This window comes from Pelagovum pacificum (assembly GCF_016134045.1).
GTDB classification, from domain to species: domain Bacteria; phylum Pseudomonadota; class Alphaproteobacteria; order Rhodobacterales; family Rhodobacteraceae; genus Oceanicola; species Oceanicola pacificus_A.
On record NZ_CP065915.1, the window covers coordinates 884,245 to 940,700 of the forward strand.

The 56,456-nt window shown below is 67.2% G+C and carries 52 protein-coding genes (2 of these 52 only partly in view); 25 read left to right on the forward strand and 27 right to left on the reverse strand.

From position 1 onward, the window contains the following. The 7 genes from fabI to I8N54_RS04535 form a co-directional block, all read left to right on the forward strand. Positions 1-360 carry the 3' end of an enoyl-ACP reductase FabI gene (gene fabI / locus I8N54_RS04505; protein WP_140193708.1) on the forward strand. 405 nt of this gene lie to the left of the window's left edge, so only the last 360 of its 765 coding nucleotides appear in the window; the start codon falls outside the window, past its left edge; it ends in the stop codon at positions 358-360. Between the two features lie 55 nt (positions 361-415). Beyond that, the gene (rhaI, locus tag I8N54_RS04510) at positions 416-1,690 is read left to right on the forward strand and encodes an L-rhamnose catabolism isomerase (RefSeq protein WP_140193707.1); all 1,275 of its coding nucleotides are present in this window, start codon (positions 416-418) and stop codon (positions 1,688-1,690) included. 394 nt (positions 1,691-2,084) lie between these two features. Continuing rightward, complete coding sequence (gene phnC / locus I8N54_RS04515; protein WP_140193706.1) at positions 2,085-2,900, forward strand: phosphonate ABC transporter ATP-binding protein; 816 nt, start codon at positions 2,085-2,087, stop codon at positions 2,898-2,900. A 55-nt stretch (positions 2,901-2,955) separates the two neighbouring features. Further along, positions 2,956-3,870 carry a phosphonate ABC transporter substrate-binding protein gene (gene phnD / locus I8N54_RS04520; RefSeq protein WP_140193705.1) on the forward strand — a complete coding sequence of 305 codons (915 nt, stop codon included), beginning with the start codon at positions 2,956-2,958 and terminating at the stop codon, positions 3,868-3,870. A 287-nt stretch (positions 3,871-4,157) separates the two neighbouring features. Continuing rightward, positions 4,158-5,003: a phosphonate ABC transporter, permease protein PhnE gene (gene phnE, locus I8N54_RS04525; RefSeq protein ID WP_140193704.1), complete on the forward strand. Its 846-nt coding sequence runs from the start codon at positions 4,158-4,160 to the stop codon at positions 5,001-5,003. Then, positions 5,000-6,322 carry a phosphonate ABC transporter, permease protein PhnE gene (gene phnE / locus I8N54_RS04530; RefSeq protein WP_140193703.1) on the forward strand — a complete coding sequence of 441 codons (1,323 nt, stop codon included), beginning with the start codon at positions 5,000-5,002 and terminating at the stop codon, positions 6,320-6,322. The genes phnE (I8N54_RS04525) and phnE (I8N54_RS04530) overlap by 4 nt, the downstream gene beginning before the upstream one ends. A 244-nt stretch (positions 6,323-6,566) precedes the next feature. Then, positions 6,567-7,136, forward strand: a complete 570-nt coding sequence (locus I8N54_RS04535; protein WP_332872168.1) for a DapH/DapD/GlmU-related protein — start codon at positions 6,567-6,569, stop codon at positions 7,134-7,136. Here I8N54_RS04535 and phnF read toward each other — a convergent pair. Beyond that, positions 7,127-7,837 (reverse strand): phosphonate metabolism transcriptional regulator PhnF, encoded by a 711-nt coding sequence (gene phnF / locus I8N54_RS04540; protein WP_140193701.1) that lies wholly within the window; start codon positions 7,835-7,837, stop codon positions 7,127-7,129. The two genes, I8N54_RS04535 and phnF, sit on opposite strands and share 10 nt — an antisense overlap. Before the next feature lie 72 nt (positions 7,838-7,909). On the opposite strand from phnF, the gene phnG reads away from it, so the two are divergent. The 9 genes from phnG to I8N54_RS04585 all read left to right on the forward strand — a co-directional run bounded on the left by phnG (position 7,910) and on the right by I8N54_RS04585 (position 14,699). Next, entirely contained in the window at positions 7,910-8,341 is a 432-nt protein-coding gene (gene phnG / locus I8N54_RS04545; RefSeq protein WP_140193700.1) for a phosphonate C-P lyase system protein PhnG, read from the forward strand. Continuing rightward, the gene (phnH, locus tag I8N54_RS04550; RefSeq protein WP_140193699.1) at positions 8,341-8,895 is read left to right on the forward strand and encodes a phosphonate C-P lyase system protein PhnH; all 555 of its coding nucleotides are present in this window, start codon (positions 8,341-8,343) and stop codon (positions 8,893-8,895) included. The genes phnG and phnH overlap by 1 nt, the downstream gene beginning before the upstream one ends. Then, the gene (locus tag I8N54_RS04555; protein ID WP_140193698.1) at positions 8,895-9,959 is read left to right on the forward strand and encodes a carbon-phosphorus lyase complex subunit PhnI; all 1,065 of its coding nucleotides are present in this window, start codon (positions 8,895-8,897) and stop codon (positions 9,957-9,959) included. The genes phnH and I8N54_RS04555 overlap by 1 nt, the downstream gene beginning before the upstream one ends. A gap of 405 nt (positions 9,960-10,364) precedes the next feature. Continuing rightward, complete coding sequence (locus I8N54_RS04560) at positions 10,365-10,709, forward strand: endonuclease domain-containing protein (protein WP_140193697.1); 345 nt, start codon at positions 10,365-10,367, stop codon at positions 10,707-10,709. 10 nt (positions 10,710-10,719) lie between these two features. After that, entirely contained in the window at positions 10,720-11,541 is an 822-nt protein-coding gene (locus tag I8N54_RS04565; RefSeq protein WP_140193696.1) for an alpha-D-ribose 1-methylphosphonate 5-phosphate C-P-lyase PhnJ, read from the forward strand. Beyond that, a complete protein-coding gene (gene phnK / locus I8N54_RS04570; RefSeq protein WP_140193695.1) occupies positions 11,538-12,317 on the forward strand; it encodes a phosphonate C-P lyase system protein PhnK in 780 nt (259 codons plus the stop codon). The genes I8N54_RS04565 and phnK overlap by 4 nt, the downstream gene beginning before the upstream one ends. A gap of 8 nt (positions 12,318-12,325) precedes the next feature. Then, positions 12,326-13,006: a phosphonate C-P lyase system protein PhnL gene (gene phnL, locus I8N54_RS04575; RefSeq protein WP_140193694.1), complete on the forward strand. Its 681-nt coding sequence runs from the start codon at positions 12,326-12,328 to the stop codon at positions 13,004-13,006. Then, a complete protein-coding gene (gene phnN / locus I8N54_RS04580) occupies positions 13,003-13,557 on the forward strand; it encodes a phosphonate metabolism protein/1,5-bisphosphokinase (PRPP-forming) PhnN (protein WP_140193693.1) in 555 nt (184 codons plus the stop codon). Before phnL ends, phnN begins: the two co-directional genes overlap by 4 nt. After that, entirely contained in the window at positions 13,554-14,699 is a 1,146-nt protein-coding gene (locus tag I8N54_RS04585; protein WP_140193692.1) for an alpha-D-ribose 1-methylphosphonate 5-triphosphate diphosphatase, read from the forward strand. Before phnN ends, I8N54_RS04585 begins: the two co-directional genes overlap by 4 nt. 46 nt (positions 14,700-14,745) lie before the next feature. Here I8N54_RS04585 and I8N54_RS04590 read toward each other — a convergent pair whose 3' ends face one another. The 13 genes from I8N54_RS04590 to I8N54_RS04650 all read right to left on the reverse strand — a co-directional run bounded on the left by I8N54_RS04590 (position 14,746) and on the right by I8N54_RS04650 (position 31,591). Then, a complete protein-coding gene (locus tag I8N54_RS04590; RefSeq protein ID WP_140193691.1) occupies positions 14,746-15,813 on the reverse strand; it encodes an ABC transporter ATP-binding protein in 1,068 nt (355 codons plus the stop codon). Continuing rightward, positions 15,810-18,008 (reverse strand): glycoside hydrolase family 2 protein, encoded by a 2,199-nt coding sequence (locus I8N54_RS04595; RefSeq protein ID WP_140193690.1) that lies wholly within the window; start codon positions 18,006-18,008, stop codon positions 15,810-15,812. The genes I8N54_RS04590 and I8N54_RS04595 overlap by 4 nt, the downstream gene beginning before the upstream one ends. 9 nt (positions 18,009-18,017) lie before the next feature. Further along, positions 18,018-18,890, reverse strand: a complete 873-nt coding sequence (locus I8N54_RS04600) for a carbohydrate ABC transporter permease (RefSeq protein ID WP_140193689.1) — start codon at positions 18,888-18,890, stop codon at positions 18,018-18,020. Continuing rightward, a complete protein-coding gene (locus I8N54_RS04605; protein ID WP_140193688.1) occupies positions 18,887-19,768 on the reverse strand; it encodes a carbohydrate ABC transporter permease in 882 nt (293 codons plus the stop codon). The genes I8N54_RS04600 and I8N54_RS04605 overlap by 4 nt, the downstream gene beginning before the upstream one ends. A 67-nt stretch (positions 19,769-19,835) precedes the next feature. Continuing rightward, on the reverse strand, positions 19,836-21,101 hold the full coding sequence (locus tag I8N54_RS04610) for an ABC transporter substrate-binding protein (RefSeq protein ID WP_140193687.1): 1,266 nt from the start codon (positions 21,099-21,101) through the stop codon (positions 19,836-19,838). 90 nt (positions 21,102-21,191) lie between these two features. Then, positions 21,192-22,262 (reverse strand): LacI family DNA-binding transcriptional regulator, encoded by a 1,071-nt coding sequence (locus I8N54_RS04615; RefSeq protein WP_140193686.1) that lies wholly within the window; start codon positions 22,260-22,262, stop codon positions 21,192-21,194. A 62-nt stretch (positions 22,263-22,324) separates the two neighbouring features. Continuing rightward, the gene (locus I8N54_RS04620) at positions 22,325-23,563 is read right to left on the reverse strand and encodes a lytic murein transglycosylase (protein ID WP_231592479.1); all 1,239 of its coding nucleotides are present in this window, start codon (positions 23,561-23,563) and stop codon (positions 22,325-22,327) included. 426 nt (positions 23,564-23,989) lie between these two features. After that, positions 23,990-25,834, reverse strand: a complete 1,845-nt coding sequence (locus I8N54_RS04625; RefSeq protein WP_140193684.1) for a glycoside hydrolase family 2 protein — start codon at positions 25,832-25,834, stop codon at positions 23,990-23,992. Positions 25,835-25,874: 40 nt separating this feature from the next. Continuing rightward, positions 25,875-26,891 (reverse strand): ABC transporter ATP-binding protein, encoded by a 1,017-nt coding sequence (locus tag I8N54_RS04630; RefSeq protein ID WP_140193683.1) that lies wholly within the window; start codon positions 26,889-26,891, stop codon positions 25,875-25,877. Between the two features lie 9 nt (positions 26,892-26,900). After that, positions 26,901-28,367 (reverse strand): sulfatase family protein, encoded by a 1,467-nt coding sequence (locus I8N54_RS04635; RefSeq protein ID WP_140193682.1) that lies wholly within the window; start codon positions 28,365-28,367, stop codon positions 26,901-26,903. Between the two features lie 17 nt (positions 28,368-28,384). Beyond that, positions 28,385-29,239, reverse strand: coding sequence for a carbohydrate ABC transporter permease (locus I8N54_RS04640; RefSeq protein ID WP_140193681.1), 855 nt, complete (start codon positions 29,237-29,239; stop codon positions 28,385-28,387). Beyond that, positions 29,236-30,168 carry a carbohydrate ABC transporter permease gene (locus I8N54_RS04645; protein ID WP_140193680.1) on the reverse strand — a complete coding sequence of 311 codons (933 nt, stop codon included), beginning with the start codon at positions 30,166-30,168 and terminating at the stop codon, positions 29,236-29,238. Before I8N54_RS04645 ends, I8N54_RS04640 begins: the two co-directional genes overlap by 4 nt. Before the next feature lie 22 nt (positions 30,169-30,190). Next, positions 30,191-31,591: an ABC transporter substrate-binding protein gene (locus I8N54_RS04650; protein ID WP_140193679.1), complete on the reverse strand. Its 1,401-nt coding sequence runs from the start codon at positions 31,589-31,591 to the stop codon at positions 30,191-30,193. Positions 31,592-31,781: 190 nt separating this feature from the next. On the opposite strand from I8N54_RS04650, the gene I8N54_RS04655 reads away from it, so the two are divergent. Continuing rightward, positions 31,782-32,846, forward strand: coding sequence for a LacI family DNA-binding transcriptional regulator (locus I8N54_RS04655; RefSeq protein WP_197097507.1), 1,065 nt, complete (start codon positions 31,782-31,784; stop codon positions 32,844-32,846). A 13-nt stretch (positions 32,847-32,859) separates the two neighbouring features. Here the strand turns inward: I8N54_RS04655 and I8N54_RS04660 are convergent, their stop codons facing one another. Next, a complete protein-coding gene (locus I8N54_RS04660) occupies positions 32,860-33,489 on the reverse strand; it encodes a hypothetical protein (RefSeq protein ID WP_140193677.1) in 630 nt (209 codons plus the stop codon). A 161-nt stretch (positions 33,490-33,650) separates the two neighbouring features. Here I8N54_RS04660 and hisD point away from each other — a divergent pair, with 161 nt between their 5' ends. Next, positions 33,651-34,937, forward strand: coding sequence for a histidinol dehydrogenase (hisD, locus tag I8N54_RS04665; RefSeq protein ID WP_140193676.1), 1,287 nt, complete (start codon positions 33,651-33,653; stop codon positions 34,935-34,937). Position 34,938: 1 nt separating this feature from the next. On the opposite strand, the gene I8N54_RS04670 is transcribed toward hisD, so the two are convergent. Beyond that, positions 34,939-36,285, reverse strand: a complete 1,347-nt coding sequence (locus I8N54_RS04670; protein WP_140193675.1) for an amidase — start codon at positions 36,283-36,285, stop codon at positions 34,939-34,941. Next, positions 36,278-36,442: a hypothetical protein gene (locus I8N54_RS04675; protein WP_197097506.1), complete on the reverse strand. Its 165-nt coding sequence runs from the start codon at positions 36,440-36,442 to the stop codon at positions 36,278-36,280. The genes I8N54_RS04670 and I8N54_RS04675 overlap by 8 nt, the downstream gene beginning before the upstream one ends. A 100-nt stretch (positions 36,443-36,542) precedes the next feature. Here I8N54_RS04675 and I8N54_RS04680 point away from each other — a divergent pair, with 100 nt between their 5' ends. Both I8N54_RS04680 and I8N54_RS04685 read left to right on the forward strand, forming a co-directional pair. Further along, a complete protein-coding gene (locus I8N54_RS04680) occupies positions 36,543-37,712 on the forward strand; it encodes a nuclear transport factor 2 family protein (RefSeq protein ID WP_140193674.1) in 1,170 nt (389 codons plus the stop codon). Positions 37,713-37,732: 20 nt separating this feature from the next. Next, complete coding sequence (locus I8N54_RS04685) at positions 37,733-38,743, forward strand: LacI family DNA-binding transcriptional regulator (protein WP_140193673.1); 1,011 nt, start codon at positions 37,733-37,735, stop codon at positions 38,741-38,743. On the opposite strand, the gene I8N54_RS04690 is transcribed toward I8N54_RS04685, so the two are convergent. The 7 genes from I8N54_RS04690 to I8N54_RS04720 form a co-directional block, all read right to left on the reverse strand. Continuing rightward, on the reverse strand, positions 38,715-39,923 hold the full coding sequence (locus tag I8N54_RS04690) for an MFS transporter (RefSeq protein ID WP_140193672.1): 1,209 nt from the start codon (positions 39,921-39,923) through the stop codon (positions 38,715-38,717). The two genes, I8N54_RS04685 and I8N54_RS04690, sit on opposite strands and share 29 nt — an antisense overlap. Beyond that, positions 39,920-41,623 carry a glycoside hydrolase family 13 protein gene (locus tag I8N54_RS04695; protein WP_140193671.1) on the reverse strand — a complete coding sequence of 568 codons (1,704 nt, stop codon included), beginning with the start codon at positions 41,621-41,623 and terminating at the stop codon, positions 39,920-39,922. The genes I8N54_RS04690 and I8N54_RS04695 overlap by 4 nt, the downstream gene beginning before the upstream one ends. A gap of 14 nt (positions 41,624-41,637) precedes the next feature. Next, a complete protein-coding gene (locus I8N54_RS04700; protein ID WP_140193670.1) occupies positions 41,638-42,705 on the reverse strand; it encodes an ABC transporter ATP-binding protein in 1,068 nt (355 codons plus the stop codon). Between the two features lie 5 nt (positions 42,706-42,710). After that, positions 42,711-43,598 carry a carbohydrate ABC transporter permease gene (locus I8N54_RS04705; RefSeq protein WP_140193669.1) on the reverse strand — a complete coding sequence of 296 codons (888 nt, stop codon included), beginning with the start codon at positions 43,596-43,598 and terminating at the stop codon, positions 42,711-42,713. 13 nt (positions 43,599-43,611) lie between these two features. Beyond that, positions 43,612-44,649: a carbohydrate ABC transporter permease gene (locus I8N54_RS04710; protein WP_140193668.1), complete on the reverse strand. Its 1,038-nt coding sequence runs from the start codon at positions 44,647-44,649 to the stop codon at positions 43,612-43,614. 132 nt (positions 44,650-44,781) lie between these two features. After that, entirely contained in the window at positions 44,782-46,023 is a 1,242-nt protein-coding gene (locus I8N54_RS04715) for an ABC transporter substrate-binding protein (protein WP_140193667.1), read from the reverse strand. A 156-nt stretch (positions 46,024-46,179) separates the two neighbouring features. After that, a complete protein-coding gene (locus I8N54_RS04720; RefSeq protein ID WP_197097505.1) occupies positions 46,180-47,199 on the reverse strand; it encodes a LacI family DNA-binding transcriptional regulator in 1,020 nt (339 codons plus the stop codon). A gap of 158 nt (positions 47,200-47,357) precedes the next feature. Between I8N54_RS04720 and ku the strand changes: the two genes are divergently transcribed. Both ku and ligD read left to right on the forward strand, forming a co-directional pair. After that, a complete protein-coding gene (gene ku, locus I8N54_RS04725; RefSeq protein WP_140193665.1) occupies positions 47,358-48,188 on the forward strand; it encodes a non-homologous end joining protein Ku in 831 nt (276 codons plus the stop codon). Further along, positions 48,185-50,626: a DNA ligase D gene (gene ligD / locus I8N54_RS04730; RefSeq protein ID WP_140193664.1), complete on the forward strand. Its 2,442-nt coding sequence runs from the start codon at positions 48,185-48,187 to the stop codon at positions 50,624-50,626. The genes ku and ligD overlap by 4 nt, the downstream gene beginning before the upstream one ends. Here the strand turns inward: ligD and I8N54_RS04735 are convergent. The 3 genes from I8N54_RS04735 to I8N54_RS04745 all read right to left on the reverse strand — a co-directional run bounded on the left by I8N54_RS04735 (position 50,623) and on the right by I8N54_RS04745 (position 54,030). Continuing rightward, complete coding sequence (locus I8N54_RS04735) at positions 50,623-51,858, reverse strand: glycosyltransferase family protein (protein WP_140193663.1); 1,236 nt, start codon at positions 51,856-51,858, stop codon at positions 50,623-50,625. The two genes, ligD and I8N54_RS04735, sit on opposite strands and share 4 nt — an antisense overlap. Further along, positions 51,851-52,651: an HAD-IIB family hydrolase gene (locus I8N54_RS04740; RefSeq protein WP_140193662.1), complete on the reverse strand. Its 801-nt coding sequence runs from the start codon at positions 52,649-52,651 to the stop codon at positions 51,851-51,853. Before I8N54_RS04740 ends, I8N54_RS04735 begins: the two co-directional genes overlap by 8 nt. Before the next feature lie 65 nt (positions 52,652-52,716). Continuing rightward, entirely contained in the window at positions 52,717-54,030 is a 1,314-nt protein-coding gene (locus tag I8N54_RS04745) for an aspartate aminotransferase family protein (protein WP_231592476.1), read from the reverse strand. 254 nt (positions 54,031-54,284) lie between these two features. Here I8N54_RS04745 and I8N54_RS04750 point away from each other — a divergent pair, with 254 nt between their 5' ends. The 3 genes in view from I8N54_RS04750 to I8N54_RS04760 are tightly spaced (at most 8 nt apart) and all read left to right on the forward strand, a layout consistent with a single transcriptional unit that may run on beyond the window. After that, a complete protein-coding gene (locus tag I8N54_RS04750; RefSeq protein WP_140193661.1) occupies positions 54,285-54,887 on the forward strand; it encodes a TetR/AcrR family transcriptional regulator in 603 nt (200 codons plus the stop codon). Between the two features lie 8 nt (positions 54,888-54,895). After that, positions 54,896-55,960: an efflux RND transporter periplasmic adaptor subunit gene (locus tag I8N54_RS04755; protein WP_197097504.1), complete on the forward strand. Its 1,065-nt coding sequence runs from the start codon at positions 54,896-54,898 to the stop codon at positions 55,958-55,960. After that, positions 55,957-56,456, forward strand: the 5' portion of a protein-coding gene (locus I8N54_RS04760) for an efflux RND transporter permease subunit (protein WP_140193659.1). It continues 2,554 nt past the right edge of the window; only the first 500 of its 3,054 coding nucleotides appear in the window; the start codon lies at positions 55,957-55,959; its stop codon lies beyond the right edge, outside the window. Before I8N54_RS04755 ends, I8N54_RS04760 begins: the two co-directional genes overlap by 4 nt.

Sequence of the window (56,456 nt, forward strand, 5' to 3'; positions counted from 1 at the left end):
GACGGCGGCACCTGCATGACGGTGTCCTTCTACGGATCGGAGAAGGCCGTCGAACATTACAACATCATGGGCCCGGTGAAGGCGGCGCTGGAAAGCGCCACCCGCTACGTCGCCGCCGAGCTCGGACCGAAGGGCATCTCGGTCCACGCGCTGTCGCCCGGACCGCTCGCCACCCGCGCGGCCAGCGGCATCGGCCATTTCGACGAGTTGCTGGCCCGCGCCGCGGAGCGCGCGCCGACCCGGCAGCTCGCCACCATCGACGACGTCGGCGCCTATTGCGCCTTCCTCGCCAGCCCCGAGGCCCGGCGCGTCACCGGCACCGTGCCGGTGATCGACGGCGGCTACTCGATCGTCGGCTGAGAGGACGAAACAACACCGGCCGCCGGAGAGGGGCGGGCCGCATGGGAGGAAAGACATGATCGACAAGTCCATCATCGAGGCCGGAAACGCGGCCCGCGCCGCCGATCTCGCCGTCGATTACGACACGCTCGGAGAGCGGCTCGACCGGCGCGGGATCGACATCAACGCCATCAAGGACAAGATCGCCGCTTTCGGTGTCGCCATCCCGAGCTGGGGCGTCGGCACGGGCGGAACCCGCTTCGCCCGCTTTCCCGGACCAGGCGAGCCGCGCGACATCTTCGACAAGCTCGCCGATTGCGGCGTCATCCAGCAGCTGACCCGCGCCACGCCGTCGGTGTCGCTGCACATCCCCTGGGACATCGCCCCGGCAGAGGACCTGCTGTCCCGCGCCGAGGAGGCGGGCCTCACCTTCGACGCGATGAACTCCAACACGTTCCAGGATCACGAGGATCATCCGCTCAGCTACAAGTACGGATCCCTCTCGCACACGGACGCCGCGACCCGCAGCCAGGCGGTAGACCACAATATCGAGTGTATCGAGCTGGGCGAGAAGATCGGCTCCAAGGCACTGACGATCTGGGTCGGGGACGGCTCCAACTTCCCGGGTCAGAGCAACTTCACTCGTCAGTTCGAGCGGTATCTCGACTCCGCCAGGGTGATCTACGACCGCCTTGCGGACGACTGGACGCTGCTAACCGAGCACAAGATGTACGAGCCGGCGTTCTACTCGACCGTCGTGCAGGACTGGGGCACGAACCTTCTGATCGCGCAGCAGCTCGGCGAGAAGGCGAAGTGCCTCGTCGACCTCGGCCACCACGCGCCGAACGTGAACATCGAGATGATCGTCGCGCGGCTGAACCAGTTCGGCAAGCTCGGCGGCTTCCACTTCAACGACAGCAAGTACGGCGACGACGATCTCGATGCCGGCAGCATCGATCCCTACCGCCTGTTCCTCGTCTTCAACGAACTGGTCGAGGCCGAAGCCGATCCCGACTTCGACCCCATGCATATGCTGGACCAGAGCCATAACGTCACCGATCCGATCGAGAGCCTGATGATCTCGGCCACCGAGGTGCAGCGCGCGTACGCGCAGGCGCTGCTCGTGGATCGTGCCGCGCTGGGTGGCTTCCAGCAGGAGAACGACGCGCTGATGGCGACGCTGACGCTGAAGCAGGCGTTCCGGACGGATGTCGAGCCGATCCTCGCGATGGCCCGGCAGGAGACGGGCGGCGCCATCGACCCCGTCGCCGCCTACCGCGAAGCCTGCTACCGCGCCGCCGTCGCCGAAGAGCGCCCGGCCGTCAGCGGCGCGGGCGGCGGGATCGTCTGAGTCCGTTCCTCCTAAGCGATGTTGCGGAGCACAGGCGAAGACGGCTGCGCCTTCGCCGGCCGATTTTGCGGCTAACGAGTAGATCGTAGGGTGTGGGAGCCGAAGGGCTCCCGCACCACTCTCCCGGCGCGTGGACCAAAGGCCAAAGGCCGCCGCGCCATCGCCGGGCCGCCGCCGGCGATGGCGATTGGTTGAGGCGCCGCGCAACGCCAAAGTCCCGCGGGCTTGCTCGAAAAAATCGAGCTGTCCACCCCCCCCCCCGGATCGCCGTACCGGGCCGTCGATGACTCCGCTACCGACCTCACCGCCCCCTGTCACGAAACCTTAACGCCACTGTCACGTGCCAGTGGTCTGGCGACTGTAGCGAGCCACCCAGCAAGCACCGGGGGGGCGAATGCTTCAGATTGATAGCCTGACCAAGCGGTTCGGGTCCGCCACGGCGGTCGACAAGGTCACCGTAAAGGTGGACCGGCCGATCATGATCGGCATCATCGGGGCTTCCGGCGCGGGCAAGTCGACGTTGCTGCGGATGCTCAACCTGCTCGAGCGGCCGACCGAAGGGGTAATCACCTTCGAGGGTCGTCAGGTCAGCGGGCTCACCGGCAGGGCCGCGCGGGGCTGGCAGGCCGAGTGCGCGATGATCTTCCAGCAGTTCAACCTCGTGCCCCGGATGGACGTGGTCAGCAACGTGCTGCACGGCACGCTCTACCGTGCCGGCACCCTGCGTGCGCTCACCGCGATGTGGCCCGATGCCGACATCCGCCGCGCCATCGACATCCTCGCCCGGCTCGGGATCGAGGAGCAGGCCGCCAAGCGCGCCGAGGCGCTGTCGGGCGGTCAGCAGCAGCGCGTCGCCATCGCTCGCGCGCTGATGCAGAATCCGAAGATCATCCTGGCCGACGAGCCGATCGCCTCGCTCGACCCGATGAACGCGCAGATCGTGATGCAGGCGCTGCGCACGATCCACGAGGAGGATGGCCGGACGGTCATCTGCAACCTGCACACGCTCGACACCGCGCGGCGCTACTGCGACCGCGTGATCGGGATGAAGCAGGGCCGCGTCGTGTTCGACGGCACCCCCGAACAGCTCACCACCGGCGTCGCCCGCGACATCTACGGCGCCGACGCGTCCTTCTCCGAGGACGCCACCTCCACCGAGATCCGCGACACCACCGCCGACGCCATCCGCGAGGCGAAGGCCGCGGTCTGATCCACTTACACGCCGGGACCGGGACAGGGCCGGCGCCAACCCGAAGGAGAGAAAGATGACCTTCAAGACCACCATCCTGACACTCGCCGCGACCACCGCGCTGGCCTCCGGCGCGCTCGCCCAGGAGCTCGACGAGTTCAACATCGGCGTGCTTGGCGGCGAGAACGCCCAGGACCGCATGACGGCCAACCAGTGCCTCGCCGACTATGCGTCCGAGGCGCTCGGCGTGCCGGTGAACATCTTCACCCCGGCCGACTACAACGGCGTGATCCAGGGCCTGCTCGGCGGCACGCTCGACATGGCCTGGCTCGGCGCCTCCAGCTACGCCGCGATCTACCTGCAGGACCCCGAGGCCGTGACGCCGGTGCTGGTGAAGACCAACCTCGACGGGTCCTTCTCCTACCATTCGATCGGTTTCGCCCGCGCCGACAGCGGCATCACCAGCCTCGAGGACATGGAAGGCAAGGTCTTCGGCTTCGGCGATCCGAACTCCACCTCCGGCTACCTGATCCCCTCCGTCGAGATCCCGCAGTCGGGTGAGTCCATCACCATGGAGCCGGGCGAGTACTTCGAGGACGTCGTCTTCACCGGCGGTCACGAGCAGACCATCGTTGCGGTCAACAACGGCGACGTCGACGGCGGCGTGACCTGGGCCGACGGCCTCGGCAACTGGGAAGACGGCTACAACTCCGGCGCGCTGCGCAAGGCGTCCGATGCCGGCATCGTGGACATGAACGACCTCGTCGAGATCTGGCGCTCCAAGCCGATCCCGGAAGGCCCGGTCGTGCTGCGCACGGCACTGCCGGAAGACGTCCAGGCGACCATGGTCGAGCTCGTCGAGACCCTGCACGAGACCGACCCCGACTGCGCCTACGGCGTCGCGGCCGGTGAGACGGCGGGCTTCCAGCCGATCAGCCACGAGGCCTACGAGACCATCGTCGAAGTGCGCCAGCGCGAGATCGGCGGCTGAGGGCGATCCCCTCACCCTGCCCCTCTCCCCCGAGGGGAGAGGGGAAGTCGGCCCGGTTCGGTCAGTTGTGCGGGGCAGGGACCGCACCATCCCGCACGACCGAAACGAGGGACCGACTGACCACCCCAACCACCCCGCACCGCATGGCCCTCTCCCCCCGGGGGAGAGGGTTGGGTGAGGGGCCCTGCCACAACCCAACCACCCCGCGCCACCAAAGCCCTCTCCCCCCGGGGGAGAGGGTTGGGTGAGGGGAGCCACCCCAACCCCGCCAACCGATCAGAGGCCCGATGACCACCGCCACGATCCACGACAGCTACCTCGCCGAGGTCCGCACCCGTCGCCTCTGGTCGTCGGTGGCGGCGCTGCTTTTCGTCCTGCTGTTCCTCGGCGGTTTCATGATCGCCGACGAGCGCAACGCCGGTGGCTTCTGGCCCGGTATCCCGCACATCCTCGATTTTCCCGCCGACGTTCTCGCCGAAGCGTCGGAGCAATGGCGCAGCTTGCCGGGGCTGATCGCCGAGGCGTTCCCCGCCCTGATCGAGACGGTGAACATCGCCGGCGCCTCCACGCTGATCGGCGGGCTTGCGGGCGCGGTGATCGCGCTGCTCGTCACGCGTGGCCTCGCGCCCGCGCCGTGGGCCGTCGCGCCGCTGCGCCGGCTGCTCGACATCCTGCGCGCGCTGCCGGAACTCGTCATCGCGCTGGTCCTGATCTTCGTGCTCGGCGGCGGGCCGATTCCGGCAATGATCGCCATCGCGCTGCACACCGTCGGCGCGCTCGGCAAGCTGTTCTCCGAAGTCGCCGAGAATGCCTCGCTTCGCCCGGTCGAGGGACTGCGGTCCGTCGGGGCGACCTGGAGCCAGCGGATGATGCTCGGCATCCTGCCGCAAGTCGCGCCGAACTGGCTGAGCTATGCCCTCCTGCGGTTCGAGATCAACATCCGTGCCTCCGCCATCCTCGGCTTCGTCGGGGCAGGGGGGATCGGCTACGACCTGCGCAACGCCATGTCCTTCGGCCCCGGCAAGTTCGCCGAGGCGGCGGCGATCTTCGTCCTGCTCTTCGCCACGATCGTGATCGTCGACCAGACCGGAAGCGCCCTGCGCAACCGCCTCACGAAGGGAGCCGCGACATGACCGACACCACCGCCGCCTTCACCACCGCGCGCGCCGGTCTGCGTCGGTCGCAGCTCTGGATCTTCGGCGTTCCGGCGCTGGTGCTGGCCTATCTCGTCTATGTCTTCTTCGCCTTCGACACGCCACGCGTGCTGGCGGAGGCGGACGGTGAGAACGGCGCGATCCTGCTTGCCGACATGGTCAGCTACAAGGTCCACGTCACCCGCGACAACGGCTCGGGCGATGTCGAGTACGCCATCGAGGGCGAGCGCAAGGGTCGCTATCCCGCCGGCGAGAGCCCGGGCTGGGTCACCCCGGCCACAGCGCCGGCGGGCGAGACGCTGATCGACCTCGGCGACAGTCACCTCGTGCGGCTTTTCGGTGAGGGCGGGCTGCGTTACGACGTGCCGGGCTACGGCGTGATCGAGGCGAAGGCCTCCCGCTCCGGCGGGGTCGAGGCCAGCTATCCCGACGGTCCGCTGCCCGACTGGATCAACGCCTCCGGCAACCGGGTCGCGATCACCACCGACGCGGGCCGGGTCAACATCACCCGCGCCCGGACCGAGGTGATGCGGTATTTCCCGGGGTGGGAGCTGTTCTTCTTCACCCTCGACAGCCCCTATTCCGGCCTGTCCTTCGGGCAGCTTGCGGCGGCGGCCTTCGGCGGAGAGGCCGGGGCGATCTGGTCGGACTTCTGGAACAACGACATGTGGCGCCACAAGGAGGTGGTCTGGGCGATCTTCGAGACGATCCTCATGGCCTTCATCGGCACCGCCGGCGCGGCGCTTATCGCGCTGCCGACCGCGTTCCTCGCGGCCCGCAACTTCGCCCCGCTCGGCATCTTCCGGCAGGCGACGCGGCGGCTCTACGATTTTCTCCGGGGTGTGGACGGTCTGATCTGGACGGTGATCCTGTCGCGCGCCTACGGGCCGGGGCCGCTGACCGGCGCGCTTGCCATCATGTTCACCGATACCGGCACCTTCGGAAAGCTGTTTTCCGAGGCGCTCGAGAACGTGGACGAGAAGCAGATCGAGGGCGTGCGCTCCACCGGCGCGGGGCCGCTCGCCCGGGCCCGCTACGGCGTGATCCCGCAGATCGTGCCGGTGCTGCTGAGCCAGGTGCTCTACTACCTCGAGTCGAATACCCGCTCGGCCACCGTGATCGGCGCAATCACCGGAGGCGGGATCGGGCTCCTGCTGACGCAGGCGATCATCACACAGAAAGACTGGGAAGAGGTCACCTATTACATCATCCTGATCGTGCTGATGGTCTTCCTGATGGACGCGCTGTCCGGCTGGTTGCGGCGGCGGCTGATCTCGGGCGGCGGGGCCACGGACTGACATTCGAATCCGGCGGCGTGTCCGGTATCGGTGACGAGTCGGTTGACCGACAGCTGGCCGCAACCGGGCATCGGTTCGTTCGCCGGACAATCGTCCACTGTCGGACAGGGGATGCGAAACCGTCGGTCGAGGGACATCAGATGAACGGGAGTCCGAAAATGGACAGGTCACCACTCGCACAGGGGAGATCCTGACATGGCCCGCCTTCAGGCCGACCGGCCCCTTCTTTCATCCCGAGTGCGAGATCGATGACGACAGCCGCTTCGGCGCCTTCGTCGAGATCGGGCGCGGCTCGCGTATCTCGAACAGCCACTTCGGCGATTACTCCTACTGCGACCGCTTCGCCGATATCGCCAATGCGCGGATCGGCAAGTTCTCCAACATCGCCGCCAGTGCGCGGATCGGGGCGACGGATCACCCGATGGAGAAGGCGTCGCTCCATCACTTCCACTATCGCTCGGACGATTACTGGGACGATGCGGACCGGGACGAGGATTGGTTCGCCCGCCGCCGTGCGCGGCTCGCACATATCGGGCATGACACCTGGATCGGCGCGATGGCGATGGTGAAGCCCGGGGTAACGGTCGGTCACGGTGCGGTGGTCGCCGCCGGCGCGGTCGTCACCAGGGACGTGCCGCCCTACACCATCGTCACCGGGGTTCCCGCCGCGCCGCTTCGGCGCAGGCTGTCCGCCGATACCGAAGCCCGTCTGATGGCGCTCGCTTGGTGGGACTGGGATCACGCGACACTGCGCGAGCGGCTGGAGGATTTCCGACAGCTGTCCGCCGAGGCGTTCCTCGACCGTTACGAGTGATCGAGGGTGAGCGTCACCCGTTCGCCCACGAAGAACGTCTGTCCGTATTCGATCGGTCGGCCGGTCGTGTCGACGTTGATGCTCTCGGAGTGGATCAGTGCCGCGCCGGGGCGGATCTCCAGCCGTGCCGCCTGCGCCGCATCGGCCGTGACGCCGCTGATGCGGGTCGAGGTCCGCACGTAGTCCGGCACACCGCAGAGGCGGAGCGCCTCGGTCACGGAATGAACGCGGGCCAGCGCGTCGGCCATGCCGGGAAGCCGGTCGGTGGGAAAGATGCTGGTGAAGAGCGCGATCGGGCTGCCGTCGGACAGGCTGATCCCGTCGGACGCGACGACGGTCTCGGTCTCGTCCAGTCCCAGGGCTGCGGCCTCGACCGGGCGGGCAGGGCGCGTCTCGATCAGGGTGAAGCGTTTCTCGGGCAGGCGTCCGGCTGCCTCGATATTGCGGTGAAACCGGACCCTGCGGCCAAGTTGATAGTCCGTCGAGCGTGGCGCGACATAGACCCCGGCCCCCCGGCGCGAGCGGACGAGACCCTCATCGGCCAGCGCCGCGAGACCGCGACGCACGGTGTGACGGTTGACGCCGAAACGATCGGCGAGTTGCGCCTCCGTCGGCAGCCGGTCACCGGGGCGTCGTGCGCCCTCGGCGATCTCGGCCCGCAGCGCCGCGGCGATGGCCGCCCAGATCGGTTGCTCTGTCATAAAGAATTCACTGGCACTTCGATGCCGTCTTGTCTAGTTGTTGATTCAAAATTGTCTAGTTGTTGAGTCGCCATGACACGTGCCGACGATATGGGTCTCCTGGCCCGCGCCATTCCGGAAAGCCTCGCCTCCGCACTGGAGGCAGTCGGGGATCTGCCGAGCCACGACTGGCTGCGCCCGCCCGAGAGCGGCACCGTGATGATGCGCGGTCGCACCGGCGGGACCGGCGCGCCGTTCAACCTTGGCGAAGTGACGGCGACGCGCTGTGCCCTGCTATTGGCCGACGGGACGGAGGGACATGCCTTCGTGCAGGGCCGTGACCGGGAGCATGCGACGCGGGCCGCGCTGGTCGATGCGTTGTTGCAGGGCGCCCGCGCCGACGACGTGCGGCGCGCAGTTATCGAGCCGCTGGCCAGAGAAGAGGCTGAACGGCGGCAAAAGACCGCCGCGAAGGCCGAGGCGACACGTGTCGAGTTCGAGACACTCGTCCGGGGAGAGGACTGATGGCGCGCGCTCCCGGCTTTGCCGACCCGGCCCGAGATTCCGCCCGGGCGTTCCGCATCATCATGCAGGCGATGGCCCGACCCGGCGAAATCCACAGCCTTCCGGGTCACGCCCCTGAAGGTCTGTCGGTCGCAGCTGCGCAGGTCCTGCTAACGCTTGCCGATCCCACGACGCCGGTCTCCTTTCGCGGAGATGCGGTGACGGCGCGGGACTGGCTCCTGTTCCACACCGGAGCGCCCGAGGCCGACGCAGCCGAGGCGACTTTCGCTGTCGGAGCCTGGCCGGACCTGCTGCCGGTCGCCGACTACCCGGTCGGCACGCCGGACTATCCCGACCGGTCGGCCACGCTTGTCGTCGAAGTCGACCACCTGTCCCCTGACGGGCCCGTGTTGGTCGGCCCAGGCATTCGCGACACCGTGCGGCTGCGCCTGCCCGACACCGACGTGCTGGCCCGCAACGCGGCGCTCTATCCGCAGGGGCTCGACCTGATCCTGACCTGCGGCGACCGCCTGGCGGCGGTGCCGCGCTCCACCCGACTGAAGGAGGCCGACTGATGTATGTCGCGGCAAAAGGCGGCGAAGAGGCGATCGCGGCGGCGCATGCATGGCTTGCCGAGTGCCGGCGGGGCGACCGCTCCGTGCCCGCGCTGACCTCCGAGCAGGTCGCCGGGCAGCTCACGCTCGCCGTGGCGCGGGTGATGTCGGAAGGGTCGCTCTATGACGAAGCGCTGGCGGCGCTTGCCGTGCGGCAGGCGCGGGGCGATCTGATCGAGGCGATTTTCCTCGTGCGGGCCTATCGCACCACGCTGCCGCGTCTCGGCGCCTCTGCGCCGATCGACACCGGCGCGATGCTCTGCGAGCGGCGCGTCTCGGCCACCTTCAAGGACATTCCCGGCGGGCAGGTCCTGGGGCCGACGTTCGACTACACGCACCGGCTGCTCGACTTCGCGCTCGCGGCCGGGGATGAGGACGCCGCGGCGCGGATGGCGGAGGCCGCTCCGGATGTGCGGCCCCGCGTGTCCGACCACCTCGGGCGGGAAGGGGTGCTGCGGGCCGAGCCCGACAGCGCTGACGAGCCGGCCGACCTGACCCGTGCCCCGATGGAGCTGCCTGCGTCGCGGCCCCTCAGGCTGCAGGCGCTGGCGCGCGCCGACGAGGGCTTCCTGCTCGGCCTCGCCTATTCGACGCAGCGCGGCTACGGGCGGACCCACGCCTTCGTCGGAGAACTTCGCGTTGGTGCGGTCGAGGTCGAAGTGGATATCCCCGAGCTCGGCTTCTCCGTCGCCTTTGCCGAGATCGTCGTGACCGAATGCGAGACGGTGAACCAGTTCACCGGCTCCCGGCAGGAGCCCGCGCAGTTCACGCGCGGCTACGGGCTGGTGCTGGGCCGATGCGAGCGGAAGTCGATTTCGATGTCGCTGGTCGACCGGGCGCTGCAATGGCGCGAGCTCGGCGAGGACAATGTCGGTGCCCCCGCGCAGGACGAGGAATTCGTGCTGATGCACGGAGACAATATCCAGGCGACGGGATTTCTCGAACATATCAAGCTGCCGCATTACGTGGATTTCCAGGCGGAGCTGGAGCTGATCCGGCGTATCCGGCGGGAGGCTGGGGCGTGAGCGGGTCGCTGGCCCCTCACCCAACCCTCTCCCCCGAGGGGAGAGGACTTTTGTTGCGCCTTGGTGATTGGGGGTGGGGTGCTGGCCCTCACCCAACCCTCTCCCCCGGGGGGAGAGGGCTTTTGTTGCGCTTTGGTGATTGGGGGTGGGGTGCTGCCCCTCACCCAACCCTCTCCCCCGGGGGGAGGGGGCTTTTGTTGCGCTTTGGTGATTGGGGGGCGGGTGCTGCCCCTCACCCAACCCTCTCCCCCAAGGGGAGAGGGCTATGTCGCGCGGCTTGCGTAGGTACGGTCAGCCGGGGCGACCGTATCGAACCGAGCGCCGGAACCCTCTCCCCCCGGGGGAGAGGGCAGGGTGAGGGGGTCGTTCATCACTCCGAAACCCGGCTCGCCCTAGAAGAGGGCGATGCGGCAGACCGACCTCTCAACCTCGCGCGCGCGACAAATGCGGCAGGACATGACGCCGGCGGAGCGCCTGCTCTGGTATCACCTCCGCAACCGTCGGCTCTTGGGGCTGAAGTTCCGCCGACAGACGCCGCTCGGACCCTTCATCGCGGATTTCTACTGTGCCGAGGCCCGGTTGGTGGTCGAAGCGGACGGGGGCGGTCACGGCACGCCGCGGGACGGGTGGCGGGACGCATGGCTCGGCCAGCAGGGGATCGCCACGCTGCGGCTCTGGAACAACGACATATTGCCCGATCCGGGCCCGGCGCTGACCCGTATCGCGGAGGTCGCGCGCGCCCGGATCTGAGAGGTGCGCCATGACCGACTACAACTTCGCCTACCTCGATGAAGCAACCAAGAAGATGATCCGGCGTGCGATCCTCAAGGGGCTCGCGATTCCCGGCTACCAGGTGCCTTTCGCGAGCCGCGAGATGCCCATGCCCTACGGCTGGGGCACCGGCGGCGTGCAGGTCACCGCGGCCTGCCTCACGCCCGAGGACCGGCTCAAGGTCATCGACCAGGGGGCCGACGATACGACGAACGCGGTCTCGATCCGCTCGTTCTTCGCGAAGGTCGCAGAGGTCGAGACGACGACGCGCACGCGGGATGCGACGGTGATCCAGACGCGCCACCGCATTCCCGAGACGCCGTTGAGCGAGGACCAGATCCTCGTCTACCAGGTGCCGATCCCCGAGCCGCTGCGCTTTCTGGAGCCGCGCGAGGCGGAGACCCGGCGCATGCATGCGCTCGAGGAATACGGGCTGATGCATGTGAAGCTCTACGAGGACATCGCGCGCCATGGCAACATCGCCACCGCCTACGCCTACCCCGCGCTGGTGAACGGGCGGCATGTCTTCGACCCCTCGCCGATCCCGCGCTTCGACAATCCCAAGCTCGAAAGCCCGGCGATCCAGCTGTTCGGCGCTGGCCGGGAGCAGCGCATCTACGCGCTGCCGCCCTGGACCCGGGTGGAGAGCCTCGATTTCGAGGATCACCCGTTCGAGGCGTCGCGGGCCGACGGGACCTGCGCCCTCTGCGGGGCGACGGACAGTTACCTGGACGAGATCGTGGCCGACGACCGTGGCACCCGGCGGTTCCAGTGCTCGGACACCGACTACTGCATGGAGCGCCGCCAATGACCGCCCTGGCCATGACCGAAGAAAGCCCGCTGCTGCAGGTGCGGGGGCTGACGAAGTCCTACGGTGGCCGGACCGGCTGCCGGGACATCGCCATGGAGGTCTATCCGGGCGAAGTGCTCGGCATCGTGGGTGAGAGCGGGTCGGGCAAGTCCACGCTGTTGTCCTGCATCGCCGGTCACCTCGCGCCGGACGCCGGTATCATCGGCTATGAGGGGCGGGACGTGCTGGCGCTGTCCGAGCCGGAGCGGCGGCGGCTGATGCGCACCGACTGGGCCTTCATTCACCAGCACGCGCGGGACGGTCTGCGGATGAACGTCTCGGCCGGCGGCAATGTCGGCGAACGGCTGATGGCGGGCGGGGCGCGGCATTACGGGCAGATCCGGCAGTCTGCGGAGGATTGGCTCGACCGGGTCGAGATCGACGCGGCCCGGATCGACGACCGTCCGACGGCCTTCTCGGGGGGCATGCAGCAGCGGTTGCAGATCGCGCGGGGTCTCGTCACAGGGCCGCGGCTCGTGCTGATGGACGAGCCGACGGGCGGGCTCGACGTCAGCGTGCAGGCGCGGCTGCTGGACCTGTTGCGCGGGCTGGTGCGGCGGATGGGGCTGGCGGTCGTGATCGTCACTCACGACATCGGCGTGGTGCGGCTGCTGGCCGACCGGTTGATGGTGATGCGCCACGGCAGCGTCGTCGAGGCGGGGCTGACCGACCGGGTGCTCGACGATCCGCAACATGAATATACCCAGCTGCTGGTCAGCTCGGTGCTGCCGACATGAGGGACGCGATGATCCGAGTCGACAATGTCTCGAAAGACTTCGTGCTCCATGCGCAGGGCGGGGCGGTCATCCCAGTGCTGCGCGGCGCGCAGCTGTTGGTTGCGGCGGGTGAATGCGTCGCCCTGACCGGCGCGTCGGGGTCGGGGAAGTCCACGCTGCTCCGGTTGATCCAGGGCAACTACGCGCCGGGGGCGGGGATGATCGAAGTCGCGGGGCTCGACCTTGCGACCGCGTCGCCGCGCCAGGTCTCTGCCCTGCGGCGGGACCGGATGGGCTACGTCTCGCAGTTCCTGCGGGTCGTCCCTAGGGTGCCGGCGCTCGACGTGGTGGCCGAACCGCTGCTGACGCTCGGCACGGACGAGGCGGAGGCGCGCGACAAGGCGGCGGACCTGCTCGGACGGCTGAACCTGCCGGAGCGGCTCTGGTCGCTGTCGCCCACGACCTTTTCGGGTGGGGAGCAGCAGCGGGTGAACATCGCGCGCGGCTTCGTCCATCCCTACCCGGTGCTGCTGCTGGATGAGCCGACGGCCTCGCTCGACCCGGTGAATCGCGCGGTTGTGATTGCCATGATGCAGGAGGCGAAGGCCAGGGGCGCGGCGCTGGTCGGCATCTTCCACGATGCCGAGGCGCGGTCGGCGATCGCCGACCGCGAGGTCGACGTCTCCGTCTTCGCGCCGGAGGCGGCATGAGCGGCTGGCTGATCGGAGTGGTCGGGCCGTCGGGTGTCGGCAAGGACAGCCTGATCGCTGCGCTGGCCGAGGCGCGGCCCCGCTGGCAGGTGGTGCGTCGCGCGGTGACGCGGGAGGCGGACGAGACCGAACCGTTCGAGCCGATGAGCCGGGCGACATTCGACCGGCGCGCAGCCGCTGGGAACTTCGCCCTGCAGTGGGAGGCGCACGGGCTCTGCTACGGCATACCGTCCGATGTGCCGGCCCGGGTGCGGGCGGGCGACGTGGTCATCGCGAACCTCTCTCGTGGCATCCTTGAAGACGCCCTCGCCACGGTGCCGTCGCTGATCGTGCTGTCGGTCACGGCGCCGGCGGACGTGCTGGCCAAACGCCTCGGCGCGCGGGGCCGGGAAACAGCGGAGGACATCGCGGCCCGCCTGTCGCGCCCCGCGCCGCCGCTGCCCGAGGGCTTACGGCTGGTGGAGGTCGACAACGGCGGCCCGTTGGAGCGGAGTTTGGCTGCCGCGCTCGACGGGCTGGAGAGAGCAATGACGGAAGGACATGTTCAATGAGCGGTGAGACGGTACTGGCCAACGCGCGGCTCGTCCTCGCGGACGAGATCGTGACCGGGTCGCTGGTCCTGCGGGACGACCGGATCGTCGAGGTCGGGCAGGGGCGTAGCGTTCCCGTCGGCGCGACCGACTGCGAAGGGGACCTGCTCTCGCCGGGACTGGTCGAACTGCATACCGACAACCTCGAGCGGCACCTGTCGCCGCGACCGGCGGTGGCCTGGCCGCACGACGCCGCGATCCTCGCGCATGATGCGGAACTGGCCGGCTGCGGGATCACCACCGTGTTCGACGCGCTGCGGGTCGGTGCGCTGCGTGACGCGGAGGGCGTGCGCGAAACGGCCTATGCAAGGGGTCTGGCCACCGAGCTGCAGGCGCTCTGGCGGGCGGGGGCGCTGCGCATCTCGCACCACGTTCACCTGCGGGCGGAGGTCTGTTCGCATACGCTGATCGAGGAGCTCGAAAGCTTCGGGCCGGATGACCGTGTCGGGCTGCTCAGCCTCATGGATCACACGCCGGGGCAGCGGCAATTCGCGGATGTCTCGAAGTACCGGCAGTACATGATGGGCAAGCACGCGATGGACGAAGCGATGTTCGAGCGCTTCGCGGCCCGGCTGGTCGACTTGCAGGCGGAGGTCGGGGCCGTCCACGAAGCGGCGGCAGTCGCGGCGGCGGGGCGGCTCGGCGCAACGCTGGCGAGCCACGACGATACGACGCCGGAGCACGTGATGGCGAGCGCCGGACAGGGCGCGCGGGTGGCGGAGTTCCCGACCACGCTCGCCGCGGCGGAGGCCTGCCGCGCGGCAGGCATCGCGGTGATGATGGGGGCGCCCAACATCGTGCGGGGCGGCTCGCACTCGGGCAACGTGGCCGCGGCGGAGCTGGCGCAGGCGGGGCTGCTCGACATTCTCAGCTCGGACTACGTGCCGGCGGCGCTGCTGACCGGCGCGATGATGTTGGCGCAACTGACCGGGGACCTGCCGGGGGCGCTGGCGACGGTGACCTCCGCCCCGGCGCGGGCGGTCGGGCTCGATGACCGGGGAGAGTTGGCCGGCGGCAAACGGGCCGACCTCGTACGGTTGCGGCTGGTCGGTGACATCGCGCGCCCGGTCTCGGTCTGGTCGGCGGGCCGGCGGGTCGCCTGAGAACAGACTTCTCCGGCGGTCGAACACCTGAGACTGTGGATCGACTTCAGCGCAACCGCGCGCCGTCGCGGCTGAACAGCAGCGCGTCTCCGGGGTCATACGTCGCGCGGAGCGTGTCTCCCTTGTGGAGGTTCCGCGCCCCGCCCGTCGCGATCGTCAGAACGCCGGACTGGCCCTGCCGGGCATAGGCATAGGTCTCGCCGCCGAGGTTCTCGACGATCTCGACCGTCAGCTCCAGCACGCCTTCGCCCTCTTTCGTGAAATGCTCCGGCCGCAGGCCGACGGTCACTTCCATCCCGTCCGACAGCTTCGTCGCCAGAGGCGGCGGCGCGACGGACTGGCCGTCATGTTCGTCGAAGACCAGGCGCCCGTTCTGCACGATGGCGGGCAGGAAGTTCATCCGGGGGCTGCCGATGAAGCCCGCGACGAAGATGTTGTCGGGGTCGTCGTAGAGGTCGAGCGGCGTGCCGACCTGCTCGATCCGGCCATCCCGCAGCACGACGATCTTGTCGGCGAGGGTCATCGCCTCGACCTGGTCGTGGGTGACGTAGATGATGGTGGACTGGAGTTCGGAATGAAGCCGGGCGATCTCGATCCGCATCTGTACGCGCAGTTCGGCATCGAGGTTGGACAGCGGCTCGTCGAACAGGAAGACATCCGGGTGGCGCACGATCGCGCGCCCGATGGCGACACGCTGGCGCTGGCCGCCGGAGAGGTCCTTGGGCCGGCGGTCCATCAGCTTGTCGAGTTCGAGGATGCGGGCGGCCTCGCCCACCTGGCGCTTGATCTCGTCCTTCTTCACTCCGGCATATTTCAGCGCGAAGCCCATGTTTTCCTCGACCGTCATGTGCGGGTAGAGCGCGTAGGACTGGAACACCATCGCGATGCCGCGCCGGGAGGCGTCGACGTCGTTCATCACCGTGTCGCCGATCTTCAGCTCGCCGCCGGTGATCTCCTCCAGTCCCGCGATCATCCGCAGCAGAGTGGACTTGCCGCAGCCGGAGGGGCCGACGAAGACCACGAACTCCTTGGAGCGGATGTCGAGGTCGACGCCCTTGATGACCTCGAAGGCGCCGTAGCTCTTGCGGATGTCCTTGAGGGTGACGCCGCTCATGGCACGTCCTCCGCTGTCAGGGTGATGGTCTGCGTGCCGAGCGCCGCCTGCGTGACGGTGAGCGTGATCTGGCCCGGACCGGTGGCCTTGATCCAGGCGCCCGTGCTGCCGCCGCGCATCGGCGGCGTGGCAGGGCCCACCAGTCTGGCGGGGCCGTCGAGCGAGATCTCGACCGGGTCGAAGAAGAAGGGCAGCTTGTTGCCCGCCTGGTCGAGCGCGCGGATCATCACGCGCACTTCGTCGTGCACCGCGAGGGTGTCCGCGTCCGCCTCGACCTCGAGCGTGGTCGGAAGGGGATCGGGCACGAACTCCCGGTGCATCACCGCCTTGCCGTCGACGTAGCCGGTGAGCTTGCCGGTCAGCCAGGACATGCCCCAGGTGCCGCCCGCGCCGCCGAAGTGCTGCTTGTCGGCGATCACCGGCGGGTGGGGCAGGTGGGGGAAGCGCTCGCGGTCGGGCTTGATGCGGGTCTTGTAGCCGCCGAACTCTACCTCGATCTCGTCGCAGTTGGTGAGGATGATCAGCGGCAGCACGCCACCGATGTTACGCTCGCCCCGGCTCCAGAAGGTCACCGGCTCCAGCACCGCGCCGCCGTCGGGATCGCCCTGGCTGGCATAGACGTGGGCCGCGAACTTCGGCTCGCGGAACATGTCCATCACGCCGTGGTAGCAGATGCGGTCGCCCGAGCCGAAATCCTTGTGGGTGTTGTAGTCGAAGGCGCACCAGCCGATGCAGCCCGAAACCTGCGGATCGCCGTAGGCGGCATCCAGCACCTCCAGGTGGCGGGTCACGTGCTCGGCCTGCCGCTGTTCCTGGTCGAATATCTTGGTCGGGTACATGTGGCCGTTGAACTCGGTCACGAGGTAGGGAACCGGCTGGTCGAGTCCGGTCGTCTCGGCAATGGAGCGCAGGCCCATGCGGGTGCGGTTTCCGTTCACTTCGAACTCGCCCATGATGAAGTCGTTCATCGTGTAGACGTCTTCGAGGAACTCGCTGTCGGTGTGGCAGCGCACGCCCCCGGTCTGGCGCGTGGTGTCGAGCTCGCGCGCGGCCTTGTTGGTCGCAACGTAGAAGTCGTGATCGTCGGGGCTTTCGTTGATCCGCACGCCCCAGAGGATGATCGACGGGTGGTTCCAGTCGCGGCGGATCATCCGGCGGACGTTCTCGACGCTCTCCGCCTTCCAGCCCTCGCCACCGATGTGCTGCCAGCCGGGGATTTCCTCGAACACCAGCAGGCCGATTTCGTCGCAGCGGTCGAGGAAGGCGACGGACTGCGGGTAGTGCGAGGTCCGCACGAGGTTCAGCCGCAGGTCGTTCTTGAGGATGTCGGCGTCGGCCCGCTGTGCCGCGTTGCCGAGCGCATAGCCCGCGTAGGGGAAGGACTGGTGCCGGTTCAGGCCCCGGATCTTCAGGTGGCGACCGTTGAGGAAGAAGCCCTCGGTCGTAAATTCCGCCGTGCGGAAGCCGAAGCGCGTCTCGGTCACGTCCTCGCCCGCGCCCGTCGTCAGCGTCAGGCGCAGCGTGTAGAGCGTCGGCTGATGCAGGTCCCAGAGCTCCAGCCCGGTGAGCTGTTCGAAATTCAGATTCACCGTCGCGGCGGCGTCGGCCTGTGTTTCGGCCACGGGGGCGCCGGTGGCGTCCAGCAGCTCCGCCTTCAGCGTACCGTCGAGCGGCAGGCCCTGCGGGTTGTCGAGCTCGACACGGGCGGTGACCGTCTTGGCATCGGCCAGCGCATCGGGCGTCTCGATCTTGGTCGGGCCGATAGCGACGGGGCTCGTGATCCTGAGCCAGACGTCGCGGTAGATGCCGGCATAGGTGAGGTAGTCGATCTGGCCGCCGAAGGGCGGGATCTCCGGGTTCTCGGAGCCGTCGATCACGACGGTCAGGACATTCTCACCGTCGGTGAGCCGATCCGTCAGGCGCAGCTCGAACGGGGTGTAGCCGTCGGGGTGGGTGAGCAGCTCTTCTCCGTTCAACGAGACCTTGGCGTTGGCCATCGCGCCTTCGAAGTGGACCGCGACCTCCTTGCCGTCCCAATCGGCCGATTTCTTGAACCGCTTCTCGTAGGTGAAGGGGCGCTGGTAGCTCGTCTCGTCGAGGTAGTTGAAGGGCAGGTCTACGGCGGTGTGGGGAAGGCGGACCTCCTCTTTCCCCTCGAAGATCCAGCCGTCGTTGAAGTCAGTCTTGAAGCGCATGTACGAGCCTTATTTCACGGAGCCCAGCATGCCCTGCACGAAGAGCCGCTGGAGAACGAAGAAGATGATGAGGGTGGGCAGCGTCGTGATGACCGTGGCCACCATGATGACGCCGAAATCGGGCGTGTAGGCCGAGTTCAGGGACGAGATCGTCAGCACCATCGTTTTCATGTCGTTGGTCTGCAGGACGATCAGCGGCCAGAGGTAGTTGTTCCAGTTCAGCATGAACACGATGATCGTGGCCGCCGCGTAGGTCGACTGCATCACCGGCATGTAGACGCGCAGGAAGATCTGCCACTCCTTCAGCCCGTCGATTTTGGCGGCATCACGCAGTTCGTGGGGGAAGGCCTTGGTGGCCTGCCGGAAGTAGAAGATGACGAAGATGTTCGCCACGGTCGGCAGGATGATCGCCCAGTACGTGTTGATGAGGCCGGCCCCCGACATCATCATGAACAGCGGCACCATGAACGCCGCGAACGGGATCGAGAGCATCAGCAGCAGCACGGCGAAGATGCGTTCCCGCGCCTTGGAGCGGAAGATTTCGAACGCGTAGCCCGCCATCGACGCGATGAGCAGCGTCAGCAGGGTGCCGACGATCGAGATATAGAACGAGTTGAACAGCACCCGCAGGATGTTCACCTGGTCGAATAGGGTGGTGACGTTCTGCCAGAAGTAGGTGCCGAAGCTCGCCTTGCCCTGCTGGATGTCGATGGAGGAGTTCGTCGTCCCCACGATCATCCAGAAGAACGGGAAGATCGACACGAAGGCCGCGATCGACAGCACCGTGTAGGTGACGATCGACTTCAGCCGGTCCGGCGCGGGGCGGCGGGGCGTGGCGGTGCGGGCGCCGGTGCGGCGCATGGGGGTGCCTGCGACGGTCATTTGCGGTCCCTCGCGACGTAGAATTGCACGAGGCTCAGCAGCGCAACGAGGATCACGATGACGTAGCTTACCGTGGCCGCGTAGCCGAAGCTCGGCATGAACTTAAAGGTCAGGTTGTAGATGTACTGCGAGAGGGTCAGCGTCGCGTTCGACGGCCCGCCCTGCGTGATGTTCTGCACCTCGTCGAACAATTGCAGCGTGCCGATGGTCGAGATGATCGTGGTGAACAGGATCACCGGTTTCAACATCGGGATCGTGATCCGGAAGAACTGTGCATAAGCCGGCACGCCGTCGATCTTCGCGGCCTCGTAGATCGAGCGGTCCACGTTCTGGAGCGCGGCGAGGTAGAAGATCATGTTGTAGCCGGTCCAGCGCCATGTGATCGCGGAGATGATGACGACCTTGGCCCAGAAGGGATCGGACAGCCACGGGATCGGGCTGTCGACGAGACCGAGGCCGAGAACGACTTCGTTCATAAGCCCGTCGGTGGCGAACATCGACTTGAACAGGATGGAATAGGCGACGAGCGCGGTGACGCTCGGCAGGAAGATCGCGGTGCGGAAGAAGGCGCGGCCCTTCAGCTTGGGCGAATTCAGCATTACCGCGAAGACCAGCGCCAGCATGATCATCACCGGCACCTGGATGGCGAGGTAGGTCAGCGTGTTGGTCAGCGCCTTGAGGAAGATCGGGTCCGCCGCCAGCCGCTTGATGTTGGACAGCCCGCCGAAGCTCAGCGCCATGCCGCGCCCGGTCTGGAAGCTCATCCAGAGCGACCACAGGATCGGCCAGATCATGAAAATCCCGATGAGCGTCAGCGCGGGCGCGATGAAGCCCCAACCGTTGATGCTCTCGTTGCGCCCCAGTCTCGTCTTGGCCAAGCCGGTGCCTCCCCCGCAATCGGTGAGCGAAGGGCCCGCGCGCGACGGCGCGGGCCCCGGTCGCAGGTTACTGCGTCAGAACGGCCGCCTCGGCGGCGATGTTCTCGATCACGGTGTCGACGTCGGCGCCGTCGGCCATGGCCGGGACGTTGGACGTGATGGCCGAGCGCACTTCGTAGGTGAAGATGCCGTAGTTCACGCCGGGGATCTCGGCGAGCCATTCGGAGAACATCTGCCACACGGGCTGACCGCCGAAGTAGTCGTCGGAGGACTGGTAGGCTTCGCCCTCACGCACTTCGAGCAGCGAGCCGACGGCCCCCTGGTTCACCAGGATCTCCTGGTAGAACTCGACGTCGTTGCCCCAGATCGTCGACAGGAAGTCCTTGGTTTCCTCCATGTTGTCGGAGGAGGCGAGGACGTACCAGCTCGACCCGCCGAGGTTCGAGGCGTTGATGCTGCTGTCGATGTCGAGGCGCGGAGTCGGCGCGACGGCCCACTGGCCGGGCATCTCGGCAGCCTTGATGGTGCCGGTGATCCAGACGCCGGTGATGGTCGAGGCGACGTCGCCGCCGGTCAGGGCGCCAGTGTATTCCGACCAGCCATTGATCGTCTTGTAGATTTCCGGGTTCTGGACGATCTCGGTGTAGGCCTCGACCGCGGCACGGAAGTTCTCGTTGCCGACCAGGTTGAGCGAGCCGTCCTCGTTGAAGAACCAGTCGCCCGCGGATTGCATCATCAGCGAGAACAGGCCGGTGTCGTTGTAGTCGATCGTCAGCATCGGCATGCCGGTCTCTTCCGCGACGACCTTGGCGATCTCGACATACTCGCTCCAGGTGATGTCCTGAAGATCCTCTTCGCCGAAGCCGGCTTCTTCGAGGATGTCGGAGCGGTAGAAGAGCCCCGAGACGCCCGAGTCGAACGGCACCGAGTAGGTCTCGCCGTTCACGGTGGCGAGCTCGACCTTGTAGTCGGCGAAGCGGCTGTAATCGAGCGTGTCGCCCAGCGGCTCGAACGCGCCGGGGAACGACAGAAGGAACTTCTGTGCCGAGTAGTCCTCGATCAGGACGATGTCGGGCAGGCCTTCGGTGGTGCCGGCGGCAAGCTGCGTCTGGAGTTTCGCCTCGATCTCCTCCCGGGCGAATTCCTCGTAGACCATATTGAAGTCCGGATGGTCGGCCTTGTAGCGCTCGGCGGCGAGCTCCATCGCGGCGCCGTTGAAGTTCGGGTCCCAGGCCCAGACGGTGACGTCGTCCGCGCTGGCTGCAGTTGCCGCCAGCAGACTGCCCCCGAGGACAGCGATAATGCCGCGCGAATGCGCGTGACGGTTGTTCATGATTTCCTCCCTACGTGTCGCCGACAGGGTCGGCTGGAGAGGAGCGTAGCGAGGCAAATTCCACCCCGCAACAAATTTAGTAAATTTTACCTAGTCGCGCGACTGGCTGCTATCGGCGCCCGGTTTGCGGGTGCTCCGACGCCAGACGATCTTCGTTTCGAGCCGCACCTGCTTTCCCAGATCGCGGCGGCCGCTTATGCGCTCCATCAGCAGATCCACCGCCGTCTCGCCGATCGCTTCGGCGGGCAGGCGCACGGTGGTCAGGGGCGGCGACATGAAGCGGGCGGTCGAGATGTCGTTGAAGCTCGCCACCGCGATGTCGTCGGGGATTCGCAGCCCGGCGCTGCCGATCGCGCGGTAGGCCCCGACGGCCATGTTGTCGTTGCCGGTGACGATCAGGTCGGGGCGGTCATCGAGCGCGAGCAGGCGCTGCGCGAGGCGGTGGCCGCTTTCCTCGGTGTTGTTTCCCGTTTCCATCAGCCGGGGGTCGAACCGGCCACGGGCGCGCATCCACCGCTCGTAGGCCCGGACCCGGAATTCCGCGGGTTCACCGGCGCCCGGGACATGGCGGGAGTTCCACCCCGCGACCGCGATGCGCCGGTAGCCGAGCCCGTCGAGCGCGTCGAGCAGCTTCACGGTCGCCGCCTCGAGGTCGCTGTCCACGCAGTCCACGGAATCGTCGTCGGGGCGGAAGTCGGCGAAGACCACGTTTCGGTTGTGCCTGAGGATCCAGTCGATCATCTCCTGCGAGTGGAAGCCGATCGCGATCAGGCCCGGCACGCCCTTCAGCACCGACGCCTCGGGCAGCTCGTCGGTCTGGTAGAGCTTCGCCGGTTCCTGGTGCAGCGCCGCGCAACGCGCCTCAATCCCGAGCCGCAGGGCGACGTAGTAGGGATCCACCAGCTCCTCCTGCGGTCGCAGGAAGTGCAGCAGCGCGACGCGGCCCTTCGGCTCGGCGCTCTTGCGGCGGCGACGGGGCGGGGCGTAATTCATCGCCTCGGCGGTCTCGATGATGGTCTGGCGCGTGGCCTCGCCGACCGAGAGCGTGTTGTCGAAGTTCAGCACGCGCGACACGGTTGCCGAGGACACGCCGACGCGGTCCGCAATCTGCTTGAGCGTCACCGTCGGACGGCGCGCCGGAATTCGAGTGACCTCAGCCATGGGGCATCTTATTCGCACAGCCTTCCCGTTCCGGCAATTGGCCGCGACGGGACGGACCGTCTTCAGTTGCCGAGCTGCCCGCGCATCGCGGCGTCCGGGAAACAGGTTGCCGGCTGGCCGGTCGCTTCCTGCCAGCGCCCGATCGAGCGGCGGGTCTTGAACCCGGCAAGCCCGTCGGCACCGCCGACATCGTGCCCCATCCCTTCAAGCGCGCGCTGCATGGCAGCAACGTCGGAGCGCATCAGCCCGCCGACCGCGCTCCATCCGGCCGAGAAGTCGCCGACGCCATAGTCGATCCGGTCCCCGACATGGCCTACGAACAGGGCGTAGAGGTCGCTCATGTTGTAGTCCTTCAGGACGTAGAAGTTCGGCGTCACGATGAAGGCCGGCCCATGACGCCCGGCGGGCATGAGCAGGAAGCCCTGCAACGGGCGCTCCGCCTCGGGGAACGGACGGCCGGAGACGCGCGTGATGCCCATCTGCTCCCAGGCGCTGATGGGGCGGCCCTGATCGGGACCTTCGAGCGTGCAGGAGACGGACCCCGGTACGGTCACTTCGAACCCCCAGTCGCGGCCCGCGACCCAGCCGTGCCGGGCAAGGAAACTGGCGATCGAGGCGATGGTATCCGCCTCCGAGGTCCAGATGTCGGCGCGTCCGTCGCCGCTGCCGTCCGCCGCGAAGCGCAGGAAGCTCGACGGCATGAACTGTGGCTGGCCGAGCGCCCCGGCCCAGGAACTGCGCATCGTGCGCGGGTCGGCATGACCGGCCTCGGCGATGCGCAGGGCGGCGATCAGCTCATCCGTGAAGTATGGCGCGCGGGTGCTCATGAAGCCTTTCGTGCCAAGCACGCGGAAGGCGTCATGCGGGATGTCGACCCGTCCGTAGCCGCTCTCCCGGCCCCAGATCGCGAGCACGATGCGGCCAGGCACGCCGGTCGCCCGCTCGGCGGCGGCGAGCGCCTGTGCATGGCGGCTCGCCATCTCGCGCCCGACGCTGGTCGACCAGTCCAGCGTGCCACGCCCGAAATAGGCGCCGGGAGAGCCGAATTCCGCCTGGCTCTGACGCTCGGGCACGCTGGTGGCGCTGCCCGGCGGAACCAGGTCGGGCAGGTCCCAGTCGAGCGTGACGCCCTCGAACGCCGCATCGAAGGTCGCGCGGGAGATGCCCTCGCCGCGGGCGCGCGGCCAGATTGTCTGTTCAAGCCAACCCTTGAATTGCCGTTCGACCGCCGCGCGGTCCTGCGCGGTTGCGGGTAAGGCGATCAGGATCGACAGGGCGATGAGCAGGGCGCGTAGGGGCAAGCTGGGGCTCCGGCTGGGGTGGCGTCGCGGGCAGCATAGCGGCGCGCTGCCAGGAACCCAAATCGCGATGACGTTTGGCAAGGGCGGTGTGCGGTGGGCGGCGCGCAGAAGGGGGTGCGCATCGAGCGCGCACCCTACGTGATACGCTTCAATCAGTGTGCCAGACCCTCTCCCCCTAGGGGAGAGGGTAGGGTGAGGGGACGGCGCGCAAGGGTGCGCATCGAGCGCGCACCCTACGTGATACGCTTCAACCAGCGCGCCAAAACCCTCTCCCCCTGGGGGAGAGGGCAGGGTGAGGGGACAGCGGACAAGCGTGCGCATCGAGCGCGCACCCTACGAGATAGGCTTCAACCAGCGCGCCGGAACCCTCTCCCCTTGGGGGAGAGGGCAGGGTGAGGGGGCGGCGAAACACGCCGCCCCCAGTCGTCACTCTTCTTCGCCGCGCGTCCGCGCCAGCGCCCGGCGGCGCTCGGCATCCACTTCCTCGCCCGGGATCGCGGCGGCGGGCTTGGTCAGGATGTGACGGAGCGTTTCCATCGGCAGCTTCGGCTCGCGCGTCTCGGTCAGCAGGCCGTTCACCTCCTGCATCGTGTCGGTGAGCTGAGTATAGCAGTAGCCCATCAGGTACGGCGTCTCGGAGATCGCGTCGAAATAGTCGTCGAGACGCGCCTCGAAGGCAGCCTCGTCGGGCACCGTCGCGTAGCCGACCCAGTGATCGCCCTCTTTCGGCGTGAAGCTGAGCCCACCGAACTCGGTCAGCATGACCGGCCGGCCACCGGCCTCGGGATCGTCGAGCAGCATCCGACGGCCCGGTGCGCCGAAGCCCTTCAGCACCTCGGCCAGAGCGTCCGGGTCATTGTAGCGCTTGCGCAGCCCGTCGCCGGTCGGAGCGTAGTCGTGGACGGAGACGATATCCGTCTCGACCAGCTCCCAGCCGTCGTTCGACACGGCGGGACGGCTCGGGTCGATGGCCTTGGTCAGGTGATAGAGCCCGCGGGCGTAGGACGCCTGCGCCGGCTGCTCGGCCATGTCAGTGATGCCCCAGCTTTCGTTGAAGGGCACCCAGGCGACGATGCAGGGATGACCCTTGTCGCGGCGGATGGCTTCGGTCCATTCGCGCGTCAGCCGCTCGATGGCGGAGTTGGCGAAGACGTAGTGGCTCGGCATTTCTTCCCAGACCATCACGCCCAGGCGGTCGCACCAGTAGAGGAACCGGGGGTCCTCGATCTTCTGGTGGATGCGCACGCCGTTGAAGCCGAGCTCCTTGATGAGCTCCACCTCGCGCTTCAGCTCATCGCCGGACGCGGACAGGTGGCTGTCGGGCCAGTAGTTCTGGCCAAGTACCATGCGCAGGAACACCGGGTGTTCGTTCAGCAGGAAGCGGCCGTGATCGGTGCCGACGGAGCGGAAGCCGAGGTACGTGTCGAGCGTGTCGCCGCTCTCCCCGCCCAGTTCCACCGTGGCATCGATCAGCGTCGGCGAATGCGGCGACCAGAGCAGGGGCGAGCGCGCGGTGCTGTGGCGCAGGATCGGGATCGCCACGTCGAACTCGGCCTCGCGCTCGGAGACGGTCACCGTCTGCTCGGCCAGCAACTTGCCCTCGTGGCTGATCCGCACGGTCACCGGAACCGGCGAGGCCGGCAGTGCGGAGAGACGCAGCTCGCAGCGCACTTTCGCCTCGGTGATCGAGGGGACGAGGTGCAGGTCGGTCATGTGGAGCGCGGGCACCACGGTCAGCCAGACCGGCTGCCAGATTCCGGAGGTCCGGTTGTACCAGATGCCGTGGGCGTCCTCTTCCCAGTCCTGCTTGCCGCGCGGGATGCGGTTGTCCTCCGGCGGGTCCTCGGCGCGGACGACGATCGTCTGCGCACCGGAGCCGGTGAGGGCGGGGGTGATGTCGGCCTCGAACGGCGTGTGGCCGCCCTCGTGCGTCGCGACCAGCGCGCCGTTCACCCAGACGCGGGCGCGGTAGTCGACCGCCCCGAAGCGCAGGATGAGCCGCTCGCCGTCAGCCATCTCGGGCGTCTCGAAGGTGCGGCGATACCAGAGCACCGGGTGGAAGCCCGTCTCGGACAGGCCGGATGCCTTGGACTCGGGCGGATAGGGCACCGTGATCTTGCGATCAAAGGCGGTGTCGCCCGCGCTCCAGCCGGCGTCGAGGCCTTCGTTGGCGTCGTCGTGTGCAAAGTCCCAGGTGCCGCAGAGGTCGGTCCACCGGGGACGGTACATTCGGGGATGGGGATGGAGGGCGGCCGCGCTTGCGTCGGTCATCGTGAATCCTCGTGATGTGTTTTGGTTATGGCTTAGGGGGTCAAACGGCCGATTGGCTTATCACCGGGTTGCCCGTTTCGTCGAACCTGTGCAAGGCCCCTTCTTCCGGCCGGAGCGCGATCCGCTCGCCGGGCGTGAAGGTCCGCTTTCCCTGGCTCCGCACGATGGTCGGGTCCTCTTCGCCCGCGTCGACATAGACATAGGTATCGGAGCCGAGGTTCTCGGCATAGATCACTTCGCCGCCCCATGGGCCGTTTTCCACGACTTCCATATGTTCGGGACGGACACCGACATGGGGCACACCGTAGGCCTTCGCCCGCTCGCCGGTCATCAGGTTCATCTTGGGCGAGCCGATGAATTGCGCGACGAACAGCGAGGCGGGCGTCTCGTAGAGCTCCATCGGCGTGCCGACCTGCATGACCTCGCCGTCCTTCAGGACAACGATGCGGTCGGCCATGGTCATCGCCTCGACCTGGTCGTGGGTGACGTAAATCATGGTGGTGTCGGGCAGCGTCTTCTTGAGCTGGCCGATCTCCATGCGCATCTGCACCCGCAGCGCGGCGTCGAGGTTCGACAGCGGTTCGTCGAACAGGAAGACCTTCGGGTCGCGCACGATCGACCGCCCGATGGCGACGCGCTGGCGCTGGCCGCCCGACAGCGCCTTCGGCTTGCGGTCGAGGTAGTCCGTCAGCTGCAGCTTGGCCGCCGTTTCCTCCACCTTCCGGCGGATTTCCTCGCGGGGAAGGCGGGCGAGCTTGAGCGAGTAGCCCATGTTCTCCGCCACCGTCATGTGGGGATAAAGCGCGTAGGACTGGAACACCATCGCGATGCCCCGCTCCGAGGGCGAGACCTCGTTCACCACGCGGCCGTCGATGCTGATGGTGCCGGAGGTGATCGGCTCCAGCCCGGAGATGCAGCGCAGAAGGGTGGACTTGCCGCAGCCCGACGGCCCGACGAAGACCACGAACTCGCCCGACCGGATCGAGAGATTGATGTCGCTCAGCACCTCGAGCGCGCCGAAGTTCTTGCGGAGACTGTTGATCTCGAGCTCTGACATCGGTTCGCCTCAGAATTCCGCGCGGCGGACGGGGAGGGGGTCTACGGTCCAAGCCATCCGGTCACAGACCCTCTGGAGCAGCTTCACTTTGAGCGCGTCGTTGCCCGTATCGTGCCAGATGTTGGTGCGCTCCTTCGGGTCGGTCTCGAGGTCGTAGAGCTCCACCTCGCCGTCGGTGTGGTACAGCGAGATCTTGTAGCGCCCGTCGAAGACCATCGTCGCCTGCGGGTTCACGTCGGCCGGGTGCCACGGCATCGCGTTGTAATATTCGCAGTAGACGTCCTGCTTGTCGGACTCTGCGTCGGTGGTCAGCTGGGGCAGGATCGACTGCCCCTGCATTCCCTCGTAGATCGGCAGGCCGGCAGCCTCGAGCAGCGTGGGGGCGAGGTCGATCAGCTCCGCCAGCCCTTTCACCCGCTTTCCCTTTTGGAACCCGGGGCCGGAAATGATGAGCGGCACGTGCACCGCTTCCTCGTAGAAGTAGGGACCTTTCAGATAGATGCCGTGGTCGCCCAGCATCTCGCCGTGGTCGGACATGAAAATGACAATGGTATCATCGCGTTGCCCGGTGCGGTCGAGCGCCTCCAGCATGCGGCCGACCTGCGAGTCGATCAGGTCGCACATCGCCCAGTAGGCGGCGCGGACCAGCTTGTGCTCCCGCTCGGTCATCTTGTCATAATCGAACCCGGCGCGTCCGCCGTAGGCGCCGGCGTGGTCGAGCTTCTGCAGCAGCGTCTTCGTCTCGAGTTCGCCGTCCTCGTAGTTCGGCAGTTCGATCTCGTCGAGCCGGTCGAGGTAGGGTTTCAGGTACTCCTCGGGCGGATCGAACGGGTGGTGCGGGTCGAAGATGTTGACCGAGAACATCCAGGGCCGGTCGAGCTCCTCGTGCGCCTCGATGAAGGTGATCGCCTTCTGCGCGCACCAGGTTGTCTGGTGGTCCTCCTCGGGCATGCCGTATGTGACGTGGCTGCCCTCTTCCACCGGGGTGGAGGTGACGCCCTTGCCGCGTTCGCGCAGCCAGAGGTCGTACTCGTTCGTCGCCCAGTTGTTGCCCGTCGCGCCGCGCTTCATCAGCGGCACCGGGTGGTGCGACCAGTGGAAGGCAGCGTAGCCGTCGTCGATCCGTCGTTCGTGGTCGGGCGCGACCGACGGGTGGCAGGCGGACAGGTGCAGCTTGCCGGACAGTCCGCAGGTGTAACCGCCGTCGGCGAGCAGGCGGGAGATCAGCCGTTCGTCCTCGGGGATGTCCTGCCCGTTCTGGCGGGTGCGCGTGGTGCGCGGATAGCGCCCGGTGAGGAAGCTGGCACGCGAGGGCGTGCAGACAGGGCTCTGGGAGTAAGTGTTCTCAAAGAGCACGCCTTCTTCGGCGAGGCGGTCGATGTTCGGCGTCTTGACGAACGTGTTGCCATAGCAGCCGAGCGTGTCGAAACGTTGCTGGTCGGTGCAGATCCACAGGATGTTGGGGCGGTCGGTCATGGGTCAGGTCCTATCGGTCAGGATTTCACCGCGCCGGCGACACCTTCGACGAAGTATCGCTGCACGAAGAAGAAGAATGTGATGACGGGGAGCAGGGCGATCATTGCGGCGGCGGCCATGCCGGGCCAGTCGGTCTCGTTCGTGCCGACGAAGGCGAGCATACCGACCGCGAGGGTCCGCTTGTCCGGCGACCCGAAGGTCAGCACCAGCGGAAGCAGGAAGCTGTTCCACGCTGCGAGGAACGTCAGCACCGCGACGGTGGCCGTCACGGGCCCGGCGAGCGGCAGCATGATCGTGCGGAAGACTTCGAAGACGCCGGCGCCGTCGATGATCGCCGCTTCCTCCAGCTCTTTCGGGAGTTGCCGGAAAAAGCCGGTGTAGAGCAGGATCGCTGCGGCGTGGCCGCTCCCGGCGAGCGCAAGCGTCACGCCGATGCGCGAATTGAGCAGGCCCATGCGCTGGGTCAGGTCGACCACGGGGATCAGGCCCATGCCGATCGGGATCACGAAGGTTCCGACGATCACGCCGATCACGAACCGCCGCCCGATGAAGTCGTAGCGGCCCAGCACGTAGCCCGAGAGCGAGGTGTGGAAGATCACCAGGGCCACAGTCCCGACGGTGATGAGCGCCGTGTTCAACAGGTAGATGCCGAAGCCCGCCGTACCCCACGCGCGCTGGTAGTTCTGCCAGTTCAGCGCGTCGGGAACGAGGTTGAGGCCCTTGGAGAAGATCTCGAGCGGCGACTTCAGCGAGGCGGAGGCGAGCCACAGGAACGGGTAGATCCAGAGCGCGCAGATCAGCGTGAGGATCACGATGCCAAGCACCGTCCACGCGCGGCGGCTGAAGCGGGTGGGGCCAGCGGCGCGTCTCATTCGGACCTCCGTCCGCGCAGGCCGCGCCGCACGATCATGTTGAGCAGGGCGAGGCCGATGATGCAGACCCCGAAGGACAGCGCCGCGGCGGAGGCATAGCCGAGCCGCGGCACGTTCGCCGCGAAGGCCTGCCGGTAGACGAAGATGTCGATCACCTCGGACGAGTAGAACGGTCCGCCGTTGGTCAGTGTCAGCAGCAGGTCGAAGACGTTGGTCGCCTCCACCAGCGTGATGAGCGTGATGATGATCGTGAAGGGCATCAGAAGCGGAAAGGTGATGTCGCGGAACCGCGCCCATGCCCCCGCGCCGTCGATGCGGGCGGCCTCGTAGAGGTCCTGCGGAATGGTCTGGAGCGCCGCCATCCAGTAGATCAGCGTGATGCCGAGCCACTTCCAGACCCAGATGACGATCGCGGTATAGAGTGCGAGTCCAGTGGTGCCGAGGAAGTTCACCGGCTGGTCGATCAGCCCGGTCTGCAGCAACACGAGGTTCACCGGCCCCCGCGTCGGGTCGAGGATGAAGCGCATCACCACGCCGAGGATCGCTGCCGTCGACACGACGGGCAGGAAGATCGCGGTCCGGAACACCCGGCTGAAGGGCAGGGCAGAGTTCAGGATCAACGCGACGAACAATGCGAGAGCGACCCGCAGGGGCACCGCCAGCACCATGAAGACGAAGGTGTTCTTCAGGGCGTTGCGGTAGAGGTTGTCGTTCCAGAGCTCGCGGTAGTTCTCGAAGCCGACGAACTGGCCGGAGGCTTCGAAGCCGCTCCAGTCCAGCATCGAGAAATAGATGCCGGCGAGCACCGGCCAGACGGAATAGGCCGCGACGAACGTCGTCGTCGGCAGGAGGAACAGGTAGATCCACCTGTCCCCCCAGAGCCGTTTGCCGAGCGGACGGGCCGCCGGCGCCTCTGAGAACCTGCGCATAGGGTCGCTCTCGTCTTTGGTCTCAGTAGCGGTCGGCGGTGAAGTCTTCGCCGGGCGTCCAGCTGTCGAAGACCCAGTCGTCCACGCTGACGCTACCGCCCTCGCTGTTGACCTTCTCGATGGCGCGGTCGCGCTCGGCCATTATCTGGTCGTTGTATTGCTGGAGCATCGGCGCGGGATCGTCGAAGGCCCCGGCGAAGGCGCCCTGCACGATCTCGCCCAGCGTCGGCGTCACGTCCCGCATCTCGGCGTAGACGCGGCCGATGTCGGGGTTGCGGATCACCGGTTCCGGCGCGAGGCGGACGGACTTGGCGAAGCCGTCGATCACCTTGGTGTAGGTCGGATCGACGTCCGCCTGTGCTACCGCGTCGAGGTTCAGCGGCGGCTGGTCCATCCGCTCGGCGAGCGCGACGTAGAACTCGTCCGTCGTCAGCAGGGACAGCAGCGCGGCCGCGGCCTCCTGCTGGTCGGACTGGGCGGAAACGAAGAAGGTGCCGGGGGCGGGGCCCTGATGGACCGAACCGTTGCCGATCGGGTTTGCGACCACGTCCACCATCGGCAGCACGTCGGACATGCTGTTGGCAAGCACGCCGCTGTTCCATGGCCCGTCGAAGAACATCACCGCCTCGCCAGAGGCCCAGCGCGTGCGGCCCTGCCGCGCGTCGAGCGAGCCCGACGCGGGGTGAAGAGAGCCGTCCGACTGGAACGCCAGAAGCTGCGCGATCGTCTCGGCGAACTCGGGCGAGGTGAAGTTGTAGTCGCCGGTGGCCCAGTCGATCTCGCCCTTGCCGCCGATCATCTGGGACAGGTTGACGACCATGTCTTCCATACGACCGGTGAATTGCAGCGGCAGCAGGAGGCCGTAGGTCGATCCTTCCGTCGTCGCGCGGGCGAAGTCGCGGATCGCCTCCCAGTCCTTGCCGGGCGCACCGTCGTAGCCCGCGGCTTCGGCGGCGTCCTTCATGTACCAGAGCGCGGAGGTGTGCCACCGGAACGAGAAGATCGGGAAGGAATAGAGCTCTCCGCCCCAGTTCGTCAGACCGTCGAACAGCACCTCCTGCTGGAACGGCTTGTCGAGCGTGACCTGGTCGCCGATCGGGGCGAACCAGCCGTTGTTCTGCACCTGGCTGATGACGGCGAGCGAGGTCGGCATCGACATCACGTCGGGAGCTTCCTCGCTGCGGAAGGCCAGTTGCAGCGACTGCATCATGTCGGCCGGGTTCATCACCGAATGTTCGACCTCGGCGCCGTCCTCGGACCAGAGCGACTCGAGCAGCGGCGCGAGCGGCGAGAAGTGGTCCCACCAGGTGATCGGCCCGGACCCCTGGGCGAAGGCCGGACGACCCGAAGCGACGATGCCGGCGGCCGCGAGCCCCGACAGGAAGCCACGGCGGTCGGGCCGTAGAATCGTTGAATTACGCATGTTGTTCTCCTCCCTTTCCTCGCTGGCAGGATCGGGTTATTTATTACTACAAGTCAACAGACAGCTTCGATGGCGGAGCAGTTTCCGGCCTAGATCGCTGTTGAAACTGGAAATTTCGTTGGTTTGGCCGACGGTTCTGGCTTTAGGTCAGTTTTTTCTTTATCACCGGGCAGGGATAACGGACGGGCCGATGCAGAGCGGACGCAAGACACGAGACAAGAAACCGACCATGGCCGAGGTCGCCGCTGCGGCGGGCGTGTCCCAGACGACCGTATCCCTTGTTCTCAACAACACCGGTGGGGTGCGGGTCTCCGAGGAAACGCGGGACAAGGTGCGCTCCGCCGCGCAGGAGCTCGGCTATTTCGTCTGGCAGCGCAACAACGTCGGCAGCGGCTCGATCCGCTGCATCGGACTGCTGGTGGACGATATCGAATCGAACCCGCTGTCGCTGACGGCGATCGACATGGCGCGCAAACGGGCCTGGGCGAATGACTGCGTGCTGAACGTCCTGCCGTTCAACAGCAACCGCAAGCTCGAGAAGGCGGCGATCGACCTTCTGCTGTCGCTGCGGCTCGTCGGGGTCATCTATCAGTCGTTCTACACCCGGAAGGTCGAACTGCCGAAGGCGCTGCGCACCCAGCCCATCGTGCTGGTGAATTGCTATTCGGCGGACCAGAATGTGCCTTACGTGGTGCCAGGGCACCGGGCCGGGGCCTATGTGGCGGTCGAGAAGCTGATCGCCGCCGGGCATCGCCGGATCGGCTGCATCACCGGCGCGATGGAGAAGGAGGCCTCGGGCGATCGCTTGCAGGGCTACCTGTCCGCGCTGCGCGACGCCGGGCTGCCGCACGATCCGACAATGGTGCGGGTCGGCGACTGGAACATGGGTCTCGCGGAGCGCGAGACGGTCGCGCTGATGCAGGAAGACAATCCGCCGACGGCCATCTTCTGTGCCTCCGACCGCATGGCGATCGGTTGTTACGAAGCGCTGAAGGGGATGGGCTACAAGGTGCCGCAGGACGTGTCGGTCGTCGGTTTCGACGGGGACCCTGTCGGCCAGCACCTGACCCCGCCCCTGTCGAGCGTCCATGTCCCGCACGGGGCGATGGGGGCGTCGGCGGTCGACTACCTGATCGCCCGCGCCAACCACACCGACTATGCGCTGCGCAACGAGTTGCCCTGCGATTTCATCGAGCGCGAGTCGATCGCGCCCGTCGCCGCCGGACGCCTCCAGAAAGTGGCGCGCGGCGGCTGACGACGGGCGGGGCTCAGACCTGCTCCAGCTCGCTCTTGATCATCTGGCGGATGCGCTTGCGTTCCGAGCGGCTCGAGATCTGGCGCGTCTGGGGCGATACGGGCACGACCTGCCACGGGTCGGACGACCGGTCGACGCGGAATTCGCGCTGGGCCGCGACTTCGAGGTCATCGCCCCCGAAGGCCCCCACGACCATGATCTGAAAGCGCTCCACGTCGTCGGGGATGCCGGAGCCGTCGTAGTCCTCCGCCTGCTCGGCGGTGATGTCGAGCAGGTTGCGGAACGAGCCGAGCGTCATGAACTCGCCCCGGTTCAGCGGGCCGTTCGCCGTGACGCCGTCGGGGCGGTCGCCCTCGGCGGAGCGCTGCAGGATTTCGCGGTCGGTGATCGTGGCGGACAAATCGCCCGAAGCACGATGGATCGTGCAGTAGACGTTCTGTGCGTAAACCGGCTCTTGGCTCATGTTGGACAGCAGGCAGAGACCGTTCAGGTCGCTGCCCGACACCCGGTTGATGATGATGCGGGGCCTGCGCGCGCGCATGTAGGTCACAAGGAACAGGTGCAGGTAGGCCACCCAAGCCAGCAACATGCCCAGGTTGACGAAGAAGTTCAGCGCGGAGCTGTATTCGGAAATCCACTGCATCGGGTCACCCTCGTTTGAAACCATCGTCTGGCTTGCGAACGTGCTATGTCGGGCGACGTTCCTTGGTGTCCGGCCAAACCTTTGTTTCCCTCTCCCCGATCAAATATTGCATTCGTATGCAAAACTGCTAACGAAGGGAAAATCACACCGGAAGTGAGGCCATGACCAGCGAGACCACCAGCCCGAAGGCTCCCGTTTTCATCAAGGCGCCGTCGCGCAACGCGACCGCCGACAACGCCCCCGTCGAGACGCTCGTCACCGAGGTGATCGCCCGCGTCCGTGCCGAGGGCGACGCCGCCGTGCGCGACTATTCCAGGCAGTTCGACAAGGCCGAGCTCGAGGTCTTTGAAGTGAGCGAGGCCGATCGGCTCGCGGCGCTGGAAGAGCTCGATCCGCAGACCCGTGCCGATACCGAGTTCGCGATCACCAACGTGACCAACTTCGCAAAAGCGCAGCTCGGCACGCTGTCGGCCCTCGATGTCGAGATCCTGCCGGGCGTCCATCTCGGTCACCGCAACATCCCGCTCGACCGGGTGGGGTGCTACGTGCCGGGCGGTCGCTTCCCGCTTCTGTCAGCGCCGATCATGACCATCGTTCCGGCCAAGGTTGCCGGAGTGAAAGAAGTCGTCGCCTGTCTGCCGCCGAACGCACATCGCGCGATGATTGCCGGCTGCCACCTTGCCGGAGCCGACCGCATCTTCAGGATCGGCGGCGCGCAGGCGATCGCGGCGATGGCGCTCGGCACGGAGAGTGTGCCGAAGGTCGACAAGATCGTCGGACCCGGCAATGCCTTCGTCAACGAGGCGAAGCGGCAGGTCTTCGGCCCTGTCGGTATCGACCAGCTTGCCGGACCGTCCGAGATCTTCGTCCTCGCCGACGAGACGGGCGATGCAGAGATGATCGCGACCGACCTTCTCGCGCAGGCCGAGCATGACGTGCGCACCCGAGTGGGCCTCATCACCACGCACAAGCCGCTGGCCGACGCGGTGCTGGCCGAGGTGGAGCGTCAGCTGTCCGACCTGTCCACCGCCGAGATCGCCGCCCGCTCCTGGGAGGATTACGGTGAGATCGCGCTGGTCGAGGACGAGGCCGCGATGATCGCCTATTCCGACCACGTCGCCGCCGAACACCTGCAGGTCCACACCGTCGATCCGCAGGGGTTCGCGAAGAAGCTGAGCCACTACGGCTCGCTCTTCATCGGCGAGCTGTCGAGTGTCGTCTATTCCGACAAATGTTCGGGAACGAACCACACGCTGCCGACGATGGCCGCCGGCCGTTACACCGGCGGGCTGTGGGTCGGAGCCTACATCAAGACCGCGACGCACCAGTGGCTCACCGAGGAAGGCGTGAAGCAGGTCGCCCCGCCCGCCGCGCGTCAGGCGGCGAGCGAGGGTCTCGAAGGGCACCGCCGCGCCGCGCAGCTGCGGCTCGACCGGCTTCAGGCGTAAGTCAGACGGGCGGGCGGTGGACCGAGTGGTCCGTCGCCCGCTCGAAGGCATCGGCGATACGGCAGATGCGGGCCTCGGCCCCGTGCCGCCCGATGATCTGCAGGCCGAGCGGAAGGCCGTCGGCCATCCCGCAGGGCACGCTGATCGCCGGGTGGCCGGTGACATTGAACGGGAATGTCCGCATCGGCGTCCAGACCGCACCGTTCTCGAACGCCTTGAACGCGGGTGCGGGGCCGAGGGTCGTCGCGGTGACGATCGCGTCGAACCCGTCGAGCGCCGCATCGACCTGCCGGGCAAGGCGGGCGGCATGGGCGCGGGCGGCGGCGAAGTCCTCCGCCGTCAGGGCAGCGCCGCTGACGAGGTTGATCCGCGCGTCTCGACCGTAGTCGCCATAGCGGCTGGCGAGGCGTTCGGCGTGAACCTCGAGCGCCTCCGCCTGGATGATTACCGAGCCGGCAGCCTCCGCGAGCGCGTAGTCCGGCATCTCGATCAAGTCGACGCCGATACCGAGCCGCGACAGCCCGCCGACCGCGTCGTCGAGCGCCGGCAGAAGGGCGGGGTGGGCCGCCTCGTCCTCCGCCCAGTGCCGCGCGAAACCGATGCGCAGGCCCTCTGGCGAGAGGCCGAGCTCGCGGCTCGCCGGGTCCATGCCCTCGCCCGAGATCGCGTCGAGCATCAGCGCGGCGTCCGAGACGCAGGCGGCGAGCGGGCCGACCGTGTCGAGCGTGCGCGACAGCGGGTAGACCCCGCCATCGGGCACGCGGCCCCGCGTCGGCTTCAGCCCGACGATCCCGCAGTAGGACGCCGGGCTGCGCACGGAGCCGCCGGTGTCGGTGCCGAGTGCAGCGCGCACCATGCCTGCGGAGACGGCGGCCGCCGAACCCGAGGACGAGCCGCCGGTGATGTGCGCGACGTTCCACGGGTTCTTCGCGGGCGGGTAGGGCTGGTCCCATGCCGGGCCGGTCAGCGCGAACTCGTAGGTCGCGACCTTGGCCACCGGGATCGCCCCGGCGCGGCGCAGGGCGGCGACGGGGGCGCTGTCGGTCGCGGCGATCGTCGGATCGACGGCGGTCGAGCCGCAGAAGCCGGGCAGGCCGGCGACGTCCATCAGGTCCTTCACGGCGAAGGGCAGGCCGTGCAGCGGCCCGGCTTCGTCCCCGTCGGTCAGCGCCGCCTGTGCCGCGCGTGCGGCCTCCATCGCGTCGCCCGCGACGGCGGTCACTGCATCAAGCCCGCGCCGCGCCTCGATGCGGGCAAGCGTCGCTTCCATCAGCGCTTCGCACGTGAGCGTTCCGGCCCTCAGAGCGGCCGCCTGTTCCGCCATCGGGCGGTCGATCCACTCACGCATCGTCGGCCTCAGGCAGCGACAGACGCACGGACCGTGCAAGATCGGAAAGCTTGCGGGCCGCGTCCAGCGCGCGGTCCTCGTCCTCGGACGGCAGGGTGATGCCGAGCGCGGCAAGGCGCTGGCGGATGGTTTCGAGCGACAGGGGCTCTTCGGTCATCGGGGATGGCTCCGGACTTCGAGAGGTATTGCATACGTATTCAACATGGGGCAGAAGGCTTGGCAAGAGGCTCGCGCCCGACCGACAGCAGGAGACGACGATGGCGACCACGACCGACAAAACCGAAGACGCGCCGAAGGCGAAGACCCCGGCGCAGCCGAAGGACGACGTGCTTCAGTGCGAACGGCTGGATTTCGTCGATCTCGTGCCCGAGAACCGGCCGCGCGGCCAGTCGATGAAGGGATTCGACGACTGCTACACGGACATCGTCGACTACATCGTGCGCTGTACCCACAAGATCTGGGACGAGCGCGACGTCGGACTGATCTACACCCACTACACCCATAACTGCGTCCTCTACGGAACGATGGGCACCATGTACAACCGCGAGGACGTCGTCCGCGACACGATCCAGCGGCTCGTCTCGCTGCCCGAACGCCGGGGCATGGCGACCCAGGTGATCTGGAAGGGCAACGACGTCGATGGCTTCTACACCAGCCACCTCGTCACCGGCTCCGGGCGGCACAGCCAGAACGGCCATTACGGCCCTGCGACTGGCCGTCCCTTCGTGTCGCGCACCGTCGCCGACTGTATGGTCTACGAGAACAAGATCTACCGCGAGTGGGTCGTCGCCGACCAGATGGCGATCGTCCGCCAACTCGGCCTCGACCCGCACGCCTTCGCCGAGAAGGTCGCCGCGACCAAGCTGGCGCAGGGCCTGAAGAGCCTCGATATCGGTGAGACCGGCCTGATGATGGGTCAATACCCGCCGTCCGAACTGCCGCTCGACACCTCCATCGCGTCGACCGACCTCGAACGGAGCACGCTACAGTGGCTGCACGCGGCCTATAACCGCAAGATGTTCGGCATCCTGCGCGACGTCTATGCGCCGACCGTGATGTACCACGGGCCGCTGATGAAAGAGCTCTACGGCATCACCGCCGTCAGCCACCAGATGATCGGCCTCGTCGGCGCGATCCCCGACGCCGTCTTCATGCCGCAGCATGTCTGTTCGGTCGATTGCGTCGAGGGTGGCACCAAGGTCGCGGTCCGCTGGGTCATGGAAGGCCATCACCTCGGCTTCGGCGGGCTCGAGTCGCTGGGCGATCCGACAGGCAAGCGGGTGCAGGTGATGGGCATGTCCCACTTCCACTACAAGGACGGCAAGATCGTCGACGACTGGACGGTCTACGACGAACTCTCCATGCTGGTGCAGGTGAAGCTCGCGCAGCTCGCCGACCGCCCGGCGGCGATCGAGGCCGCTGAGTAATCAGAAGGAGCAGCCCGAGAGTGGGGGACAAGCCGGTCACATCCGTGGACGTCGCGCGCAAGGCCGGCGTCAGCCAGTCCGCCGTGTCCCGCTTCTTCACCCCGGGCGCGTCCGTCTCCAAGAAGATGGCCGAGCGGATCCGCGTCGCCGCGGAAGAGCTCGGCTATCGGCCGAACGTGCTGGCCCGGTCGCTGATCACCGGCAAGAGCCGGATCGTCGGGCTCGTCGTCCATTACCTCGAGAACCAGTTCTATCCCGAGGTGGTCGAACGGCTGTCGATCGCGCTTCAGGATCAGGGCTATCACGTGCTGCTCTTCATGGCGCAGCGCACCGTCGGCGATGTCGAGGATGTCGTGCAGCGCATCCTCGACTACCGGGTCGACGCGCTGGTGCTGGTGTCCGTCTCCATGTCCTCGACCCTGACCGAGCGCTGCGTCGGGTTGTCGATCCCGGTGATGCTGTTCAACCGCGACCAGCCCGGCAGCGGTCTGCGCGCCGTCACAAGCGACAACCGGGCGGGCGGGCGTCTGGCGGCCGAGGCGCTGCTGGCCGGTGGGCTGCGCCGGATTGCACACCTGCGCGGGTTCGAGGACGCCTCGACCGACCGCGACCGCGCCGACGGCTTTTGCGCCGCGCTGGCCGAGGCAGGCGTCGACGTGGCGATCACGGAGTTCGGCGACTACCATTATGACACCGCCTGCGAGGCGACCCGGCGCATCTTCGACCGCACCGACCGGCCCGACGCGCTCTTCGTGGCGGACGATCACATGGCCTTCGCCGCGCTCGACGTGATCCGCACGGAGTTCGGACTGTCGGTGCCGGGCGATGTGGCCGTGGTCGGGTTCGACGACGCGCCGGCTGCCGCCTGGCCGAGCTTCGATCTCACCACCGTTCGGCAGGACCGTGCGGCGATGGTGGCAGCGGCCGTTGCCGCGACCATCGGCGCGATCGAGGGCGACGAGACGGGCGGCGACCGGCAGCTCGCGCTGCCGGTGACGCTCGTCACTCGTGGGTCGACTCGGCGAGGCTAGCCGCGAAGCGCAGCCCGGCGAGCGCGATCAGCGCCGCGCCGAACATCGCCACCACACTCCACCCCGCCATGACGTAGATCCACGCGCCGAGGGCCGACCCGACGGCCCCGCCGGCGGTGAAGCAGGCCATGAAGACGCCGTTCAGTCGTGCCCGGTTGCCGGGCGCGAGGCCGAAGATCGTGCGTTGCCCGATCACGAAGCTCATCGAGACACCGAGGTCGAGCAGCAACGCGGCGAGGATCAGCAGACAGGTCCCCGTCATCCCGCCTGCAGGCGCGATCCCCGCGATCGCGAAGGCGACGAACCCGGTGAACAGCGCGAAGCCGGTGCCCTGCCGTGACAGGCCCCGGTCGGCGAGCGTGCCGGCGACGGGGGCGGCGATGGCGCTCATCGCACCGGCGAGGGCGAAGATGCCGATCTCCGCGTGGCTCCAGCCCCAGCGGGGGCCGGCGAGCCAGAGCGGCACCGTCGTCCAGAACAGCGAGAAGCCCGAGAACAGCGCGACCTGGTAGAGGATGCGCTGCCGCAGCACCGGCATGGAGGCGAGCGCGCGGCCCATGGAACGCAGGACTGCGGTATAGGGTTCTGACACGGCTGGGCGGCGTTGTGGCAGGCGCGCGGCCAGCGCGGCCAGCAGGCCGGCCATCAGTGCCGCGCTGATCCAGAACATCGCGCGCCAGCCGAGGGCCTCCGCGACGAAGCCCGCGACGGGCCTTGCCAGCATGATGCCAAGCATCAGCCCCGAGGTGACGAAGCCGACCGTGCGGCCCCGCCGCTCTTCCGGGGCGAGGTGAGTGGCATAGGGCACCAGCACCTGCACGCAGACGGACCCGAGTCCGATGGACAGGCACGCGGCGAGGAACAGTGGCGCGAAGGTCGTCGCGCCGGCCAGCATCAGCGCCAGTCCGGCGAGCGTGGTCAGCCCGAGGATCAGGCGGCGGTTCTCCAGCCGGTCGGCCAGTGGCACGACAAGCAGCAGCCCGGCGCCGTAGCCGATCTGGGTCAGAGTGACGACGAAGCCGGCGGCCCGCTCGGACAGGCCGAGGTCGGCGGCGATCGGACCGGCGAGGGGCTGGGCGTAGTAGACGTTCGCCGCGAGCAGCCCGCAGGCGACGGCGAGCAGCGGCATCAGGTAGTCCGGTGCGGTCCGGGGGCTCGATACGGCGGGGGAGGGGGTCATCGGTCGCCCCACGCGCAGATCATCACCGACCAGCCGCCGAGCATTACGTCCGAACCGATCAGGCTGGCGTCCGAGGCCAGAAGCTCGCGCACCGGGCCGGGCCTGTCGGGCAAGGCGAAGGTCTGAGGCGACGCGCCGAAGTTCAGGACGACGGCGATGCCGTCTGCGCCGATTTCGCGGGCGAAGGCGAAGACCTGCGGGTGATCGGGGGCGAGGTCGCGGTAGTCGCCGTAGACCAGCAACTCCTGCGCCTTGCGCAGCTCTATCAGGGCGCGGGTGAAGGCCCACGCGCCGTTCGGGTCCGCCATCGCGGAGGTGGCGTTGATTTCGGCGGAGTTCGGGTTGACCGGCAGCCACGGGGTGCCGCTGGTGAAGCCGCCCTCGGCGGAGGCGTCCCATTGCATCGGCGTGCGGGTGTGGTCGCGGCTCGTCCGGTTCAGGCGGGTCAGGAACGTGGCCTCGTCGGCTGTTCCGGTAGCCTGGGCTGCGGCCCAGGCGTTGCGCACGGCGATGTCCTGGAACTGGCCGATCGCGGTGAAGGGGAAGTTGGTCATCCCGAACTCGTCGCCCTGGTAGAGAAACGGCGTGCCCTTCTGGGTCAGCAGCAGCGCGTTCAGCACCTTGGTCGAGGCGACGCGCCACTCGGCGCTGTCATCGCCGTAGCGGCTGACCGGCCGGGTCGTGTCGTGGTTGGCGAGGTAGACCGTCGTCCAGCCGTGCGCGTCCATGCTGTCGGCCTGCCGGGCGAAGATCTCCTTGAACTCGGGCAAGGTCCAGTCGCGGGGATTGCCGGCCGCATCGCGGTCGAACTCCACCACGTCGAACTGGAAGATCATGTCGAGCTCTTCGCGCCGCTCGTCCACGACGCGGCGCATCTGGTCCTGGTCGAGGCCGTTGCCTTCACCCACCGTGGCGCAGTCGTAGTGCGAGAGCACCTCGCGGCGCATCTCCCGAAGGTAGTCGTGCAGGCGCGGACCCTCGGCGTAGTGCTTCTGCGGCTTGATTCCGGCCGGCAGGTCGGGCAGGGCGGGGTCCTTCGAGATGAAGGGGATCACGTCCATCCGGAAGCCGTCGACGCCCTTGTCGAGCCAGAAGCGCATGAGGTCCCAGACCTCGCCGCGCACCGCGGGGTTATCCCAGTTCAGGTCGGGCTGCTTTGCCGCGAAGAGGTGGAGGTAATATTGCCCCGAGGCCTCATCCAGCGTCCAGGCGGGGCCGGAGAAGAAGCTCGGCCAGTTGTTCGGCGGGCTGCCGTCGGGGGCGGGGTCGCGCCAGATGTAGTAGTCGCGCGTGGCGGCGTCCTTGCCCTGACGCGCCTCGGCGAACCATGCGTGCTCATTGCTTGTGTGGTTGACGACGAGGTCGACGATCAGCCGGATGCCGCGCGCATGCAGCCCGTCGAGAAGCGCGTCGAAATCGTCCATGGTGCCGAATTGGGACATCACCGCGCGGTAGTCGCGGATGTCATAGCCGTTGTCGGCGTTCGGGCTGTCGTAATGCGGCGAGAGCCAGACCATCGTGACGCCAAGGTCCGAGAGGTAGTCCAGCTTGCTCACGATCCCGGCGAGGTCGCCGACTCCGTCGCCGTCGCTGTCCATGAAGCTGCGCGGGTAGATCTGGTAGGCGACCGCCTCCTTCCACCACCGCCGCGCGATGCCGTTCACCCGCTCCGGGGTGGTCTCTGTCTTGTCCTTGGGCATGTCTTGGTCTTTCGTCAGGCGGCCGTCAGCGCGGGTTCGATCCGCTGTCCCGTGGTGCCGTCGAAGATGTGGCTGACCTCGGGCGTGACCTTTGCGCGGACGGTCTCACCGATCTCGAGGCTCGCCGACTTGTCGGCCTTGAGCGAGATCAGATCCTCGCGCGCGCGGATCGCGAACATGGTGGAATCGCCGAGCCGCTCGACCGAGTAGACCGGCGCGGCGAGATTGCCGCCTTCGCTGACGACTTCCACGTCCTCCGCCCGGAAGCCGAGCGTCGCGGGTCCACTGTGGCGGTGGGCCAGCCCCTCGACCGTGAGGACCGGAGAGCGGAAGGTGCCGCCCGACATCTCGCCCTCGATCAGGTTCATCGCCGGGGCGCCGATGAAGCCCGCGACGAAGGTGTTGGCGGGCTTGTTGTAGATCTCCATCGGCGGCGCGATCTGCTGGGCGATGCCGTGGCGCATCACGACGACACGGTCGGCCAAGGTCATCGCCTCGACCTGGTCGTGGGTGACGTAGACCGTCGTCGTCTTCAGCTCGTGGTGGAGGTTGGCGATCTGGGCCCGCGTGGACACGCGCAGCTTGGCGTCGAGGTTCGACAGTGGCTCGTCCATCAGGAAGGCGTTCGGCGCACGCACGATGGCGCGGGCGAGCGCGACCCGCTGGCGCTGGCCGCCGGAGAGCGCGGCGGGACGGCGGTCGAGGAACTGGGTCAGCTCGACCATCTCGGCCGCCTTCATCACGCGGGCCTTGTGCTCCGCCTTCGGGACCTTCCGGATGCGCAGCGGGAAGCGGATGTTCTCGTAGACCGACATGGTGGGGTATAGCCCGTAGCTCTGGAACACCATCGAGATGTCGCGGTCCTTCGGCTCCAGCTTGTTGACCATCCGGTCACCGAGCCAGATCTCGCCTTCGGTCACGTCTTCGAGGCCCGCGATCATCCGCATCGTGGTGGACTTGCCGCACCCCGAGGGGCCGAGCAGGACGAGGAATTCGCGGTCGGGAATGTCGAGGTTCAGGTTGTCGACGCCGACGAAGTCGTTCCAGCGGCGGGTGATGCCCTTCAGCTTGATTTCGGCCATCGGGATTATCCTTTCACGGCGCCGGCGGTCAGGCCGCCCACGATCTGGCGTTGGAAGAACATGATGAGGATGAACAGCGGCACCGTGGCCGAGACCACCGAGGAGACCGCGAACATCACGTTGCCCTCGCTCTCGATCGAGCCGAGGAAGGACGCGATCTTCGGGATCATCGTCTGGTTCTCCTGGCTCAGCAGCATCGCGGTCACCGCGAAGTCGTTGTAGGCGAGCAGGAAGCTGAACAGCCCCGTGGTGATGATGCCCGGCCACATGACCGGCACGATCACCTCGCGGAATGCCTGGAAGCGGGTGCAGCCGTCGACCATCGCGCTTTCGTCGAGGTCCTTGGGGATCGACAAGAAGAAGCTGTGCAGCATCCAGAGCGTGAAGGGCTGGTTGATCGCCACCAGTACGATGATCGCGGTCGGCAGAGTGCCCCAGATGTTCAGCTCGAAGAACGGGACGAGGTAGCCCGACACCAGCGTGATGTGTGGCATGGCGCGGAAGATCAGGGCGAGGATCAGGATCCAGAAGGCGTAGCGGTAGCCCGACCGGGCCAGCGCATAGCCCCCGAGCGTTCCGACCACCAGCGACAGGATCGTCACGGTCACGGTCACGAAGGCGGTGTTGAGTACGGCGCGCCAGAACTCGTTCTGGATCCACGCGCCCTCGTAGCCGTCCATCGTGAACGCGTCGCCGGTCTGGCGGATCGTGTTCACGCCGGTGATCGCGTTCGTCCAGTCGGTGCGCGAGAAGAAGTCGGGTTCGACCTTGAACGAGCCCCACGTGGTCCAGAGGAACGGGAAGCCTGCGACGACCAGCCAGATCAGAACGAATGCGGTGGCCAGTATGGTCAACGTGCGGTTGGGGCGGTGTGGGGTCGTGGTAGCGGACATGACGCGGCCCTCCTTAGTGGGCGCCCTTGCGCGAGAAGTCGCGCCAGGTGCGGATGAGGACGGGGAAGAGCAGGATGATGACGAAGAAGATCGTCAGCATCGACGTCGCGGCGGCGGAGCCGAACAACTGTCCGTTCTGCGCCTGCAAGTCGTTGTAGATGCTGAAACTCAGCGACGTGGCCCGGGCCTGCGCGTTGAAGCCGATGATCGGTTCAAGCACGCGGAAGTTGTCCATCAGCTGCACCAGCGACACGAAGGTGGCGAGCGGGATCAGGTGCGGGATGATGACGAAGCGCACGCGCTCCCACCGGTTCGCCCCGTCGATCATCGCCGACTCCAGCGTGTCCTGTGGAACGGTCTGAAGCCCTGCGTAGAAGACGACGAAGCTGAAGGGGGCCGCGATCCAGATGCCGTAGAGGAACAGCATCACCCATGTCAGCGGGCCGGAGGCGGCGATCGACAGCGTCGGGTCCTGCGCCAGCCATTGCAGCAGGCTGCCGAGGATTCCCCGGCTGTTAACCATCCAGAAGATCACCAGCGAGCCGATCAGCGGCGTGATGATCATCGGCAGCAGCGATACGAAGATCACCGGCCCCTTCAGCATGTTCGGGATGCGGTTCACCGCGAGGGCGATCCAGAAGCCGAGGAACATGCCGCAGGGCGTGACCAGGAACGTGTAGCAGATCGTGAAGAACAGGGCCCGGTAGAAGGGCAGCTGGTAAATCCGGTTGATCGCCTCACCGAAGCTGTCGGCATTCTCGAGGATCGCACCGATCTCGGCGAAGGCGAGGTGGTTGCGGTTCAGGTAGGTGCCGAGGCCGTTGAACCGGCCGAGCGGCTCGGCCTCGCGAAGCGCGGCGGTCGCCTGGGCGTCGACCCGGGTCTCCTGCGTGCAGCCACCGAAGGGGGAGCAGCTCTCGACCTCGACCAGCACCTGCTGGTGCTCGACGAACAGCGACTGGATCACGATGGAGACGAGCGGCAGGGCGATGAACAGCAGCATCGCGACGGCGGAGGGGAGGATGAACCATGCGAAGGCCTTGTGGGGCACGGCGCGCTCCTTCGTTCTGGGGGCTGGCGTCAGGGTCGCGCTTGCGACGGTCCGGTCCGATTGGGACCATGTCGGGCCCGGCCGCCCAAGGGGGAGGAGGAGGGGCGGCCGGGCCCGGTATCAGGACGGGCTTCAGTTCATGAAGCCGCGTTCCTGAGCTGCGGCGGTGTAGGCGGCTTCGACACCTTCGAGCGCCTGTTCGGCGGTCTCGTTGCCCTGCAGGAAGTCGACCAGTTCGGTGCCGAGGGCCGAGTGCATCAGGTCCATGTAGGGCAGCGTCGGGTAGGCGAGGCCACCCTCGGCGACGTTGGCCATGATGCCGACGGCGTTGTCGGTCGGCTCGTAGCCGTCGATCATCCAGCTCGCGCCGGTCGGGTGCTCGCCGGCGAGCTCCGGGGCGATCGCATTCATCATCACCTGGAACGACGCGGCCGCATCTTCGTCGGAGATGTTGGCGGAGATCGAGAAGCCGTCCCAGAACAGCGCGCCGCTCGGGATACTGTTCTCCCCGAGCGTCGGCGCGGCGGTCAGCACAGTGTTCGGCGCCACCTCGGGGAAGTCGCCCTCCACGTCGATCAGCGGACCGGCCTGGCTGGCCCAGAGGTTCATGATCGCGGCTTCACCCGCGCCCCACTTCTTGGAGGCTTCGAGCGAGCCGACCGACAGGTAGTCGGGGTCCATGTACTCGGTCAGCGCCTTCATGGTCTCGAGAACCTCGATCCCGGCTTCGCCGTTGATCGCCGGCTCGGCCGAGCCAGGCTCGAAGAAGGGCTCGCCGGTCGCGGTGTACATGTTGATGAACTCTTCCGCGAGCTCCCAGCCCGGAGCGTAGGCACCGGTCAGCGGGTACTCGAGGATGCCGGCGGCGCGGATCGCTTCGGCGGCGTCGATCACTTCGGCCCACGTGGTCGGCGTCTCGGTGATGCCGGCCTCTTCGAGGATGTCGGAGCGCGTGAACAGGTGCATGCCGTTCACCATGAAGGCGATCGCCATGATCTGGCCGTCGATGCGGATGATCTGCGCATCGGACAGTTGCTCGCCATATTGCTCGACGAGGTCGTCCATCGGGCGGACGAGGTCAGCGTTCAGCAGCGGCGGCAGGGAGTTGTTGGCGATGACCGCGACCGTGTATTCCGCCGGATTGATGGAGAGGGCGGGAACCTGAAGGTTCTTGTGCTCTTCCGTCTGGTTGATCGACACCGTCAGGTCGTCCGTGGCGCAGGAGCTTGCGCGCTCCATGACGAGATCAAGCGCGCCGAAATCGTTGGCAAGGATGCGGACGGAGCCGCTGTCGGTGATGCCGCAATCGGCGCTTGCGACTGCCGGAAACATGCCCAAAAGGGCAGCAGCGGAGACACTGGTCAGCTTGTTCATGTAGAGGTCCTCTCTGCGGTGCGAACGTTTTTCGAGTTCTTGTTGTCTTTTTGCTGTTTTGCATTCGTATGCACAAACCATTTCACCGTGCAATGCGGATAATCCGGCGAACCCCTGATTGCCGGTGTAACTGCTTAATAATTAATCGGTGGCTGCTTAGAAACGTGCGCTCTGGCGTTCGACGAGCTCTCCGCGGACGTCGAGATCGCGCAATGGCGAATCGGGCGCGCGGCTTCGATCATCGAGGAGCGACGCCGCATTCTCGGCCAGCGCTCCGAGATCCTGCCGCACGGTTGTGAGCAGGTAAGAGGGGCGCGCGGCCTCGGGAACATCGTCGAAGCCTACGACGGAGACGTCCTGCGGCACCGCGAGGCCGAGGTCGTAGCGCAGGGCGTCGGTGGCGCCCATCGCGAGCTGGTCATTGACACAGAAGACGGCGTCGGGGGCAGGGGACGCGCCCAACGCGTCAAGCATCGCCGCGCGCCCGCCGGCATAGGAGAAGTCGGTGACGACCGACCGGGGGCGGACGGCGCCGAGTTCTTCCAGCCGGGCGGAGAACCCCTCCGCCCGCTCATGCCCGACGGGCGCGTCGGCGGGACCGGCGAGGCACAGGAACGACCGGTGCCCCGCCTCCCAGAGCCGGTCGGCGAGCCGGGCGGCGGCGGCGTGATGCTCCGTGCAGACGGAATCCGCGAGCCCGCGCGCCCGGCGATTATAGAGAACGACGGGAATGCGGTTCATCCGGAAGCCGTCCAGATGCTCCGCTGTCAGCGTCACGCAGGAGATCGCTCCCTCAAGCGGATAGCTCCATGCTTCGCTAACCGCGTTCTGGACGTCGCTCTCGTCCGCGGGGGAGAACAGCAACATTCGCTGGCCCCGCCGGCCCAGCGCCTGGCTTATCGCGGTCAGCATCTCGGGCATGGCGAGGATGGATTGACGGGTGACGATCACGGCCACCATGCCGGAGCGACTGGTGATGAGCGACCGCGCCAGCGCGTTCGGCGTGTAGCCCATCCGCGTGGCCACGTCGCGCACATGCTCGCGCGTCGCGGCGGAAATCCGGCTGTCGTCGCTGAAGCTACGGGAGACGGTCGATTGCGAGACCCCGGCCTCGCGCGCGACATCGGATGCGGTGACCCGCTTGCCGATCGCCGTCTGCGGTCCCGCGTTGCCCATCGACCTGGCCTCTCCCGTGTCGTTTGTCCCTGTCATCCAAGGATTTTTCCCGGCGCTTGCGAAGTCAAGCCGCTCCCGGACGTCACCCGGCTTACGTGAGGTCGCAACTTTCGTCCCGCACCGGCGTTGGCGACTCGTTCTCGCAGAAGGATCACACCATGGCATCGCGCGCGATCTGGAAAGGACAGCTTCGGCTCTCGCTTGTTTCGATCCCGATCGAAATCCACTCCGCCCGCAACTCCGGCGCCCGCGTCTCGTTCCGACAGATCCACGGGCCCTCGGGCAAGCCGGTCCACTATGAAAAGGTCGTCCAGGGCGTCGGTCCGGTCGAGAACGACGACATCATGAAAGGCTACGAGACGGACGACGGCGAATATGTCCTGCTGGAACCGGACGAGATCGACGCGATCCGGCTGGAGACGAAGAAGACGCTGGAGCTCGTCCAGTTCGTCGAGGCTTCCGAGATCGCGCCGATCTGGTTCGATCGGCCCTATTACGTGGTGCCGACCGACGATCTCGCCGAAGACGCCTATCGCGTGGTCCGCGATGCGCTGCGCAAGACCAACAAGGCCGGGCTTGGCCAGCTGACGATGCGGGGCAAGGAATATCTCTGCGCGATCCGGCCCTGCGGCGACGGCCTGCTGCTCGAGACGCTGCATTACGAACAGGACATCCGCGACGCCGACCCGCTGTTCTCAGGGATCGAGGACGATGCCTCCGACGACGAGTTGCTCGGCGTCGCGACCGAGCTGATCGAGAAGAAGACGGCCAAGTTCGATGCCTCGGCGTTCGAAGACCACTACGCCACGGCGCTGAAGGACCTGATCGGGCGCAAGATGAAGTCCAAGAAGACCCGTCGCACCAAGGCGGACGACGACGAGAAACGGCCCGAGGCCGAGAACGTCGTCGACCTGATGGACGCGCTGAAAAAGAGCCTGAAGGACAGCAAGGGGAAGGGCGGTAGCACGCGCCGCAAGAAGGCGTCGTGAGTGCGCTCCGCGAATACGAGCGCAAGCGGGATTTCGACGTCACGCCAGAACCCCGCGCCGAGCTGGTCGAAGCGGGCGGTGAGCGGGCCTCCTTCGTCGTCCAGAAACACGACGCGACGCGGTTGCACTTCGACTTCCGACTCGAGCTCGACGGCGTGCTGCTGTCCTGGGCCGTGACCAAGGGACCCTCTGCCGACCCGTCGGAAAAACGGCTCGCGGTGCGGACCGAGGATCACCCGATCGCCTACGGGGCCTTCGAGGGCACTATCCCCGAGGGCGAATACGGTGCCGGCACGGTCATGCTCTGGGACAATGGCTGGTGGGAGCCGCTGCATGACCCGGCGAAGGGCGTGAAAGAGGGCAAGCTGCACTTCCGCCTGCATGGCGCACGGATGAAGGGGGGCTGGGCGCTGGTTCGCATGAAGCCGCGCAAGGGTGAGAAGCGCGAGAACTGGCTGCTCATCAAGGAACGCGACGACGAGGCGGGCCGCAGCGCCGACGCGCTCATCAACAAGTATCGCACCAGTGTCACGACGGGCCGCGCGATGCGGGCGATCCGCTCCGACAAGCCGGTGGCGGAGCCCGTGAAACATGACGGCAAGCGACCCGGCTTCCGCAAGGTTCAGCTCGCCACCCTGCGCGACGCGCCGCCCGAGGGCGAGGGCTGGCAGCACGAGGCGAAGTTCGACGGCTACCGCTGCCTCGTCGCGCTCGGCAAGGGCGGGCCGCGTCTGTTCACCCGCAACGGCAAGGACTGGACCGACAGGTTCGGCGCTCTCGTCGATCCCGTCGATGCGCTGAACTGCAAATCGGCCCTGATCGACGGTGAGGTCATCGCCGGCGGCGGGGGCGGGGACTTCTCCGCCCTGCAGGCGGCGCTGAAGTCAGGCGATCCGCTCATGTACTACGCTTTCGACTGCCTCGCGCTCGATGGTAAGGACCTGACCGGCAAGCCGCTGTCCGACCGCCGCGCGGCGCTCGAGAGCCTGTTCGAGGGTCAGCCGCCGCGCGGCGCGGTCCGGCTCAGTCCGGTGATCGAGGGGGATGGCGCCGCCGCGCTCGACGCCATGTGCCGCGCGGGCGGCGAGGGGATCGTGTCGAAGCGGCTCGACGCGCCTTACAAAGGCCAGCGCTCCCGCGGCTGGATCAAGGCCAAATGCATCACGCGCGCCGAATTCGTGGTCGTCGGCTGGTCGCCCTCCGACAAGCGGGGGCGGGCGTTCTCATCCTTGTTGGTCGGCTCGTACGAGGCGGGCAGGCTGGTCTACCGCGGGCGTGTCGGCACCGGGTTCGACGGCGACGATTTCGACGACCTGAAACCGCAGCTTGATCGGCTGGCCCGAAAGACCACGCCGCTCGATGACGATGACCTTCCCGGCGAGACGAAAGGCGCGAAGTGGGTCACGCCCAAGCTGGTCGCGGAAGTCGAATACGCGGAGTTCACCGCCGAGGGCCGTATCCGTCATGGCGTCTACCACGGACTGCGCGAGGACAAGGAGGCCAGCGACGTGAGTGCGAAGGCAGAAGCATCGAAGGACGAGGCGGAGGTCGAAGTCGCCGGAGTCCGCATCTCGAGCGCCGACCGGGTGATCGACGACGACAGCGGCATGACAAAGGCCGATGTCGCCCGCTATTACGGGCAGGTCGCGGAGCGGCTGCTGTCCCATGCTGCCGACCGGCCAGTGTCGTTGCTGCGCTTCCCCGATGGCATCGGCGGGGACGGGTTCTTCCAGAAACATGCTGGCAAGGGCTTTCCGGACGGCGTGAAGTCGATGCCGATCGAGGAAAAGGACGGCGGAACGGAGGAGTACATCTATGTCTCTTCTGCCGATGGCCTCGTCGGGGCGTCGCAGATGGGCACGGTGGAATTCCACATCTGGGGCGCTGCGCGTGACCGGATCGAGCGGCCGGACAGGATGGTGTTCGATCTGGACCCGGACGAGGGTCTCGACTTTGACGATGTGGTCGCCGCCGCGCAGGAAATCCGGGAGGGGCTCGAAGCCTGCGGGCTGGACTGTGCGCCGATGGTCACCGGCGGCAAGGGCGTGCATGTCATCGTGCCGCTGCGCTGCGTCGCGGGCTGGGACACGGTGAAGACGTTCGCCCGGACCTTCGCGACCGTTCTCGCCGAGCGGCATCCCGATCGCTATACCGCCACGATGTCGAAGGCGAAGCGCAAGGGCCGGGTCTTCATCGACTGGCTGCGCAACGAGCGCGGCGCGACGGCGATTGCGCCCTACTCGCTCCGGGGGCGGGCTGGCATGGCGGTTGCCACGCCGGTCAGCTGGGACGAGCTCGGCAAGCTCAAGTCGGCGAACGGCTTCTACGCAGACGACATGGCGGACCGGCTTGAGGCGGACTGCCCGCTCGACGTGGTCGAGGCGCGCGGCATCGGCACGACGGTCGTCGAGGCGTTGGAAGACTGGGCCTCTGGCTAGGCCGTCTGGGGCGGGGTGAACTCCGCCGTATCCTCGGCGACCGCCCGCTTGAAGCTGGTCAGAAAGTCCGGATCGGCCGCATTCACGCGGTTCCACGTCGGGATGAACGGCGTCTCGTGCGGGTGGTCAAGGAAGATCTGACCGGCGCGGATGATGTTCTCGGCGAACAGTTCGACCGTCTTCTCCTCGCGGTGCCGGTCGATGGACAGGCCGTTCATCTTGGCATCGTTGTAATACCCCTCGAGCAGGTCGAGCGCCCGACGGTAGTAGGTCGCCTTCAACGTGCGGAAGACGTTGGGCGTGAACACCGTGCCGTCGGCGGCGAGCTTGCGGAAGATGGCCTTGCAGATATCGGTCGACATCCGGCTGAGCCCCTGGCTCGCGTCCTCTTCGGAGAGGTCCTGATGCTTATGGTCGTACTCGTCTGCGAGCTCGACCTGGCAGACGGATTTGGGCGCGAGGTTGCGCCAGGCCTCGGACAGCACGCCGATCTCCAGCCCCCAGTCCGAAGGGATGCGCAGGTCCGGCAGGCTGGTGGTGCGCAGCGCGAACTCGCCCGATAGCGGGTAGCGGAAGCTGCGCAGGAAATCGAGGTAGTCGCGGTCGCCGATCACCTTCTTCAGCGCGATCAGAAGCGGGCTGACCAGCAGGCGCGTCACCCGCCCGTTCAGCTTGTGACCGTCGATGCGCGGGTAGAAGCCCTTCGCCATCTGGTAGGGGAACGAGGGGATCGCGACCGGGTAGACCAGCCGTGCCAGCAACTCGCGGTCGTAGGTGGTGATGTCGCAATCGTGGATCGCGATGACCGAACTGTCGGCGCAGGCGATGAGGTAGCCCATGCAGCTCCAGACGTTGCTGCCCTTGCCCCGCTCACCCGGCGCGAGGCCGAGGTCCGCGAGCCGCGCCTGCAGCGCGGTCATGCGCGGGCTGTCGTTCCAGATCACCACGTGGTTCTGCGGCAGTCGCGCGAAGAAGCCCTGCGCGGCGCGATACTGCGCCTCGTCCGCCCGGTCGAGGCCGATGACGATGCGGTGCAGGTAGGGGACCTGCGCGAGTTCGTCGATGATATGGCCGAGCGCGGGTCCCTCGAGCTCGGAATAGAGCGAGGGCAGGATCAGCGAGATCTTCCTGTTCTGCGAGACGGCGGTCAGCTCGTAGGTGAGGTCGTCGAGGCCGCGGGTGCGCAGGTTGTGAAGGGTGGTGATGTTCCCGTTCTGGTGAAAGTCAGCCATCGTGCCCGGTATCCTCGTGGTGGTTGAGCTTGTCCTGCAATGCCAGCATTGCCTCTGCCCAGCCTTCTGGTCCGGGCCGGGTCGTGCGTGTGATGCGGCCGTCCGCTTCGTCGTCCAGTTCGGGCAGCGGATCGGAGGCCGGGTTCGCGACGATGATGCCGCGATCGGCGCGTTGCAGCATCTCTACGTCGTTCGGCGCATCGCCGAGGGCGACGGTCATGCCGGGCCGGTAGCGGGTGATCACCTCGTCCATCCGGTCGGCCTTGGTGCCGCCGAACGACAATGTCAGGAAGCGTCCGCCGCGGCGCGCGTGGATGCCGTTCGCCCGCGCCGCGTCCAGGAAGGCCGCCAGCCCGACTTCGGTGCCGGTCCAGGTGCCCGGCTCGCTGAACCGTCGCTGCCCCGCGCGACGGGCAGCGTCCGCAGGAAGGCCGGTCAGTCGCGCGATGTCGGCGGCATCCATGTCGCCAAATCCCGTGAAGCCTGTGGGCAATTCGTGAAGGATGGTGCGAAGACGTTGATATTCCGTTGCGTCTCCGTCGTCGTCTCCCGGCGCTCCGGCCTCCAGCAGGCCGCAGCCGTTCTCCACGATGGCCGGCCAGTCGGAGAGGCCGAGCTCGTCCCGCAAGGGAGCGATTTCCGCCGCCGTCTTGCTGGACGCGAGGATCACGCCCGCCCCGATCCCGGCCAGCCGGTCCAACGCGGGTCGCGCCGGGGACCAGTCGTAGGTCTCATGATCCAGCAGCGTTCCGTCGAGATCGGTGAAGACGAGAAGGGGGAGGCGACCGCTCATGCAAAGTGGTTAGACAACTTTTCCGCCCCGCGCGAGCCCAGAATTGCCGCGGTGCGGCATTGCCGTCACGCCGTCTCGGCCGCCTTCAGCGCGTCGCCCATGATCTCGAGACCCTGACCGATCTCCTCGTCCGTCGCCGTGAGGGGCGGGGCGATGCGGAAGACCGCGCCCATCGCGGGTACCTTGACGATGTTCATGCTGAGGCCACGCTCCATCGCCGCGGCAGCGATCCGGTCGCCCATCTCGAGGTCGGGGGTCTTCGAAGCGCGGTCGGTGACGATCTCCAGCCCGAGCAGCAAGCCCCGGCCGCGCACGTCGCCGATGCAGTCGTGCCGCTGCTGAAGCGCCTGCATCCCCTCGCGCAGCAGCGTCCCGGCCTCCGTCGCGCGGGCGATCAGGCCCTCGTTCCGGACCACGTCGAGCACCGCCAGCCCGACCGCCGCCGGCAGCGGGTCGGAGACGTGGGTCGTAAGGAAGATATAGCCCTTCTCGTGCGCCTTCTCCTCGATCTCGGTGCTGGTCAGCACCGCCGACAGCGGCAGGCCCGCGCCGAGCGTCTTGGACAGCGTCAGGATATCGGGCACCACGCCGTCCCGCTCGAAGGCGAACATGGTTCCGGTGCGGCCCACCCCGGTCTGCGCCTCGTCGAGGATCAGGAGCATCTCGCGCTCCTCGCACTTCTTCTTCAGTGCGGCGAGGTAGCCTTCGGGCAGGTCGATGATCCCGCCCGACGACAGGATCGGCTCCGCGATGAACGCGGCGAGGCTGCCCGTCGACTGGCTGTCGATCAGCGCGAAAGCGTCGTCGAGCTCCGTCTGCCAGTCGAGGCTGCCGTCGGCGTGGGTGAAGCGGGGGCGGTAGGCGTGCGGCGCCGGGATCGCGAACGACCCGACCTGCGCCGGCCCGTAGCCCTTGCGCGCGGCGCTGTAGGTCGCAGAGGCCGCGGCGCCGGTCATGCCGTGCCAGCTCTTGGAGAAGGCGACCACTTCGTGCTTGCCGGTGACGCATTTCGCCAGTCGGATCGCCGCCTCGTTCGACTCGCCGCCGGTGGAGAGGAGCATGACCTTCTCGAGCCCCGGCACCATGCCGCCGAGCCGCGCGCAGAGATCGACGACCGGTTTCGACAGCATGCCGCTGAACAGATGGTCGAGCTTGCCGATCTGCTCCTGCACCGTGCGCACGATCTCGGGGTGGGAATGGCCGAGGAGGGCGCTCATCTGGCCGGAGGTGAAATCGAGAATCGGCTTTCCTGCGGTGTCGTAGACGTAGCTGCCCTCCGCCCGCTCGATGACCCGGCGTTCGAACACGGGTCCGTAACGCATCACGTGTCCGGAAACGTCGGACCAGAAGGCGGCATCGGCGGCGTTGGCAGAGGTCATCGGCGTCTCCGTGGGCTGGTCATGTCGCGGGACAGTACCAGCCTTGCGGGAAGGCGCCAGAGCACGGGCCGCGGCGACGGGATTCGCCGGCCGATGGCGACGGCGCTGCGCGAGAATTGTGCAGGTGGGCGCGGCTGGCGCAGTCTCGGCGCTCTAACGTCTTGTTTTCGGACGACGTCACGGCGTCCGAGCTCGACATCGCTCGGACTTCACCCTGCTATTTAACTTCTGTAAAATAGTTGGTATCAGGCGGCATGGATCCAAGACGCAGCCGGAGCCGGGCGAAACTGAAAGCCGCCCTGAAGGACCTCCTCGCCGAGAAGCGGATCGAGGAGGTGCGCGTGGACGAACTGTGTCAGCGCGCCGGCGTCACGCGACCGACCTTCTATGCCAACTTCGGCGAGGTTCACGCGCTGCTCGACGATCATCTCGAAGCGCTCGTGCTCGACCTGAGGGACCAGATCATTCGCCACGCGCCGGACCCGGGCCCGCTGTTGTCGGCGGAGGAAAAGCACCGCCGCGCGACCATCGTCCTGACATGGCTCTTCCAGCAGATCGGGACAGACGACCCGCTGATCCGCCGCCTGCTGATCGACGGCGAGGCGACCCGAGTAGAGCGACCCTTCATCGGGCTCTTCGACACGATCCTGCGCGAAAACCGCGAGGCCGCGCCGGGACGGCCCCATGTCAGCGACGCGCACCGCGACGTCGGCGTTCACTTCTTCACCGGGGCGATCATGTCGCTGCTTCGGCTGTGGCTGCAGGAGCCCGGCCGCATGACGGCAGCCGATCTGGCCGCCATCGGCGCCCACTTCATGACCTACGGCAGGTCACGCCCACCACTCATCGAGGACTGACGACTCTCATGCGATTTATCCTTCCCCTGATCCTTGCCGCGATGCCGCTCTCCCTCCACGCGCAGGAGACCGCACCCGATCGTCCCGCCGTGAAGCTCATGCAGCTCGAAATCGACGACGGCGGAATCAGCCGCCGCTTCTTCGGGCGCGTGACGGCGCGGAGCACCGTCGATCTCGCGTTTCAGGCCGGCGGTCAGGTGGACAGCCTGCCGATCGCGGAAGGCGAAGTGGTGCCGGAAGGCGCGCTGCTGGCGCAGCTCGACCTCGATCCGTTCGAACGGAAGGTCGCGCAGGCGCGCGCCGAACTGGATCAGGCCAACCGGGAGCTGGCGCGGCGCGAACAGCTCGGCCCCGATGTCACCTCGCAAGCCCAGATCGACTCGACCCGCACCAATGCCGAACTGGCGCAGGTCGCCTATGATGACGCGGTCGCCGCGCTGGACGATGCGACGTTACATGCGCCGTTCGACAGCTTGCTCGCCAGCCGCTACGCCGAGCAATACGCCACCGTAGGGGCGGGTGAGCCCATCGTGCGCATCCACGACATGAGCGAACTGCGCGTGCATATCGAAGTGCCCGAAGTCATCATCAGCTATGTCGGCACCAATCCGCAGATCGAGGCGAGCGCCGACCTTGTCGGCAGCGACGAACCGCTGCCGCTTCAATATCGCGAATTCACCGCCGAGGCGTCGGACGTCGGGCAGACCTACGAGCTTTCACTCGCCTTCATCGGCGAGGTGCCGGAGTCGCTGCTGCCGGGCGCATCGGCGACCGTGACGATGACGCTGACGGACCCCGACGCGACGCAGCGTATCCTCGTGCCGCCGACCGCGCTGCAATACAGCGCCGACGGCACGGCGCAGGTGCTGGTCTACGAGCCGGACGACGACGGCATGACCGGCACGCTCCGCGCGCAGCCGGTGGAGATCGAGCCGGCCGAGAACGGCTACTTCGAGCTCGCCGCCGGCCCCGAGGCAGGGACAGAGATCGTCGCGGCCGGTGCCTCTCGCCTGGCGGACGGGGACGCGGTCCGGCGCTACACTGGCCTTGGGCCCTCGGGGGATGAGCAGTGAAGATCGCGCGCGCCTCCATCAGCAATCCGCTCATTACCTGGCTGCTGATCCTCGCCTGCCTTTTCGGCGGGATCTGGGGATATGCCACCGTCGGCCGCCTCGAAGACCCGGCCTTCACCATCAAGCAGGCCGTCGTGACCACCCAATACCCCGGCGCCTCTGCCGAGCAGGTCGCCCGCGAAGTCTCCGAGCCGTTGGAGTCGGTCATCCAGCAGATGGCGGAAGTCGACACGATCACCTCCACCAACAAGCCGGGCGTGTCGCGCATTTCGGTCGAGCTGGACACGACCGTGCCGGCCGACGCGCTGCCGCAACTGTGGGATCAGCTGCGCAACAAGGTCTCGGATGAGGCTGCGCGGCTGCCCGACGGGGTGCGGCCACCGATCGTCAACGACGGCTTCGGCGATGTCTACGGCATCTATTTTGCGGTGACCGCGCCCGGGTTCACGGATGCCGAGAAGCATGAGCTCGCTACGTATCTGCGGCGGGAGCTGCT

Excerpts from the sequence above, each read along its gene's own strand:
- I8N54_RS04630 (WP_140193683.1), bottom strand. The coding sequence starts at position 26,891 with ATGTCAGAGCTCGAGATCAACAGTCTCCGCAAGAACTTCGGCGCGCTC.
- I8N54_RS04565 (WP_140193696.1), top strand. The coding sequence starts at position 10,720 with ATGACCGACTACAACTTCGCCTACCTCGATGAAGCAACCAAGAAGATG.
- phnG (WP_140193700.1), top strand. The coding sequence starts at position 7,910 with ATGACACGTGCCGACGATATGGGTCTCCTGGCCCGCGCCATTCCGGAA.
- I8N54_RS04655 (WP_197097507.1), top strand. The coding sequence starts at position 31,782 with ATGCAGAGCGGACGCAAGACACGAGACAAGAAACCGACCATGGCCGAG.
- I8N54_RS04745 (WP_231592476.1), bottom strand. The coding sequence starts at position 54,030 with ATGACCTCTGCCAACGCCGCCGATGCCGCCTTCTGGTCCGACGTTTCC.
- I8N54_RS04750 (WP_140193661.1), top strand. The coding sequence starts at position 54,285 with ATGGATCCAAGACGCAGCCGGAGCCGGGCGAAACTGAAAGCCGCCCTG.
- I8N54_RS04585 (WP_140193692.1), top strand. The coding sequence starts at position 13,554 with ATGAGCGGTGAGACGGTACTGGCCAACGCGCGGCTCGTCCTCGCGGAC.
- hisD (WP_140193676.1), top strand. The coding sequence starts at position 33,651 with ATGACCAGCGAGACCACCAGCCCGAAGGCTCCCGTTTTCATCAAGGCG.
- I8N54_RS04625 (WP_140193684.1), bottom strand. The coding sequence starts at position 25,834 with ATGACCGACGCAAGCGCGGCCGCCCTCCATCCCCATCCCCGAATGTAC.
- I8N54_RS04680 (WP_140193674.1), top strand. The coding sequence starts at position 36,543 with ATGGCGACCACGACCGACAAAACCGAAGACGCGCCGAAGGCGAAGACC.
- phnF (WP_140193701.1), bottom strand. The coding sequence starts at position 7,837 with ATGACAGAGCAACCGATCTGGGCGGCCATCGCCGCGGCGCTGCGGGCC.
- I8N54_RS04650 (WP_140193679.1), bottom strand. The coding sequence starts at position 31,591 with ATGCGTAATTCAACGATTCTACGGCCCGACCGCCGTGGCTTCCTGTCG.
- I8N54_RS04740 (WP_140193662.1), bottom strand. The coding sequence starts at position 52,651 with ATGAGCGGTCGCCTCCCCCTTCTCGTCTTCACCGATCTCGACGGAACG.
- I8N54_RS04755 (WP_197097504.1), top strand. The coding sequence starts at position 54,896 with ATGCGATTTATCCTTCCCCTGATCCTTGCCGCGATGCCGCTCTCCCTC.
- I8N54_RS04700 (WP_140193670.1), bottom strand. The coding sequence starts at position 42,705 with ATGGCCGAAATCAAGCTGAAGGGCATCACCCGCCGCTGGAACGACTTC.
- phnH (WP_140193699.1), top strand. The coding sequence starts at position 8,341 with ATGGCGCGCGCTCCCGGCTTTGCCGACCCGGCCCGAGATTCCGCCCGG.
- I8N54_RS04715 (WP_140193667.1), bottom strand. The coding sequence starts at position 46,023 with ATGAACAAGCTGACCAGTGTCTCCGCTGCTGCCCTTTTGGGCATGTTT.
- I8N54_RS04670 (WP_140193675.1), bottom strand. The coding sequence starts at position 36,285 with ATGCGTGAGTGGATCGACCGCCCGATGGCGGAACAGGCGGCCGCTCTG.
- I8N54_RS04600 (WP_140193689.1), bottom strand. The coding sequence starts at position 18,890 with ATGACCGTCGCAGGCACCCCCATGCGCCGCACCGGCGCCCGCACCGCC.
- phnN (WP_140193693.1), top strand. The coding sequence starts at position 13,003 with ATGAGCGGCTGGCTGATCGGAGTGGTCGGGCCGTCGGGTGTCGGCAAG.
- I8N54_RS04735 (WP_140193663.1), bottom strand. The coding sequence starts at position 51,858 with ATGGCTGACTTTCACCAGAACGGGAACATCACCACCCTTCACAACCTG.
- rhaI (WP_140193707.1), top strand. The coding sequence starts at position 416 with ATGATCGACAAGTCCATCATCGAGGCCGGAAACGCGGCCCGCGCCGCC.
- I8N54_RS04660 (WP_140193677.1), bottom strand. The coding sequence starts at position 33,489 with ATGCAGTGGATTTCCGAATACAGCTCCGCGCTGAACTTCTTCGTCAAC.
- I8N54_RS04705 (WP_140193669.1), bottom strand. The coding sequence starts at position 43,598 with ATGTCCGCTACCACGACCCCACACCGCCCCAACCGCACGTTGACCATA.
- I8N54_RS04720 (WP_197097505.1), bottom strand. The coding sequence starts at position 47,199 with ATGGGCAACGCGGGACCGCAGACGGCGATCGGCAAGCGGGTCACCGCA.
- phnL (WP_140193694.1), top strand. The coding sequence starts at position 12,326 with ATGATCCGAGTCGACAATGTCTCGAAAGACTTCGTGCTCCATGCGCAG.
- phnC (WP_140193706.1), top strand. The coding sequence starts at position 2,085 with ATGCTTCAGATTGATAGCCTGACCAAGCGGTTCGGGTCCGCCACGGCG.
- I8N54_RS04645 (WP_140193680.1), bottom strand. The coding sequence starts at position 30,168 with ATGCGCAGGTTCTCAGAGGCGCCGGCGGCCCGTCCGCTCGGCAAACGG.
- ku (WP_140193665.1), top strand. The coding sequence starts at position 47,358 with ATGGCATCGCGCGCGATCTGGAAAGGACAGCTTCGGCTCTCGCTTGTT.
- phnD (WP_140193705.1), top strand. The coding sequence starts at position 2,956 with ATGACCTTCAAGACCACCATCCTGACACTCGCCGCGACCACCGCGCTG.
- I8N54_RS04675 (WP_197097506.1), bottom strand. The coding sequence starts at position 36,442 with ATGACCGAAGAGCCCCTGTCGCTCGAAACCATCCGCCAGCGCCTTGCC.
- I8N54_RS04640 (WP_140193681.1), bottom strand. The coding sequence starts at position 29,239 with ATGAGACGCGCCGCTGGCCCCACCCGCTTCAGCCGCCGCGCGTGGACG.
- I8N54_RS04595 (WP_140193690.1), bottom strand. The coding sequence starts at position 18,008 with ATGCGCTTCAAGACTGACTTCAACGACGGCTGGATCTTCGAGGGGAAA.
- I8N54_RS04695 (WP_140193671.1), bottom strand. The coding sequence starts at position 41,623 with ATGCCCAAGGACAAGACAGAGACCACCCCGGAGCGGGTGAACGGCATC.
- I8N54_RS04590 (WP_140193691.1), bottom strand. The coding sequence starts at position 15,813 with ATGAGCGGCGTCACCCTCAAGGACATCCGCAAGAGCTACGGCGCCTTC.
- phnE (WP_140193703.1), top strand. The coding sequence starts at position 5,000 with ATGACCGACACCACCGCCGCCTTCACCACCGCGCGCGCCGGTCTGCGT.
- I8N54_RS04555 (WP_140193698.1), top strand. The coding sequence starts at position 8,895 with ATGTATGTCGCGGCAAAAGGCGGCGAAGAGGCGATCGCGGCGGCGCAT.
- I8N54_RS04635 (WP_140193682.1), bottom strand. The coding sequence starts at position 28,367 with ATGACCGACCGCCCCAACATCCTGTGGATCTGCACCGACCAGCAACGT.
- I8N54_RS04615 (WP_140193686.1), bottom strand. The coding sequence starts at position 22,262 with ATGGCTGAGGTCACTCGAATTCCGGCGCGCCGTCCGACGGTGACGCTC.
- I8N54_RS04690 (WP_140193672.1), bottom strand. The coding sequence starts at position 39,923 with ATGACCCCCTCCCCCGCCGTATCGAGCCCCCGGACCGCACCGGACTAC.
- I8N54_RS04610 (WP_140193687.1), bottom strand. The coding sequence starts at position 21,101 with ATGAACAACCGTCACGCGCATTCGCGCGGCATTATCGCTGTCCTCGGG.
- phnK (WP_140193695.1), top strand. The coding sequence starts at position 11,538 with ATGACCGCCCTGGCCATGACCGAAGAAAGCCCGCTGCTGCAGGTGCGG.
- phnE (WP_140193704.1), top strand. The coding sequence starts at position 4,158 with ATGACCACCGCCACGATCCACGACAGCTACCTCGCCGAGGTCCGCACC.
- I8N54_RS04560 (WP_140193697.1), top strand. The coding sequence starts at position 10,365 with ATGCGGCAGACCGACCTCTCAACCTCGCGCGCGCGACAAATGCGGCAG.